Below are 50,415 nucleotides of genomic sequence, written 5' to 3'. Positions count from 1 at the left end.
GGTGTCCGGTGCGTGCTCTCGGCGTGCCGGCCGGATGCCCGCGTACTGGACGTACTTGGGCTTTCGGCCGGTGCGGCGAGAGTGCGTGCCGGGCACCGCGACGCCACGGACCTCCGTCAGACACCCCCTAGTAGCCTGGCCCCATGTCAGCGATCCGGCTTCTCGTCCTCGGTGCCGTCCGCCAGCACGGGCGGGCGCACGGGTACCAGGTGCGCAACGACCTCGAGTACTGGGGCGCGCACGAGTGGTCCAACACCAAGCCCGGATCGATCTACCACGCGCTCAAGCAGATGGCGAAGCAGGGGGTCCTGCACGCGCACGAGGTGGCGCCCAGCGCCGCCGGCGGGCCTCCGCGCACCGAGTACGAGGTCACGGAGGCGGGGCGCGCGGAGTACTTCAGGCTGCTGCGCGAGGCCTTGGCCGCGTACGGCCAGAAGACGGACGTGCTGTCCGCGGCGATCGGCTTCATGGTCGATCTGCCGCGGGCCGAGGTGCTGGAGCTGCTCCGCGAGCGGCTGGCGAAGCTGGCGGGCTGGCGGTCGTCGGTGACGGACTACTACACGCCCGAGGGCGGGCCGGGGCAGCTGGGCCACATCGGCGAGATCATGCACATGTGGGTCCACACCGCGGACGCCGAGGCGGAGTGGACGCGCGGCCTCATCGCCCGGATCGAGGGGGGCGCGTACTCCTTCGCGGGCGAGGGCGGCGAGCCGTTCGTCGGGGTGCTGGCGGACGGCGAGGAGAACCCGTTCGCCCAGTCCGGCTCCTGACGCCCGCCCTTTTTTCTCATCAAGTTTGACTACCGGGCAACCGGGCATTACCTTGCAGGCTGCTATTCAAGTTTGACTAGTAAGGAGCCCCTCGCGTTGGCGATCTCCCTCGAAGGTGTCCACAAGCGGTACGGCGACAAGCACGCCCTGGCCGGGCTCGATCTGGAGGTGGCCCCCGGCACGGTCCAGGCGGTACTCGGCCCCAACGGGGCCGGCAAGACCACGGCCGTCCGGATCATGAGCACCCTGCTGCGCCCCGACGAGGGCGTGGTGCGGGTGGCGGGCCACGACGTACGGACCGGCGCGGCGGCCGTCCGCTCCCGGATCGGGCTGCTCGGCCAGCACGCGGCCCTCGACGAGGAACTGGACGGACGGCAGAACCTCGAGATGTTCGGCCGCCTGTACCACCTGGGCGCGCGCCGCGCCGCACTGCGGGCGCAGGAGCTGATGGACCGCTTCGGCCTCGCGGACACCGGCCGCAAGCCCGTGAAGAAGTACAGCGGCGGCATGCGGCGCCGCCTCGACCTCGCCGCGTCCTTGATCACCGACCCGGAGGTGCTGTTCCTGGACGAGCCGACCACCGGACTGGACCCGCGCGGCCGCGCCGAGGTGTGGAGCGCGGTCCGCTCCCTGGTCGGCGGCGGCACGACCGTCCTGCTGACCACGCAGTACCTGGAGGAGGCCGACCAGCTCGCCGACCGCATCGCGCTGATCGACGGGGGCCGGGTGGCGCGCGAGGGCACGGCCGACGAGCTGAAGGCCCTGGTCGGGGCGGACCGGATCGTCGTCGTCCTGCGCGACGCGGCGCGGCTGGCGCAGGCGGCGGCGCTGCTCCCGGACCCGTCGGTGGACCGGGACTCCGCGACGCTCAGCTTCCCGGTGGAGGACCGGATGGCGGGCCTGGCCCTGGCCCTGCGGGCGCTGCAGGACGCCGGGATCGAGGCGGAGGACCTGGTGGTCCGGCGGCCCACGCTGGACGAGGTCTTCCTGCACCTGACGGAGAAGAAGGAGGTGGCGGCATGAGTGCGACGTGGGTGGTCACGGACTCCTGGACGATGACCCGGCGCGAGCTGGCGCACTGGGCGCGGCAGCCCGTACAGGTGGTGGTCGGACTGGTCTTCCCGGTGATGCTGCTGCTGATGTTCGGCTTCCTGGTGGGCGGCGGCCGCGGGATCGAGGGGGAGTACGTCGAGTTCCTGGTGCCCGGGATGTTCGCGCTGACCATGGCCTTCGGGCTGGAGTCGACCATGACGGCCGTCACCCGGGACCTGGAGAAGGGGGTGATCGACCGCTTCCGCGCCATGCCGATGTCCTCCTCGGCGGTCCTGGTCGGCCGCAGCATCGCCGACATGATCCAGTCGGCGGTGGGCCTCGTGGTCCTGGCGGGGGTCGGGCTGCTGCTCGGCTGGCGCTGGCACGGCTCGGCGGCGGCCGCGCTGGCGGCCTTCGCGTTGCTCCTCCTGCTGCGGTTCGCGATGCTGTGGATCGGGATCCACCTGGGCATGGTCGCGGGCCGGCCCGAGATGGTGCAGGCGGTGCAGATCCTGGTGTGGCCCGTGGGCTTCCTGTCCAACGCCTTCGCCACTCCGGAGTCGATGCCGGGCTGGCTGGGGGCGGTGGTCGAGTGGAACCCGATGTCGGCGACGGCGACGGCGGTCCGCGACCTGTTCGGCAACCCGGCGGCGGCCTCCGCGCCGGCCTCGCCGTCCTGGGCCTTCGAGCACGCCGGCCTGCTCGCCGTCGGGTGGCCGCTCCTGCTGCTGGCGGTCTTCTTCCCGCTGGCGGTGGCCCGCTTCCGGGGCCTGAGCAGATAGCCGCACGGGCGGGCTTGCACCTCACGCGGCGTGAGGACCCACAGTGAAGGGCGTACCCCACCAGACACCGAGGAGGGAAGCGGACATGGGCTACTCCGTGGGACAGGTCGCCGGATTCGCCGGAGTCACGGTGCGCACCCTGCACCACTACGACGAGATCGGCCTGCTCTCTCCGAGCGGCCGCAGCCACGCGGGTCACCGTCGCTACGACGACGCCGACCTGGACCGGCTGCAGCGGATCCTGTTCTACCGGGAGCTCGGCTTCCCCCTCGACGAGGTCGCGGTCCTGCTGGACGACCCGGACACGGATCCGCGGGAGCACCTGCGCCGGCAGCACGCCCTGCTGACCGACCGGATCGACCGGCTCCAGCAGATGGCCAAGGCCGTTGAGCACGCCATGGAGGCGAAGAAGATGGGCATCAACCTCACGCCCGAGGAAAAGTTCGAGGTCTTCGGCGATTTCGACCCGGACGAGCACGCCGCGGAGGCCGAGCGCCGCTGGGGCGACACGGACGCGTACAAGGAGTCGGCCCGCCGCACGGCCTCGTACACCAAGGAGGACTGGCAGCGGATCCAGGCCCAGGAGCGGGACATCACCCGCCGGTTCGCCGCCCTGCTGGACTCCGGCACGCCCGCGGAGTCCGAGGAGGCCATGGACCTCGCGGAGGAGCACCGCGGCTGGATCAACGGCAGCTACTACTTCTGCACGTACGAGATCCACACCTGTCTCGGTGAGATGTACGTCGCGGACGAGCGGTTCACGGCGCACTACGACGTGGTCCGGCCGGGCCTGGCGGTGTTCGTACGCGACGCGATCCTCGCCAACGCCGTGCGCAAGGCGTAGGAAACCGTCACGCACCCGACCCCGTCCGGTCCCTGGAACCGGGCGGGGTCCGTGTGCGTTGATAATTGAGACCGCCCGCCCCGCAGCACGCCCCCTCATCCAGGAGAGTCCGGAACCCGTGTACACGATCGCGCTCGGCCCTGAGTGGCTGTCCCCGGACTATCTGATCTCGCACTTCGGCCTGATCGGCATCCTGGTCATCGTCTTCGCGGAGTCGGGACTCTTCGCGTTCCTGCCCGGCGACTCGCTGCTGTTCACGGCAGGCCTGCTGGTCGCCGACGGGCAGTACATCAAGCAGCCGCTGTGGCTGGTCTGCACGCTGATCGTGGCCGCCGCGATCATCGGTGACCAGGTCGGCTACATGATCGGCAAGTTCTTCGGGCCGAAGCTGTTCAACCGCCCGAACTCCAAGCTCTTCAAGCGGGAGAACCTGGACAAGGCCCACGAGTTCATGGACCGGCACGGCCCCAAGGCCATCGTCCTGGCCCGCTTCGTGCCGATCATCCGCACCTTCGCGCCGATGGTCGCGGGCGCCGGCTCGATGAGGTACCGCACCTTCCTGACCTACAACATCATCGGTGGCATCGGCTGGGGCGCGGGCGTCACCGTCGCGGGCTACTGGCTCGGCCAGATCGAGTTCATCAAGACCAACATCGAGCCCATCCTGGTGGGCATCGTCCTGATCTCGGTGATCCCGGTGGTCTTCGAGGTGCTGAAGGCCCGCAAGGAGAACAGGGCGGCGGCCGCCGAGGCCCCGCTCGAGGCCGAGGTCCAGACCCCGGGCCAGCGCGGCCGCCACGCCAAGCGCTAGCCCGTCGCATCGCAGCCGCCCGTACGACCGGTACGGCCCGTAACGCCCCGGAGGCCCCCGCAAGGGTCCCGGGGCGTTCGTGTGCCCGTCAGAAGCCGCGGGTCCGCTTGGCCGCGCGGCGCTTGGCGGCGCTGGCGGCGCCCGGGATCCGCATGAACAGGCGGGAGGCCTCGGAGCCCAGGTTGACGCCGATCGCGATGGCGAGGGCGATGGCCGCGGCGTTCACGAGGGAGGCCAGGCCCTCGTTCAGCCGGTCCTCGGCGATCAGCAGCAGCCCGTAGTACGTCGCCGAACCGGGCAGCAGCGGCCCGATGGCCGCCGTCGTGTACGGCAGGGCGGAGGCGAAGCGGTAGCGGGAGAAGAGCTGCCCGAACAGGCCGACCAGCCCGGCGGCGATGGCGGTGGACGGCACGGGCGGGATGCCGCCCGCGTAGTGCAGGGCGCCGAAGGTCACCCAGGCGACCCCGCCGTTGAGGGTCACGATCCACACGCTGGACCGCTCCTGCTGGAGCAGGATCGCGAAGGTGAACACCAGCACCATCGAGGCCGCGATCTGGACCAGCGGCCGCTGCTGGATCTGGAGGACCTCCTCCGGCCGCGGGGATGCCTCGAACTGCAGGCCCACGTAGAGCACGGCCAGCACGCCCATGATGATGCCGATGAAGAGGTACATGACCTCCAGCAGCCGGGCGGAGGCGGTGATGTAGAAGCCCGTCAGCCCGTCCTGTACGCCCGCGACCAGGGCCCGCCCGGGCAGCAGCGCGAAGAGCCCGCCGGTGATCACGGCGGAGGCCTTGACGTCGATCCCCGTCATGTTGAGCGCCACCCCGATCGCGGCCGGCGGCATCGCGGCGACCACGAACTGGTAGAACTCCGGCAGCCCGCGCCCGGCGCACAGCCAGGCCAGCCGGTCGCCGAGGACCGCCCCGAGGGCCGCCGCGATGAAGACCAGCACCCCGCCGCCGACCAGCGTGGAGGCGGCCCCGGCGAGCAGTCCGGCGGCGCAGGTGAGCATCCAGCCCGGGTACGGGTGGCGGTTGCGGCGGATCTCGGCGAGGCGCCGGTAGGCCTCCTCCAGCGAGACGTCGATCTCGGGGGCGCTGATGTCGTCCACCAGCCGGAACACGGCGGCGAGCCGGTTGTAGTCGGTGCCGCGGCGGCGCACGGTCCGGTTCGCCGACACCGGGTCGTCCACGAGCGAGGGCTGGTGGGTGATCGACAGCATGGTGAAGGTGACGGTGGGCTCGCAGCGGTCCAGCCCGTAGGAGCGGGCCACCGCGAACATGGCCGCCTCGACGTCCTCGGCGCCCTCGCCGCCCGCGAGCAGCAGCTCGCCGATGCGCAGGGTCAGGTCGAGCACGCGGCCCACGGCGGGCCCGGTCTCGGTCGGCCGCTGCACCAGGTCCGGTACCGGCCGCACGTCGACCGGCATGCGCAGCATCGTGCGCATCCGGTCCTGCCAGGGGGACTCCTTCATCCGGGCGACGGGGAAGCCCTGGCCGGGGGTGTAGGCGGGCGGGGAGTGCGCGGCGCTGTAGGTGGCCGGGGTCGCGAAGGCCGAGCCCTCGGGCTCGGGCGGCACCGGCTCGGTACCCGCAGGGAGCGCGAACTCCGAGGTGGGCTGTTCGTCCTCCGGTATCCCGGGCTCCATGCCGGGCGGCGGCGTGAAGGCGCTGTGCGCCTCGTCGGACTGGGGCTTCCTGTCCTCGGCCCCGTCGGCCTCCGCCACACGTCCTCCACTCAGTGATCACCGGCGGTATCAGTATGCGGAACCGTTTCCTCCCCGGCCAAAGCAGGCGGTGGGCGCAGCCCTGCGGGGCCCTGCGGAGCCCCGGGTCCGGGCGCAGCCCGGTTCCGGAACGCGACAGCGGGCGGCACCCCGCCGGGGGGTACCGCCCGCTGCCATGCCAAGGGGGCCGGGGGAACCCCCGCCGACCCTCCCCCAGACTCCGTCCGGGGAGCCCCACACCGGCGGAGCCTAGTGGTGGCCGCCCTGGGCCTCGAGGCGCTTGTACGAGGCCTCGATCTCGGCCTCGGCCTCGGTGCGGCCGACCCAGTTCGCGCCCTCGACGGACTTGCCCGGCTCCAGGTCCTTGTAGACCTCGAAGAAGTGCTGGATCTCCAGGCGGTCGAACTCCGACACGTGGTGGATGTCGCGCAGGTGCTCGACACGCGGGTCCGAGGCCGGCACGCACAGCAGCTTGTCGTCGCCGCCCGCCTCGTCCGTCATGCGGAACATGCCGATGGCGCGGCACTTGATCAGGCAGCCCGGGAAGGTCGGCTCGTCAAGGATGACCAGCGCGTCCAGCGGGTCGCCGTCCTCGCCGAGGGTGTTCTCGACGAAGCCGTAGTCGGCCGGGTAGCTGGTCGAGGTGAAGAGGCGACGGTCCAGACGGATCCGGCCGGTCTCGTGGTCCACCTCGTACTTGTTCCGCGAACCCTTGGGGATCTCGATGGTGACGTCGAACTCCACGTCCTGCTCCTCCATGATCAGCTTCAGCAGTCTGGATCGCTTCGAGACTGCATTTGATTCAATACGCGCGCGTCCGGCCCAGCCCAGCCGGGTGGGGTGCCATGCTCGCGGCAAGACGCAGTGGTTAAGTGTCCCTCACGCATATGTGTGATCGCGAAAGGGGCTGGTCCGAGGTGCCATTGATCAAGACGTGGCAGCTCGTCGCGGGCTCGGCCGTCGCCGGTCTCGCCCTGTCGGCGGCAGTGGTGACCGCCGCCGGTCCGTGGGACTCCGGCCAGCGTAAGGCCGAGCGGGACAGGGTTGCCTCCCGGAGCCTCACGGGTGGTGCAGATCACGGTGGCGGGTCCGCTGCCGGAACCTTCCCGCAGGCCGCCCCCAGCGCCCCCGGGGTGCTCGGCGCGATCGGACCCGGCGCCCCGCGCCCGGCGGCGGCCGCCGCCTCCGAGGGCCTCGCCGCCGCGCTGGGGCCGCTGCTCGCCGACCCCGCGCTCGGCACCGCCCGTACCGCCTCCGTGGTCGACACCGCCACCGGGGAGGTGCTGTACGAGTCGGGCGCGCGGGACGCGATGACGCCCGCCTCCACCATCAAGATCGCCACCGCCGCGGCCGCGCTGGCCGCCCTCGGGCCCGAGCACCGGATCCGGACCGCCGTCGTGCCCGGCGCCGCGCCGGGACAGATCCTCCTCGTCGGCGGCGGCGACCCCTCCCTCACCGCCAGGAAGAAGAACCCGGCCGGATCGGGCGGCAGCCTCGTCGCCCTCGCCGCCGACACCGCCCAGGCCCTCAAGGCCGCCGGCACCGGCAGCGTGGCCCTGGGCTACGACGACAGCCTCTACACCGGCCCGGTCCGCCACCCGATCGGCGACAACAACCCCAATATCGCGCCCGTCACCGCCCTGATGGCGGACGAGGGGCGCTCCGACGATTCCATCTCGGGGCCCGTGGAGCGCACCGGCGACCCCTCCGGGGACGCCGCCCGCTCCTTCGCCGCCCTGCTGACCGAGCGCGGCATCAAGGTCACCGGCGAACCCGCCCGGGCCAAGGCGCCCGACGGCGCGCAGCCCCTGGCGGCCACCCTCTCCGCCCCGCTGGCGGGCCTGGTCGAGCGGATGCTCACCCACAGCGACAACGACATCGCCGAGGCCCTCGCCCGGCAGACCGCCCTCGCCTCCGGCCGGCCCGCCAGCTTCGAAGGCGGCGAGAAGGCCGTCACCGACCGGCTCGCCGCCCTCGGCGTCGACGTCGCCGGCTCCCGCTTCGCCGACGGCAGCGGCCTGAACCGCGCCGACAAGGTCAGCACCGGCCTCCTGGCGGGCCTGCTCGCCAAGGCCGCCGACCCGCAGCGGCCCGAACTGCGGCCCGTCCTCACCGGACTGCCCGTCGCCGGATTCACCGGGACCCTGCGCGCCCGCAACGCCGGCAGCTCCCCGGCCGCCGGCCTGATCCGCGCCAAGACGGGCACCCTGACGGGCGTGAACTCCCTGGCGGGCACCGTCGTCGACCGCTCCGGCCGGCTCCTCGCCTTCGCCTTCCTGACCGCGGGCAGTCAGGACGGCGCGGCCGCCGAGAAGGGCCTCGACAAGCTGGCCGCCGCGGTCGCCGCCACGTCCTAGCGGAGGAGCCCGCAGCGGCCCCGGTGGGGAAGCGCCGTGCGCGCGGCGCCCGGCCGCCCGCGCTCCGGCAGGACGACGCCGCTTCGGACTCTGCCCTCAGGGGGTCCGCCCGGGGGCTGGTCCACGTACGGTTGACGCATGACGAGCATCGGTGGTGCGGAGATGGTCGACTGGAACCTCGCGGTGGCGACCGCGACCCGGCTGGTGCGGCCCGGCCCGGAGGTCAGCCGGGACGAGGCCCGGGCCGTCGTCGCGGAGCTGCGCGGACACGCCAGGACCTCGGAACGGCACGTACGGGAGTTCACCCGGATGGCCCATGCGCTCCCCGGAGGGGCGCCGGTCAACGACACCCCCGTCCTGGTCGTCGACCGGGCCGGCTGGGTCAAGGCCAACGTGGCCGGCTTCCGTGAGCTGCTCCAGCCGCTCCTCGGCAAGTTGCAGGACCGGCGCGCGGGCACCCCCGGCGCGGCCGTCCTCGGCGCGGTCGGCGGCAAGGTCACCGGCGTCGAGCTGGGCATGCTGCTGAGCTTCCTGGCCTCCCGGGTCCTCGGCCAGTACGAGACCTTCGCGCCGGCCTCCCGCGAGCTGCCCGGCTCCGCCACGGGGGGCGGCCGGCTGCTGCTCGTCGCCCCGAACATCGTGCACGTCGAGCGCGAGCTGGAGGTGCACCCGCACGACTTCCGGCTGTGGGTCTGCCTGCACGAGGAGACGCACCGTACCCAGTTCACGGCCGTCCCGTGGCTCCGCGACCACCTCGAAGGCGAAATCCAGACGTTCCTCGGCGCCACCGAAGTGGATCCGGTGACCGTCCTGGAACGGCTGCGCGAGGCCGCCCAGTCCTTCGCGGGAGCCCGCCCCGACGCCGAGCGGGGCGAGGAGGGACGCTCCCTCGTGGAGATCGTGCAGACCCCCGAGCAGCGGGAGGTGCTGGGCCGGCTCACCGCCGTCATGTCCTTGCTGGAGGGCCACGCCGACTTCGTGATGGACGGGGTCGGCCCCCAGGTGGTGCCCTCGGTCGCCGAGATCCGCGAGAAGTTCCAGCAGCGCAGGGCCAGCGGCGCCGGCCGCCTCGATGCCGCCCTGCGCAAGCTCCTGGGCCTCGACGCCAAGCTGCGCCAGTACCGCGACGGCGAGCGCTTCGTGCGCGCCGTCGTCGGCCAGGTCGGCATGGACGGCTTCAACCGGGTGTGGACCTCTCCGAACACACTGCCGACCAAGGCCGAGATCGCCAAGCCCGCGGACTGGGTGGCCCGCGTCCACCGCAAGGGGAGCGAAGAGAGCGAATAGGCGTGACGGAGGGGGCGTAAACATGTCTCCTTGGGGGAAGCAGCATCACCCGTCCGAGGGACCGTGGGCCGTGGAAGGGCGTGCGATGCTCGGGGAACGGCTCGGCTCTGTCACCATCGACGCACTCTGAGTGACAACCCCCGCCCTGCGGGGGGGGCGCCCGGCAGCACCCCTGACGCACCACCACCTGACGCTCCACCCCCCGAAGCCTCCGAGGCATCCGAACTCCATCGAAGGGCACCGGACATGGGTCCCCATCCTGCGGTCGCGGCGATACGCCTGGCGGTCCGCCGCGCACTCCACGACGTCCTCACCGACCTCACCGACCTCCCCCGGACCCCGTCCGCGGGTACTCCCTCGGCCGGCCCCCGCCCCCCGGCCGGCACCCTGCCGCTCGTCCTCGTCGCCTGCTCCGGCGGCGCCGACTCGATGGCCCTCGCCTCCGCCCTGGCCTTCGAGGCGCCCAAGCTCGGCATCCGGGCCGGCGGCATCACCGTGGACCACGGGCTCCAGCCCGGCTCCGACCTCCGCGCCGCCGAGGTCGTCGTCCGCATGACCGCCCTCGGCCTCGACCCGGTGGAGTCCGTCGCCGTGCGCGTCGGCCGCGACGGCGGTCCCGAGGCCGCGGCCCGCGACGCCCGTTACGGCGCCCTGGACGAGGCCGCCGACCGGCTGGGCGCCTCCGCCGTGCTGCTCGGCCACACGCGTGACGATCAAGCCGAAACCGTCCTGCTGGGTCTCGCCCGCGGCTCCGGCATCCGCTCGCTCTCCGGCATGGCCGAGGTCAGCGGAGGTCCCGGCCGCAGCCACCGCTACCGCCGCCCCTTCCTCCAGGTCGACCGGCAGACCGCCCGCAAGGCCTGCATGGTCCAGTCCCTCCCCGTCTGGGACGACCCGCACAACGCCGACCCCGCCTACACCCGCTCCCGCCTGCGCCACGAGGGACTGCCCGCCCTGGAGAAGGCGCTGGGCAAGGGAGTCGTCGAGGCGCTGGCCCGCACCGCCCAGCTGTCGCGCGACGACGCCGACGCGCTGGACGCCTGGGCCGCCGAGGCGGAGACCGGCGTACGGGACGAGGACGGCCGCCTGGAGTGCGCCAAGCTGTACGCCCTGCCCCCGGCCGTCCGCCGCCGAGTGCTGCGCAGGGCCGTGGTCGCCGCCGGTTCTCCCGCGGGCTCCCTCTTCGCCCGGCACATCGAGGAAGTCGACCGCCTCATCACCGGATGGCGCGGTCAGGGCGCCATCAACCTGCCCGGCCGGGTCGAGGCCCAGCGGCAGGGTGGCAGACTTGTCATCCGGCAGGGCTGATTGGTGCTGAAACACGGCTGAGTCCTCCGGGGGCACCCCCGGAGCCCCGGCCGCCAACGAAAGTGATGCGGGTGGACGAGAAGGACATGGGCGGCGACCTCCAGTCGGTGCTCATCACCAAGGAAGAGATCGACGCGAAGCTGGCCGAGCTGGCCGCGAAGATCGACGCGGAGTACGCGGGCAAGGACCTGCTCATCGTCGGCGTCCTCAAGGGCGCGGTGATGGTGATGGCGGACCTGGCGCGTGCCTTGTCCACCCCGCTCACCATGGACTGGATGGCGGTGTCCTCGTACGGCGCCGGGACCCAGTCCTCCGGCGTGGTGCGGATCCTCAAGGACCTGGACACCGACATCAAGGACAAGCACGTCCTGATCGTCGAGGACATCATCGACTCCGGTCTGACGCTGTCCTGGCTGCTGTCGAACCTGGGCTCGCGCCAGCCGGCCTCCCTCGAGGTCGTCACGCTGCTGCGCAAGCCCGACGCCGCGAAGGTCGCGATCGACGTGAAGTGGGTCGGCTTCGACATCCCGAACGAGTTCGTCGTCGGATACGGCCTCGACTACGCGGAGAAGTACCGCAACCTGCCGTTCGTCGGCACGCTCGCCCCGCACGTCTACGGCGGCTGACCCCGCTCCCGCCCGCGCCCCGGAAGCTCCGGGGAACCTGGGGGCGATTCCCGCCGTTGGAGCAGGGGAAGGCGGGTCTGTCAGCCGTCCCATGGGGCCGCGGGTGACAATACAGAGGTACATTCCGAAGAACAGTCTTTACTCACAGCAGCATTTACCTACGGGCAGGAGGGACGGGGTGCTTTGCGCCCCGTATGGATGGACGTGAAGCGATACTTCCGTGGGCCGGTCATGTGGATCGTGCTGGCCGTCCTCGCCGTGGTCGTGTTGATGAATGTCGTCGGCTCCGGCGGCGGCTTCAAGTCGGTGGACACCAGCGAGGTCGTCAAGGCGATCAACAGTGGCCAGGTGGAGACAGCGAAGCTGACCACCGGCGACAGCCAGATGATCAAGATCGAGCTGAGCGAAGGCCAGAAGCTCGGCAAGCACGACGGCACCAAGTTCCAGGCCAACTACATCGGGGATCAGGGCGTCCAGCTCGCCCAGAACCTCCAGACCAAGTACGAAGCCGGTCAGATTCCGGACGGGTACTCCGTCACCCCGGACAAGACCAGCCCGTTCCTGAGCGTGCTGCTCTCGCTCCTGCCCTTCGTCCTCATCGTCGTTGTCTTCCTGTTCCTGATGAACCAGATGCAGGGCGGCGGCTCCCGGGTCATGAACTTCGGGAAGTCCAAGGCCAAGCTCATCACCAAGGACACCCCGAAGACGACGTTCGCCGATGTCGCGGGCTCCGACGAGGCCGTCGAGGAACTCCACGAGATCAAGGAGTTCCTCCAGGAGCCGGCGAAGTTCCAGGCCGTCGGCGCCAAGATCCCCAAGGGTGTGCTGCTGTACGGCCCGCCCGGCACCGGCAAGACCCTGCTCGCGCGCGCCGTCGCGGGCGAGGCCGGTGTGCCCTTCTACTCGATCTCCGGTTCCGACTTCGTCGAGATGTTCGTCGGTGTCGGTGCCTCGCGTGTCCGCGACCTGTTCGAGCAGGCCAAGGCCAACGCGCCGGCGATCGTCTTCGTCGACGAGATCGACGCCGTCGGCCGGCACCGCGGTGCGGGCCTCGGCGGCGGTCACGACGAGCGCGAGCAGACCCTGAACCAGCTGCTGGTCGAGATGGACGGCTTCGACGTGAAGGGCGGGGTCATCCTGATCGCCGCCACGAACCGTCCCGACATCCTCGACCCGGCGCTCCTGCGCCCCGGCCGCTTCGACCGGCAGATCGCGGTCGACCGGCCGGACATGCAGGGCCGTCTGGAGATCCTCAAGGTCCACCAGAAGGGCAAGCCGGTCGCGCCGGACGTCGACCTGGGTGCCGTCGCCCGCCGCACGCCCGGCTTCACGGGTGCCGATCTCTCCAACGTCCTGAACGAGGCCGCGCTCCTCACGGCCCGCTCGGACAAGAAGCTGATCGACAACCACTCGCTGGACGAGGCGATCGACCGCGTCGTGGCGGGTCCGCAGAAGCGGACCCGGATCATGTCCGACCGGGAAAAGAAGATCACCGCGTACCACGAGGGCGGACACGCCCTGGTCGCGGCGGCCTCGCCGAACTCGGACCCGGTCCACAAGATCACGATCCTGTCCCGCGGCCGGGCCCTGGGCTACACCATGGTCCTGCCCGACGAGGACAAGTACTCGACCACGCGCAACGAGATGCTCGACCAGCTGGCGTACATGCTGGGCGGGCGCGCGGCCGAGGAGCTGGTCTTCCACGACCCGACGACGGGCGCGGCGAACGACATCGAGAAGGCCACCGCCACGGCGCGGGCCATGGTCACGCAGTACGGCATGACCGAGCGTCTCGGTGCGATCAAGTTCGGCGGCGACAACACCGAGCCGTTCCTGGGGCGCGAGATGGCGCACCCGCGGGACTACTCGGAAGAGGTCGCGGCGCTGGTCGACGAAGAGGTCAAGAAGCTCATCGAGACCGCGCACAACGAGGCCTGGGAGATCCTCGTCGAGAACCGTGACGTCCTCGACAACCTGGTCCTCGCGCTGCTGGAGAAGGAGACGCTGAACAAGGAGCAGATCGCCGAGATCTTCTCGACGATCGTGAAGCGTCCGGCCCGCCCCGCGTGGACCGGTTCCTCCCGCCGCACCCCCTCCACCCGTCCGCCGGTGCTCTCTCCCAAGGAGCTCCAGCTGACGAACTCGGCGAACGGCACGTCGGCGGCCACCGCCGTCACGCCGGTCGCCACGGAGAAGGGCATCGAGGTGGCCCCGGAGGACCGCCCCGAAGCCTGATCCACCCGGAATGGAAGCCGCGCCCCCCAGGTTCTAGCCTGGGGGGCGCGGCACTTTTACAGGAACGAGGAAGCAATGACGGACCCAGTGACCCTGACCGGCGACGAGGGCACGATCGGCGAGTTCGACGAGAAGCGAGCCGAGGCGGCGGTCCGTGAGCTCCTGATCGCGGTCGGCGAGGACCCGGACCGCGAGGGCCTGCTGGAGACCCCGGCGCGCGTGGCGCGGGCGTACAAGGAGATATTCGCCGGCCTCTACCAGAAGCCCGAAGAGGTCCTGACGACGACGTTCGACCTCGGCCACGACGAGATGGTCCTGGTGAAGGACATCGAGGTCATGTCGTCCTGTGAACACCACCTGGTGCCGTTCCACGGTGTGGCCCACGTCGGGTACATACCGTCCCTTGACGGCAAGATCACCGGTCTGTCGAAGCTGGCCCGCCTGGTGGACGTGTACGCCCGCCGGCCCCAGGTGCAGGAGCGGCTGACCACCCAGATAGCGGACTCCCTGATGGAGATCCTGGACCCGCGCGGGTGCATCGTGGTCATCGAGTGCGAGCACATGTGCATGACCATGCGCGGAGTCCGCAAGCCCGGCGCGAAGACCATCACCTCGGCGGTCCGCGGCCAGCTCCGCGACCCCGCGACCCGCAACGAGGCCATGTCCCTGATCATGGCCCGCTAGTACGTACCTGCTGGTGGACCAGGAGGCGGCCCTGGCGGCTCCGCCGGGGCAGGACGGCCCGGTGGTGGCCTCCAAGCCGGTGCAGAGCGCGGCGGGCGCTCAGGCGCGTGCCGCGGACTCGGGGGACTCGTCGTCGTCCTCCGGGAGCTTCAGGACGTGTTCGAGGAAGAGGGCCGCGGCGATGACCGCCGCGCCCGCCAGGACCGAGAAGCCGGCGTACCAGGCCTGGTCGCGGCGGGCGGGCACGTCGAGGGCGTTGGTGAGCAGGAAGACGCCGACGCCGCCGTAGGCGCCCGCCACCAGGGCCGCGACCAGGGCGCTGGCCTGGCCGAAGACCACCGCGCGGGCCGCCATCAGCGGCTCCACTCCCTTGGCCTCCGGCCGCCGCTCGCGCTGGGCCTTGAGGCGGGAGCGCATCGACAGGGCCGTCGCGAGGAGGATCGCCGCGATGGCGCCCAGGACGATGGGGGCGGCCAGCGGAACGCCCGGCAGGGTGCCGTACGCGTTCCACAGCCGGGCGCCCGCCCAGGACAGGATCCCGGCGACGGCGAAGATGCCCGCCAGGACGGCCGGCCTCAGTTGCTTCACTTGCCAGATCCCCGCTTTCTGCGCCGTACGTCAGCAGTCCACAGGTTAACGACTACTCCGGCAGGCGGAGTTCCAGGTCGGGGCGCGGCGTGACGCCGGTGAGACCGATTCCGGCCAGCAGCGGGCCGATGCCTCCCTGGCCCGGGATCTGGGCCTCGGGGTCGATGTCGTGCCACGGGGCCAGCACGAAGGCGCGCTGGTGGGCGCGCGGGTGCGGAAGGGTGAGGACGGGGTCGTCGGAGACGACGTCCGCGTACGCGACGATGTCGACGTCGATCGTGCGCGGGCCCCAGCGCTCCTCGCGGACACGATCGAAGGCCTCTTCGATGGCCTGGCCGCGCTCCAGCAGCGAGGACGGGGGCAGGGTGGTCCGTACCTTGACCACCGCGTTGAAGTACGCGGGCTGCGAGCCGGGCGCGACGCCCCACGGCTCGGTCTCGTAGACGGGGGAGACGGCCTTGACCCGCAGGCCCGGGGTGTCGCCGAGGGCGTCGATGGCGCCCTGCAGGGTCTCCAGCCGGTTGCCCAGGTTCGCGCCGAGCGCGATCACGGCCCATTTCGGGTTGGACAGGGTGGTGTCCGCCGCGTCGACGGTCTGGACGACCGAGGCGGGGACCGGCTGGACGGTGGGGTCGCTCTGTGCGTTCAGTCCGTTGTTCATGCGCGGCTCCGGGTGATCGTGATGGTCACGTCGTCGAAGGGGACGGTGATGGGCGCGTCCGGCTTGTGGACGACGACCTCCACCTGCGCCACCGCTTCGTGCTTGAGGCACTGCTGGGCGATCCGCTCGGCAAGGGTCTCGATCAGGTCCACGGGCTCTCCCTGGACCACGTCGACGACCTCTTCGGCGACGACACCGTAGTGCACGGTCTTCGCCAGGTCGTCTCCGGCCGCCGCGGGTCGGGTATCGAGGTGCAGCACCAGGTCGACGATGAAGGTCTGGCCCTCCTCGCGCTCCCGGGGGAAGACGCCGTGGTGCCCGCGAGCCTTGAGGCCGCGCAGCGCGACACGATCCACGCGAATCACTCCTGCTTTCGTAGGTTCTTCCGGTCCCGGGACTCCCCGGGGCCATGGGCCTACGCCGAGTGCGGTCGGCGTCGTCCGACTTCGAATTTACCTGCGAAATACTCCGGACCCCGCCGGAGGGGTCAGGAGGCGTCGTCCTCTTCGTCCTCGTCGGACTCCGTGAGCACCGGGGAACCGTGGTGGGACCACAGGCGCCAGCCCTCGGATGTGCGTCGGAACACATTCGTGGCGACGACCAGCTGGCCCACGAGCGGGCCGAGCTCGCCGCCGTCCTCGGCGGGCCCGCCGCTGAGGATGTTCTCCGTGCACGTCACCAGGGCGGTGTCGCCGATGACGGCCACTTTGGTGTCGGTGAGGAAGAACTGGATGTAGTCGGTGTGGGACATGATCAGCGCGTACGAGCGCAGCACCTCGCCGCGGCCGGACAGGACCGGCCAGCCCGGGTGCACGCAGGAGATCTCGTCATCGAGCCAGAGTGCCGACAGCAGGTCGAAGTCCCCCCGCTCCATGGCCTCGTAGAAGGCCGTGTTGACCTCTTCGACCGCTTCGATGTCGGTTCTGCTCACAAGGCTCCTTCTCGGTCTGTGGTCACAGCGCTCCTTCCACGGCCCGGGCCACCCGAACCGCGTCCGCGGTGGCCCGTACCTCGTGGACCCGTACGGCCCAGGCGCCCTGGTGGGCCGCGATGGCCGAGACGGCGGCCGTGGCGGCGTCGCGCTCGCGGGCGGGCGGCGGGGCGGCGTCGGTGCCGCCGGCCAGGACCCGGCCGAGGAAACGCTTCCGCGAGGCGGCGACCAGCAGCGGGAAGCCGAGGGCGCGCAGCTCGGGAAGGTGGGCCACGAGGGCCAGGTCGTGCTCGGCGTTCTTCGCGAAGCCCAGTCCGGGGTCGACGAGGAGCCGCTCGGGGGCGATCCCGCCGGTCACGACCGCGTCGATGCGGGTCCGGAGCTCGGCGGTGACCTCGGCGAGGACGTCCCCGTAGACGGCGAGGCTGTTCATGCCGTCGCTGAAGCCGCGCCAGTGCATCACCACGAACGGCACCTCGGCGGCGGCGACCGCCGGGATCATGCCGGGGTCGGCGAGTCCGCCGCTGACGTCGTTGACCAGGAGCGCGCCGGCGGCGACGGCCCGGGCGGCGACGGAGGCGCGCATGGTGTCCACGGAGACGGTGACGCCCTCGGAGGCCAGGCCGCGCACGACGGGGACGACCCGGCGCAGCTCCTCCTCCTCGTCGACGCGGGTGGCGCCCGGCCGGGTGGACTCGCCGCCGACGTCGATGAGGTCGGCTCCCTGGGCGGCGAGGTCGAGGCCGCGCTTGACGGCCGCGGTCGTGTCGAACCAGCGGCCGCCGTCGGAGAAGGAGTCGGGGGTGACGTTGACGACGCCCATGACCGCGCAGCGGTCCCAGTCGGGCAGGCCTGTGACCTGGCCCCTGGGGGCCGGACCGCGGTTGCTGTTCATGGGTTCAGGGTAGAGCCCCTGCCCTGGCCGGGCGGTTGCGCGGGGTCCCCTGCGCGGAGCCGCGCCCGCTAGGGGGCTCCGCCCCCCCGGCCCCCGCGCCTCAAACGCCGGCGAGGCTGATCTTTTCAGCCCGTCGGCGTTTGAGGACGGGCCCGGGCAGAGCCCGGGGAACGGTGGAAGGGCGGGCAGGGGACGGCTCCGCGCAGCGGCCCCCCGCAGCCCGCCCCGTCCGGGCTCAGGCCGCCTGGACCTCGCGTTCGACCTTCGCGGGGACCGTGGCCGGGGTGTGCTGGTGCGCGCACGTGCGGAGCGGCTTGGGACGGCGGCGGCTGGCGAAGAGCCGGGGCAGCGCCAGCGTCACGAAGCCCTCGGCCTGCATCGCGGCGAAGCCGATGCGGGGCAGGTCGCGGGTCGTGCGGAAGACCACGAAGCGGGGCTCCCAGCGGGGGCGGAACTTGGCGTTGAACTTGTACAGCGACTCGATCTGGAACCAGCGGGACAGGAAGACCAGCAGGTTCCGCCACATCCGCAGCACCGGGCCGGCGCCGATCTTCTCGCCGCGGGCCAGGGCCGAGCGGAACATCGCGAAGTTCAGGGAGACCTTCTCGATGCCGAGCGAGGGGGCGGCCTCCAGGGAGGCCACGATCAGCAGCTCGTTCATGCCCGGGTCGGCGGAGCGGTCGCGGCGCATCAGCTCCAGCGACATGCCGTCCTTGCCCCAGGGGACGAAGTGCTGGATCGCCTTGAGGTCGCCGAAGGGGCTGGTGTCGCCCTCCTCGACGCGGTGGGCGGTCGCGATGAAGCAGTCGCCGTCGCCCGGGTCGCCGACCCGGCCCAGGGCCATGGAGAAGCCGCGCTCGGTGTCGGTGCCGCGCCAGGCCTCGGCGGCGCCGCGCACCTGTTCGAGCTCGGTTTCGGTGAGTTCGCTGACCCGGCGGACCTTGGTGGTGTAGCCGTTGCGCTCGATGCGCTTCACCATTTGGCGGACATTGCGCATGGCGCGGCCCGACAGGGAGAAGTCTTTGACATCGACAATCGCCTCGTCACCCAGCTCCAGCGCGTCCAGGCCGGTCTCGCGGGTCCAGACCTCGCCGCCGGTCTCGCTGCATCCCATGACGGCCGGGGTCCAGGAGTGGATCTTGGCTTCTTCCATGAACCGCTCGATGGCGCCGGGCCAGGCCTCGACGTCGCCGATGGGGTCGCCGGAAGCGAGCATCACGCCGGACACGACGCGGTAGGTGACGGCCGCCTTGCCGCTGGGGGAGAAGACGACGGCCTTGTCGCGGCGGAGCGCGAAGTGGCCCAGGGAGTCGCGGCCGCCGTGCTTGTCGAGGAGGCCGCGCAGCTTGGCCTCGTCGTCGGCGGTCAGCCGGGCGGCCGGGTGTTCGGGGCGGAAGGCCAGGTAGATGGTGGTGAGCGCGGTCAGCATGCCGAGGGCGCCGAGGGAGTAGCCGACGGTCCAGGACACCCGGCCGGCGTAGTCGACGGGGCCCTCGAAGCCGAAGAGCCCGTAGACCACGTGCGTGATCTGCTCGTACAGGCCGGGGTTGCCGACGACCTTGCCCGGGTGGACGTTGACGATGACCAGGCCGAGGCCGATGGAACCGGCGCTCATGAGGACGAAGTTCGCGAGCGCCTTCCAGCGGCTGCGCGGGTCCGGCAGGGCCTTGAATTCGCTCTGGTGGCGCAGCAGCAGGGCGAGGAGCACCGCCGCGATGATCACGCCGATGATCGAGTGCCGGTAGGTGAACTGCGCCGCGGCGCCCGCGGGCAGCAGGACCACGGCGGCCCGCCAGGCCCGCCGCTTGTGCCGCTTCAGCCCGTGGGCGAGCAGCAGGAGCAGCACGCCCGCGCTGATGGACAGGGCGGCGGCGAAGGGGCCCAGGGAACCGGGCAGCACCTCGGTCACGGCGTGGATCCGGCTGTGCCGGAACCGCGGGAAGACGCCCGCCGCGATGTCCAGAAGGCCGACGATCATGACGGCCGAACCTACGAGGCCGGGCACGGTCTCCGGTCGTGGCCCGCGGAGGATTCGGCGGACCCGCTTCGGAACCTGTCCGGACTTATCGCCATCTATCCTGCTAGACATCGCTTCCCGTTGCTCCGCGAGAGATCAAGTGGCCGAAGGCCGCGACAGCCTCCGGGTGTGGTGCGTCCATTAGGACGACAGTGACGGGGAGCGGGTTCACTCTTCCGTCGGAAATTTCCGGTCCTGCCATCAGAAAGTCGACTGACTGCTCATGGGTCTCACCAGTAATACGGTTCTGGCGCTGGCCGTCCTCGCCGGTGTGCTGCTCTTCGCCGCCACGGTCTGGTTCTGGCCGAGGCTCTCGGGCCGCACCTGGCGCGCGTTCGCCGGCCGGATCGGACTCCTGCTGGCGACCCAGCTGGCGCTGTTCTCGGCCGTGGGCCTCGCAGCCAACAAGTCGTTCCTCTTCTACGGATCCTGGGCCGACCTGTTGGGCCGGGAGACGTCCATGGGCAAGGTCGTCGACCACTCGATGAGCAGCAAGGACATCAAGGTCGTCGACAAGCAGAAGCTGGACGTGCCCGGCGGCGCCAAGCCCCAGGTCGGCGGACAGATCCTGAAGGTTGCCATCTCCGGGCAGAAGTCGAAGATATCGAGTCCCGGCTACGTGTGGCTCCCGCCGGAGTACTTCCAGCCGCAGCACAAGGACGAGAACTTTCCGGCGTCCATCGTCCTGACCGGGTACCCGGGCACCGCCGAGAACCTGATCAAAGGGCTCGACTACCCGATGAAGGCCTTCAGCCTGTCCAAGGCGGGCAAGATGAAGCCGATGATCCTGGTCATGCTGCGGCCGACCGTCGCGCCTCCGCGTGACACCGAGTGCGTGGACATACCCGGCGGACCGCAGACCGAGACCTTCTTCGGCGTGGACCTGCCTCAGGCCATCCAGGACACCTTCCGGGTGGGCAAGGAGCCCCAGAACATGGGCTTCATCGGCAATTCCACCGGCGGTTACTGCGCCCTGAAGATCGCCGCGCACTACCCGGAGACCTTCGGCGCCGCTGCGGGCCTGTCCGCGTACTACGACGCACCCGACGACCCGACGACCGGCGACCTGTTCCACGGGGACGACAAGCTGAAGCAGCGCGCCAACGTCCTGACGAGCATCCAGAACAAGAAGCCGACCGGTACGTCCTTCCTCGTCACCAGCAGCGAGATCGGCGAACCGAACCTCGCCGACACCAAGAAGTTCGTCAAGGCGGTCAAGGGCCCGGACCGGGTCTCCTCGATCATCCTCGACAGCGGCGGCCACAACTTCAACACGTGGCGCCGCGAGATCCCGCCGATGCTGGTGTGGATGAGCGGCCGCATCCAGGCCTGACGGCCGGACGGCACGCACAGCAGAGCAGCAGGAAGGGCCCGACCGCGGGATACGAGAGCGGTCGGGCCCTTCGCCGTTCTCATGTCCCTTGCAGCTGCGCCCGGCGCAGGGCCCGGTGGACGCCCGCCGGGGTCAGTACGCCGACCAGTTCGCCGGAGTCCGGGTCCGTGACCCCGATCCGGCCCGAGTCCTCCTGGAGCAGGGCCGAGAGCGCCTCGCGCAGCGTCGCCCCCAGTTCCACGGCCGCCGCCGGGGCCGGGGAACCACCGTCCACCGCCGTCAGGTCGGCCGTTCCCAGCGCGGTGACCGCGAGCCGCTTGAGCCCCCGGTCCGCCCCGACGAACGAGGCCACGTAGTCGGTGGCCGGCGCGGCGAGCACCGCCGCAGGGCCGGCGAACTGCTCGATGGTGCCCGCCCCGTACACCGCCATGCGGTCGCCGAGCCGGATCGCCTCCTCCAGGTCGTGGGTGACCAGCAGGATCGTCTTGCGCACCGTCTTCTGCAGCGTCAGGAACTCGTTCTGCAGCCGCTCGCGCACCACCGGGTCCACCGCGCCGAACGGCTCGTCCATCAGCAGCACCGGCGGATCGGCGGCGAGCGCGCGGGCCACGCCGACGCGCTGGCGCTGCCCGCCCGACAGCTGCTGCGGGTACCGGCCCCCGTACACGGCCGGGTCCAGGCCCACCAGTTCGAGCAGCTCCGCCGCCCGTGCGCGGGCCTTGGCCCTGGGGGTGCCGATCAGCTGGGGCACGGTCGCCGTGTTCTCCAGCACCGTTTTGTGGGGGAACAGCCCGACCTGCTGGATGACGTATCCGATCCGGCGGCGCAGTTCGACCGGATCGGCGGCGGAGATGTCCTCGCCGCCGAGCAGGATCCGGCCGGAGGTCGGCTCGATGAGGCGGTTGACCATCTTCATCGTGGTCGTCTTGCCGCAGCCGGACGGTCCCACGAGCGTGACCAGCTCACCCTCCGCCACGTCGAAGGACAGGTCGTCGACGGCCGTCGTCCCGTCGGGGTAGCGCTTGGTCACGTGCTCGAATCGGATCACACCGCCATCCTTCCCTACCCGCTCGCCCTGACCGGCGAAGGATTCATGAGGAGAGTGTTACGTCGCTGCGAAGGGTTCCGGCCGTTGTCGGTGCGGGGGGTTAGGGTCGGCCTGGTACGCGCGTCGATGACGGGGGGTGGGGGATGGCCGGGCAGAACTGCCTGGTGGCGAACGACTGGATCTGCTGGGAGTACGTTTCCTCGCGCTCCCAGGAGCTCACCGACGCCACCCTCGAACACGTCTGGATCACCGGCGTATCGGTCGTCATCGGCGTCGCCGTGTCGCTGCCGCTCGCCCTGCTGGCCCGCCGCGGCCGCGGCTGGGCGGCGCCCGTGCTCGCCTTCACCACCCTGCTCTACACGATCCCCTCGCTCGCCATGTTCTCCCTGCTGCTGCCCGTGTTCGGGCTCTCGGCGGCGCTGGTGGTGACCGGTCTCGTGCTGTACTCGCTGACCATCCTGGTCCGCAACGTGCTGGCCGGACTGGAAGCCGTCCCCGAAGAGGTGCGGGAGGCCGCGCGCGGCATGGGGTACGGCCCCGGGCGGCTGCTGTGGCAGGTCGAACTGCCCCTGGCGCTGCCCGCGCTGCTCGCCGGGGTACGGATCGCCACGGTCTCCACGGTGGCGCTGACCACGGTGGGCTCCATCGTCGGCAAGGGCGGTCTCGGCAATCTCATCGCCCCGGCCGTGAACAGCTCCTTCAAGGCCCAGGTGCTCACCGCCTCGGTGCTGTGCGTGCTCCTCGCGCTCGCAGCCGATCTGCTGCTGCTCGGTGTGCAGCGGCTGCTGACGCCGTGGACCCGAACCGCCCGCACCACCCGTACTCCGCGAGCCCCGCGCACCGCCCGGCTCGTGAAGGAGGCCTGAGGCGATGGGCGTCCTGGGAGGGGCCTGGGACTGGCTGGCGGACGGCGCCAACTGGTCGGGGGAGAGCGGCGTCTGGCACCGGCTGGGCGAGCACGTCTACGTCAGCGGGATCGCCCTGGCGATCGCCTGCGCGGTGGCCCTGCCCGTCGGCCTGTTCCTCGGCCACCTCGGCAAGGGCGGCGCCCTCGCGGTCAACATCTCCAACGCCGGCCGGGCCGTGCCCGTTTTCGCGGTGCTGGCCCTGTTCATGGTGTCCCCGCTGCGCAACGCGGGGCATCTGCCCACCATCGCCGCGCTCGTGCTGTTCGCCGTTCCGCCGCTGCTGACGAACGCGTACGTCGGCATGCGCGAGGTGGACCGCTCGGTCGTGGAGGCCGCCCGGGGCATGGGCATGTCCGGCGGCCAGCTCTTCTTCCGGGTGGAGCTGCCGCTCGCCCGGGGCCTGGTGATGACCGGCCTGCGCTCGGGCGCCGTCCAGGTGATCGCCACGGCCACGATCGCGGCGATGGTCGGCCAGGGCGGCCTCGGCCGGATCATCACCGCCGGATTCAACACGTACAACACCGCGCAGGTCGTCGCCGGCGCCCTGCTGGTGGCGGCGCTGGCCCTGCTGGTGGAAGGCGCCCTGGTGGCGGCCGACCGGCTGCTGCCGCGGCCGGCGGGCGCCGCGTCCCGCTGACCGATCCCTTTCCCCGCTTCGAACGGAGTGTCTCCATGAGCAAGTCCACCCGCGTCCTCGGCGCGTCCCTGGGCGGCCTCGCCCTGACGGTGTCGCTGGCCGCGTGCGGCGGCGACAGCCTGGAGAAGAGCAAGGACGGCGGCTCGGCCTCCTCCTCCGCGTCTTCCGCCGGGGGCGGCAAGGGCGCCCTGGTGATCGGTGCGGCCGGGTTCACCGAGTCCAACGTGCTGGCCGAGCTGTACGCGCAGGTCCTCAGGGACGCCGGCTACAGCACGTCGATCAAGACGGTCAACAACCGCGAGCTGTACGAACCGTCGCTGGAGAAGGGCGAGATCGACGTCGTCCCGGAGTACGCGGCCACCCTCGCGGAGTTCCTGAACGCCAAGGTGAACGGCCCCAAGGCGCCGGAGGAGAAGCCGGTCGCGTCGAGCGACGCCACGGCCACGGTGGCGGCCCTGGAGAAGCTCGCGGCCCCGCTCGGCCTCAAGGCGCTGCCCGCGGGCGCGGCGGTCGACCAGAACGCCTTCGCGGTGACCGGGGAATTCGCCCGGAAGAACAACCTGAAGTCGCTTTCCGATCTTGGAAAGTCGGGACTGAAGGTGAAGATCGCGGCGGGTGACGAATGCGCCGTCCGGCCCTTCTGCGCTCCCGGGTTGACGAAGACGTACGGAATCCAGGTTTCCGGTATTGATCCCAAGGGTGTCGGCACCCCGCAGGCCAAGCAGGCGGTGAAGGACGGTGCGGACCAGCTGGTGCTGACCACCACCACGGACGCCACGCTCGACAGCTACGGTCTGGTCCTGCTCGAGGACGACAAGAAGCTCCAGAACGCCGACAACGTGCTGCCCGTGGTCAACGCCAAGGACGCGGGCGCCCCCGAGATCGCCGCCGCGCTGGGCGCGTTGACGCAGGCGCTCACGACGGCCGACCTGGTGGACCTGAACCGCAAGGTGGACGCCGAGCGCACCAAGCCGGCGGACGTGGCGAAGGCCTACCTGGAGTCCAAGGGCCTTCTGAAGAAGTAGCGGTTACCGGGTTGACGGGGAATTGCGGGACAACTGCCCGGCAAGAGATTGCCGGGCGGGTACCCCACATGGCCCCCACGCCCTGTAAATTTCAGGCCATGCCCCGTGGACGCCACCGCAATCCCGAACCCCTGCACCGGCTGCTCACGCCGACGGCCGTCGCCGGTGTGTCCCTCGCCAGTGCCGGCGCGGCCTGGCTGCTCGCGGAACCAGTGGCGCTGAGGCTGCTCGTGGGCCTCACGGCCGCCGCCGGGGTCGCGGGCGCCGTGGTGATGCGCGCCTGGGACCGTTCGGCGGGCCGCCGCGTCGCGGAGCTGGCGCGCGAGCGGGTCAAGGACGAGTGGAAGACGGACGAGCGGATAGCCGAGCTCGAATCCGACCTCGAAGAGGCCCGGCTGCTGCGCGCCAAGCTGGACGCGAAGCTGCGCGCCAAGCGCGTCGAACTGGCCGGGCTGCGCGGCGAACACGCCTCGCTGCTGCGGCGGTACGCGACCGCCGAGACCGAGCGCGCCAGCGCCCTGGAGGGCCGCCGGCTGCTGGCCATCGAGGCCAACGCGGGCACGGCCGCGGCTCGCAAGGAGCTCACCACGGGCTCCGAGGAGCGCACCTCGGCGGGGGCGCCCACCGCGGTCGGCTACGCCCGGGCCCACGCGGCGATGGGCGCGCTGGCCCGCAGGACGAAGACCCGGGCGCTGCCGGCACCCGCGGCCGCGCCTTCCCCCGCGCCCGTCCCCGCGGCCTCGGTTCCGGCCCGCCGGCCGGCCGCGGCGGTGGCCCCGTACGCGGCCCAGCAGCGGACCGCCTCCCGCGCCGAGGGCGGCTTCGACTTCTTCGGCACCAAGAACGCGGCACAGGCCCGCGCGGCCATCGAGGCGGTCCAGAACGAGGACCTGGCGGACGTGGTCGGCGCGGAGGCCCTCGCGGTCCACGAGGCGGAGGCGGCGCGCACCCCGGCCGCCGGGGCCGACGCCGAGCCGGCCGCCGAAGCGGCGCCGGACGAGGCGCCCGCGGCGGGCCAGGTCATCGACCTGACGGCCCACGACGAGACCGAGCCGATCGACGTGGCCCGGCTGCGCACCGCGATCTCCTAGCGGGACAGCCGCCTGGCCAGGTCAGGTCAGGCCAGGTCAGGGAAACGCCAGGACGAGCACCACGGCCACGGCCTCCAGCAGGAGTTGGCCCCACAGCGCGAACCGGGCCGCCCGAACCGGCGCGGCCAGCGCCGCGACGAAGGCCACCGCCAGGGCGACGAGCAGGGTTGCGAAGACCGTGCCCGGGAACGGCGCGCAGTCGATGTCGTTCACGAAGCACCGGCCGCCCCTGTCGGTGGCCAGCACCAGGATCTTCGCGACGAACAGGACGGGCGGGAACAGCAGCGCGGCGACGACCGCGCGCGTCCGGATCCGGGCCGCGTCCTCGGACTGGGGCGCGGACGCGGTGGCGGGCTGTGGCTTCCAGGACATGCGGCCATCCTGTCCCGCGGCCGCCGTACGCAGATCCGCGCGGGTACTCGGCCCGCGCGGGCATCCGTACTCAGAACAGGGGCAACTGCCCCGGATGCGGTCCGAGGACGAAACCGTCCAGGGTCGGCGCCGAGGCGCCGAGCACCACGCGGGCCCGCGAGCCGGGGCAGGACACCAGGTCGCCGCGGCCCCGCCCGGCCGGCGGGTCGTGGCGGGCGATCCGGCCTGCGGTCACGGCGCAGTCGCGGCCGCAGGCGGGGCAGGCGCGGCGGGGGGAGTGGGACATGCCCCAAGTCTGCCCCGCCGCACCGACATCAGCCCTGCCGGGAGGCCAGCCATGCCTCGTGGGCCCGGCTCACCCGGTCCCACAGGGCCGTGCGGTCCGCCGGCGTCAGATCGTCCAGCTCCCGCCCGAAGACGGTGGAGACGGCCTCGTAGAACTCCTCAGGGGTGGCCAGTTCCCGGTCGCTCGGCCCCTTGACCGCGTCGACCCGGGTCAGGATCCGCCCGCGCATGATGTCGATGGACTCGGCGTCCCGGCGCAGCAGCGCCAGGGTGCGCACGAAGGAGGAGTCCTCGGCGGTGGACAGCTTCAGGTGCTCCGCCTCGAACGCGTCCATGCCGGCCGGGGCCGACCGGAAGTTCATGAGGGGGAAGGGGCTTCCCGGGTTGTGGTAGCTCCAGCCCTCCACCGGCCCGGCCAGCCGTTCCAGCCGGTAGGAGAAGCCGCCCTGCTCGTAGGAGCCCTCGCGCAGCGGCAGCGGTTCGTGGGGGCCGTCGCCGAGTCCCACGTCGACGAAGTAGGCCTCGCCGTCGACCCGCACGGTCAGCGCGAGGTGGTTGCCGTTGACGTCCTGCGCCCCGGTCTCCTCGAACACGCCGCCCACGTGCCGGGTGACGTCGTAGCCGAGGTGGGCCAGCAGCGCGGCGAAGGCCCCGTTGAGGTGGAAGCAGTAGCCGCCGTGTCCGGCGGCGAACCGGCGCGCCGACAGCTCGGGGTCGATGCCGGGCGGCCGGCCGAGCTGGATGTCGATGTTCTCGTAGGGGACGCGCTCCAGATGGGTCCGCTGGAGGGCGGCGAGCCCTTCGGCGGAGGGCGCGCCGGGGTCGGGCATGCCCAGTCGTCGCAAGTACGCGTCGAATATGCCAGAAGTCATGTGATCACCCTATGGGTCACATGCCTGGATCGCGCCAAATGGGCTGTGGTGTTGGCTACTTGTCGATGTCCCCGACCACGAAGAACAGCGAGCCCAGGATCGCCACCATGTCCGCCACCAGCGTCCCGGGCAGCAACACGGCCAGCGCCTGGATGTTGTTGTACGAGGCGCTGCGCAGCTTCAGCCGGTACGGGGTCTTCTCGCCCTTGGAGACGAGGTAGTAGCCGTTGATGCCGAGGGGGTTCTCGGTCCAGGCGTACGTGTGGCCCTCGGGGGCCTTCAGGACCTTGGGCAGACGCTGGTTGACCGGCCCCGGCGGGAGCTCCGCCATCCGGTCCAGGCAGGCCACGGCCAGGTCGAGGGCGTTGTGCGTCTGGTCCAGCAGGACCTCGAAGCGGGCCAGGCAGTCGCCCTCGGTGCGGGTGACCACCCGCAGGACGTCCTGGAGCTCGCCGTACGCGAGGTACGGCTCGTCGCGGCGCAGGTCGAAGTCGACGCCGGAGGCGCGGGCGATCGGGCCGGAGACCCCGTACGCGTGCACCGCCTCGGCGGACAGGACGCCGACCCCGCGCGTACGGCCGCGGAAGATCTCGTTCCCGTGGACCAGCTTGTCGTAGACGTCCATGCGGGTGCGGACGTCGGCGATGGCCTCCCGGGCCCGGCCGAGCCAGCCGGCCGGGAGGTCCTCCTTGAGGCCGCCGACACGGTTGAACATGTAGTGCATGCGGCCGCCGGAGATCTCCTCCATGACGGCCTGGAGCTCCTCGCGCTCGCGGAACGCGTGGAAGATCGGGGTGATCCCGCCCAGTTCGAGGGGGTACGAGCCGAGGAACATCAGGTGGTTCAGCACCCGGTTCAGCTCGGCCAGCAGCGTCCGCATCCACACGGCCCGCTCGGGGACCTCCATGCCGAGCATCCGCTCGACGGCCATGACCACGCCGAGCTCGTTCGAGAACGCCGACAGCCAGTCGTGGCGGTTGGCGAGCATCACGATCTGCCGGTAGTCGCGGGCCTCGAACAGCTTCTCGGCGCCGCGGTGCATATAGCCGACCACCGGCTCGGCACTGACGATCCGCTCGCCGTCCAGGACGAGTCGCAGGCGCAGCACGCCGTGCGTGGAAGGGTGCTGGGGGCCGATGTTGAGCACCATGTCGGTGCTCTCCGCCGCTCCGCCGATGCCGACCGTGGTCTCCGTCATGCGGGCATTGTCTCAGCCCTACGCTTGAGGAATGAATAAGGGGACAACGGGTGAGACGGCGGGGCCCGTGTGGGTGGGGCTGCCGGGCGGTCTGCTCAGGCTGCGCCGGACGATGCTGGTGGTCTGGACGCTGATTCCGGCAGCGGTGACCGGCGTCGTCACCGGCCTGGCCGTCGGCCCGGCCTGGGCCCTGCTGGGGGCGGTCTGGCTGCTCGTCCTGGCGTGGGGGTGGGTGATGCTCGGCCGGAACTGGCGGTCCTGGCGGTACGCCGAGCGCGCGGACGACCTGCTGATCAGCCGGGGTGTGCTGTGGCGGGAGCAGACCGTGGTCCCGTACGGGCGGATGCAGCTGGTCGAGGTGACCTCGGGCCCGCTGGAGCGGCGCTTCGGGCTGGCCTCCGTACAGCTGCACACGGCCGCCGCGGCCACGGACGCCAAGATCCCGGGCCTGGTGCCGGCCGAGGCGGAACGGCTGCGCGACCGGCTCACCGAGCTCGGCCAGGCAAGGTCGGCGGGCCTGTGACCGAGCCCGAGCCCGGGCCCGCCCCCGTCGCCGGCCCCGTGTCCGATCCCGCGTCCCGCCCCGCCTCCGATCCCGCGTCCGGCCCGGGGCAGCGGCTGCACCCCTTCACCCCGCTGCGCCGCGCGTGGGTGCCGATCGCCGCCACCCTCGGCATCGTCCTCCAGCAGGGCGACAAGGCGCAGGCGTGGATAGCGGACCAGCCGGCCGCGCTGCGGGTCCTGGCGCTGGCCGCCCTGGTCCTCGTCTTCGGCCTGTACGGCTTCCTGAGCTGGTGGGTCACGTACTACTCGGTGACCGACACCGAGCTGCGCATCCGCACCGGCCTGCTGTTCCGGCGCACCGCGCACATCCGGCTCGACCGGATCCAGGCCGTGGACGTCACCCGGCCGCTGCTGGCCCGTCTCGCGGGGGTCGCCAAGCTCCGCCTCGACGTCATCGGCACCGAGGACAAGGACGAGCTGGCCTTCCTCTCCGAGAAGCAGGCCGTGGCCCTGCGCGCCGAGCTGCTGGCCCGGGCGGCCGGGTTCGCCCCCGAGGAGGCGGTGCGCCTGGGCGAGGCCCCCGAACGGGAGCTGCTGCGCGTACGCCCCCGCGATCTGGCCGTATCGCTGCTGCTGAGCCTCGGTGTCTGGGCGGCGCTGGCCGGCGGGCTGACCGCGCCCATCACCGTGTGGTGGTTCAGCTCCAGCCCGTGGGCGGCCCTCGTCACCCTGCTCCCGCTGCTCGGCGCGGTCTGGGCGGGCAGCGCGGGCCGCTTCCTCGCCGAGTACGACTGGCGGGTCGCCGAATCCCCGGACGGGCTGCGCCTGGACCACGGACTGCTGGACCGGGCCCACGAGACCGTGCCGCCGGGCCGCGTGCAGAGCGTACGGATCGTGGAGCCGCTGCTGTGGCGGCGGCGCGACTGGGTCCGGGTGGAGCTGGCCGTGGCGGGTTCGAAGAACGAGGTCCTGGTCCCGGTGGCCTCCCGGGCCGCCGCGCACGCCGTGATCGCCCGGGTGCTGCCGGGAGTGGACCTGGCCGCCCTGTCCTTCACCGGCTCCCCGGCGGCCGGTTCGCGCTGGGTGGTCCCGGTGTGGTGGAAGGGCTACGCCCTGGCCGTCTCCCCGGACGTGTTCGCCGCCCGGCACGGCCGTCTGTGCCGCCGTACGGAGATCGTCCCGCACGCCAAGGTGCAGAGCGTCCGGCTCGGCCAGGGGCCCTGGCAGCGTGCCCGCGGTGTGGCCGACGTGCACGTGGACACCGGCGCCAACGGCACGGTGACGGCCCGGCTGCGGGCGGCGGCCGAGGCCGCCGAGCTGCTGCGCGCCCAGGCGGCGCGCTCGCGCACCTCCCGGGCGTCGGCCCGGCCGGACCGCTGGATGACGCAAGGCGGATGACCACCCCGCGGCGTGGGTGCCCGGTCCGGCGGATCCCCGGCCCTGATCCACCAGACGCCCCCTAGCCGACGGCGCCGCCGCCCGCCCGGACCAGGCCCGTCTCGTACGCCAGGACCACCACCTGGACCCGGTCGCGCAGGCTCAGCTTCGTCAGGATGCGGCCCACGTGGGTCTTCACCGTCGCCTCGGAGAGAACCAGCCGCGCCGCGATCTCGCCGTTCGACAGGCCCTGGGCGACCAGCAGCATGACCTCCCGCTCGCGTTCCGTCAGCCGCTCGATCTCCTTGTTCTGCGGCTCCTGCGTGGTCGTCGGCAGCATCGGGGCGAAACGGTCCAGCAGCCGCCGCGTCGTCGACGGGGCGACCACCGCGTCGCCGCTGTGCACCGAGCGGATCGCCGCCAGCAGCTCCGCCGGCGGCACGTCCTTCAGCATGAAGCCGCTCGCCCCCGCCTTCAGCCCGGAGAACGCGTACTCGTCCAGGTCGAAGGTGGTCAGGATGATCACCTTCGGGTGCTCCTCCGGCTCACAGATCCGCCGCGTCGCCTCCACCCCGTCGAGCCTGGGCATGCGCACGTCCATCAGCACCACGTCCACCTTCGTGGCCCGCAGCACCTCCAGCGCCTCCAGGCCGTCGCCCGCCTCGGCGACGACCTCCATGTCCGGCTGGGCGGCGAGCACCATGCGGAAGCCGGTGCGCAGCAGCACCTGGTCGTCGACCAGCATCACTCGGATGGACATCCGTCACCTCGTCCTCTTCAACTCTTCTTCAGGGGCAGCAGCGCGCTGATCCGGAAGCCCCCGCCGGGCCGGGGCCCGGCGTCCAGGGTTCCGCCGACCATACCGATCCGCTCGCGCATGCCGATCAGGCCGTGTCCGGCGCCGTCGGCGCCGCCGTCCTCGTACAGCTCGTGTGCCGCTCCCCGCCCGTCGTCCTCGACCAGCAGGCCGAGCCCGTCGTCGAAGTAGACCAGCCGGACGCTCGCCTTCGCGTCGGGGCCCCCGTGCTTGCGGGTGTTCGTCAGGGCCTCCTGCACGATCCGGTACGCGGTCAGCTCGACGCCGCTGGGCAGCCGCCGGGGGGCGCCCTCGACCTCGAAGTCCACCGCGAGCCCGGCCGCCCGCACCTGCTCGACCAGGACCTCGATCTGCTCGACGTCCGGCTGGGGCACGTAGTCCTCGGACTCCTGCGGCTCGCCGGTGCGCAGCACGCCCAGCAGCCGGCGCATCTCGGCGAGTGCCTGGCGCCCGGTGCCCGAGATGGTCTGGAGGGCTTCCTTCGCCTGCTCGGGGGCCACGTCCATGACGTACGCAGCCCCGTCCGCCTGCACCACCATCACCGACACGTTGTGCGCGACGACGTCGTGCAGCTCGCGGGCGATCCGGGCGCGCTCGGCGGCCACGGCCACCTTGGCCTGGGCCTCGCGCTCCTTCTCCAGCCGCTGGTTCCGCTCGATGAGCTGCGCGTAGTAGGCCCGCCGGGTGCGCAGCGAATCGCCCAGCACCCAGGCCAGGGCGAAGGGGACGATCATGAAGAGGGCGAAGAGGATGTTGTCGGTGTCGCTCGTCCCCTTGTCCACCCCGAACCGCAGGAAATAGAGCGGTGCGGCGGCCAGGGCCCAGCCCAGCGCGGTGCGGGAGACCCAGCGCGGGACCTCGCTCGCGGCGACGGTGAAGAGGATCACGAACATGGCGACGTCGTAGAACCCGGCGACGATGCCCAGGAGCAGCTGGTAGACCCCCGCCGCGAGGGTCAGCCAGAACATCGCCTGCGTCCACCTGCGCCGCAGCGCCACGGCCGTGCTCAGGGCGATCACCACGGGGACGGCTGCCAGCTTCATGGAGGAGCCGATGTCCGTCTCGGCCACGACGTTCAGCATCGAGACCCCGAAGAGGAGGACAGCCCAGAAGCTGTCGACGCCCGTCGGGTGTCTGCGGAGGAAGTCGTAGAGGCGCTGCACGTAACCCAGAGTAGGGAACGGAGATAGGTGCTGGAGTCAACCAGAGGTTCCAACCTGGCCCGGGGGGCGTACTCCCCAAGGTGGAGGGTGAGCATAACCTTCCTGGGATGAGTGCCCAGGGTGGATACGCGACTCCGGTCCGGTGGCGCAGTGCGATGGACACCGCGCTGTACGGGCCCGGCGGCTTCTACGTGCGGCCGGGCGGCCCCGGCCCCGCGGGGCACTTCCGCACCTCGGTGCACGCCTCGCGGCTGTTCGCGGGTGCCGTGGCCCGGCTGCTGCGGTGGGTCGACGCGCAGCTCGGCCACCCGACGGCGCTGGACCTGGTCGACGTGGGCGCCGGGCGGGCGGAGCTGCTGGCCGGGGTGCTCGCCGAGCTGCCGGCGGAGGTGGCCGCGCGCGTGCGCCCGTACGCCGTGGAGCGGGCCGGGCGGCCCCCGGGGCTCGACCCGCGGATCCGCTGGGTCACGGCGCCGCCCGAAGGGGCCACGGGGCTGCTGTTCGCCAACGAATGGCTGGACAACGTGCCCCTCGACATCGCCGAGGACGGGCGGTACGTCCTGGTCGCGCCGGACGGTACGGAGAGCCCCGGCGGCCCCGTGGACGGTGCGGACCTGGCCTGGCTGGAGCGGTGGTGGCCCGGCGGCGGCCGCGTGGAGATCGGCCGGGCGCGCGACGAGGCCTGGGCGGCGGCCGTGGCCGGCGTGGAGCGGGGCCTGGCGGTGGCGGTGGACTACGCCCATACCCGGGAGACGAGGCCCCCGTACGGCACGCTGACGGGCTTCCGCGGGGGCCGGGAGGTCCCGCCGGTCCCGGACGGCAGCTGCGACGTCACCGCCCACGTGGCACTGGACGCGTGCGCGGGGCCGGGCTCGGTGCTGCTGACCCAGCGCGAGGCGCTGGCCGCCCTCGGCGTCTCGGGCGCCCGGCCCCCGCTGGCCCTGGCCTCCACGGATCCGGCGGGCTACCTCCGGGCCCTCGGCTCGGCGGGGGAGGCCGCGGAGCTGACGGCCCGCGGCGGGCTGGGGGACTTCCTCTGGCTGTGCCAGCCGGTGGGCATCGCGGCGGCCTGGCCCGGCGCGGCGGACTGACGGGACGTGCCCCTGCGCCCGCTGCCGGGGCCGGGGCCCGGCCCGCGCCCCGGCCCGGCGCCCCGAACGCCGGAGGGGGCGGGATCCCTTGCGGGATTCCGCCCCCTCCTCAGTGCACGCTCTTACTCTGTGACGTCGTGGCCGTGGCCCTCGTGCAGGCCTCCGCCGCCGCCGCTGCCGCCCGGGGTCGGGACGGAGACGACCGGCTTCGAGAGCGGGGCCAGGTCGAAGGCGTAGTGGCCGACCGCGTCCGCGATGACGTCGACGTTGATGTCGAGCGCCTTCTGGTCGATGTTCGTGATGTCGTCACCCTTGGCGTGGTAGTTCACGTCGTAGGCGACACCCGCCTGACCGCCGAACTTCGCGGCCTCCTCCGCCGTCTTGATGCCCTCGGCGCCGGTGAAGGTACCGCCGGACGGGATGCCGACCTCGATGAACGGGCCGTAGTCCGAGCGGCCGGAGAAGTCCGTGCCCGCGTGCGGGAGGTTCTTGGAGTCGAGGAAGTCGGTGATCCCCTTCTCGATCTGGGCGGAGCCCTCCGGGCCGGGGCCCGCACCCACGCCGTCCGAGTTGTCGCCGTCGTAGACGAAGTACGCGGCATTCGGCGAGGCGATCATGTCGAAGTTCAGGTAGAGCTTGATCTGCTTCTTCTGCTCCTCCGTCAGCCCCGCGACGTACGCCTCGGAGCCGAGCAGGCCGAACTCCTCCGCCGACCACCAGCCGAACTTGACCTTGTTCTTGATCTTCGACTGGCTGCTCGCCAGGCGCTGCGCGACCTGGAGGATGCCGGCCGAGCCGGAGCCGTTGTCGTTGATGCCCGGGCCCGCCGCGACCGAGTCGAGGTGCGCGCCGAGGAAGACGGTGTTGTTCTCGTCCCCGCCGCGGGTCTCCGCGATCACGTTGTACGTCTTGCGGTTCTCGCGGAACTCGCGGATGTCGAGGGTGAGCTCGACCGGTCCGGCCGCGGCGTCCGCGGCGAGCTTCTCGCCGTCGGCCTGGGAGATGCCGCCCGTCGGCACCTTGCCCGCGGTCGCGTCGCCGAGGGTGCCGTTCAGGGCGCCCGCGGTGTTGTTGTAGATGACCGTGGCGACCGCGCCGGCCGCCGCCGCGTTGGCCTGCTTGGCGGCGAAGGTGCAGCCGCCGCGCTTGACCAGGGCGATCTTTCCGGTGAACGCGCCGGCGGCGAAGTCGCCGGGCTCGCAGCCGTTCGTACCGTCCGCGTCGACCGGTGCGACGGCCACCTGGGCGGTGACACCCCCGGCCGGCGTGCTGGTCGTGTACGTCATCAGGTGGATCGGGACGTCGCGCCCGTTCGAGCCGTTCACCGTCAGCTTCTCGGCGATGGTCTCCACGTACACGAAGTCGAACTCGTTCTTCGTGACCTTGTAGCCGGCGGCCTTCATCACGGCCTCGACGTACTTCGCGGACTTCTCGTGACCGGGCGAACCGGCCACGCGCGTGCCGTTGTTGTAGTCCGCGATGGACTGCAGGACCTTCAGGTGGTTGTAGGCGCCCTTGCCAGTGGCGTCCTTGACCAGCTTCCTGGCCAGCGCGTCACCGCGAGCGGCGTCGCTGTCCGGGCTGGTGGCTCCGGCCGGCCCGGCGAGCAGCAGCGGTGAGACAAGGGCCGCGGCCGCCAGGGCGGCGGTCGCAGCGGCTATACGGCGTGAGGGCATGCAAGGTCCTTCCACGGCAAAAGTGCGAGCAGGTCCGAACGGTGGACGCACGTTATGCAGCAAGGAGCCGGTCTGGCCAGACTTTCAGCTGATTCCGGTGTGTCAATTCCGTATATCGGCGACGCGGCCTAGCGCAGGATGCCCTCGATGAAGTCCGAGCCGATGCGTGCGACCGCGGGCAGATCCAACTGATGCTGGGCATACCGGCCTTGGCGTTGCGTATGGATCAGACCGGCCTTTTTCAGGACAGCCAGATGCCGTGACACCTCCGGCGCGGTGATCCCGTACACGGTCGCGAGCTCGCCCGTCGTGTACGAGGCCCGGGCCAGGCTCCGGCACAGCATCATCCGCACGGGATGCGCCAGCGCCTCCATCCGCCGCTGCAGCAGCTCCACCGATCCGGGCGCGGAGCCCAGTTCGGGGGTGCCGAGCGGGTAGTGGACCACCGGACGCCAGCCCGGGGCGTGCAGCACCAGCAGATGCGGCCAGCCGAAGTGGGTCGGTATGAAGACCAGGCCGGCGCCTATCCGGGGGTCCGTGGCTGTCGTCGACCCGTTCACCATCTTGTCGGCGGTGATGGTGGTGCGGCCCTCGTCGACGGCGAGCGCCGCCGAGACCTCCTTCAGCGCGGCCGGCAGCCCCTTGCGGCGCAGCAGCTCGGTCTTGTGCCGGGCGTCGGCGCTCTGCGCGGGCTCGACGCGCTTCCAGGTCTCGGCGAAGAAGGCCTCGTCGCAGTCCTCGATCAGCCGCCGCATCCACACCCGTACCGCGGCGGTGTCGTCCAGCAGCCGGAGCGAGAAGTCCAGCTGGCGCGGGCCGCGGGCGGCGGCCGTCTCCAGCGCCCTGGCCCGGCTCGCGGGGTCCGTGAGCGGGGAGGGCGCCCCGCCGTCGTTGTACGAGGCGAGCCAGCAGTGCTCCAGGGCGGCCGTCACGAACCGCTCGTCGTCCATCCGGTCGAGTACGTCGAGCTCCTCGGCCAGGGTCGCGCCGGGCAGCCCGGTCCCGCCGGGCATTGCGGCGAAGGGCATGAAGACGTCGGAGAAGGAGCTGCGCCACATGAACTCGGCCTCCAGCAGCCGGTCCGCGAGGCAAGGGTCGAGGGCGGCGGCGGTGGCGGCGGTCCAGGACGCGAGCCGGGGGTGGTGGGCGGGCTGCGAGAGCGCGTGCAGCGCCATGCAGAGCTCTGCGAGCGGCGAGGGCGTGAAGCTGATCCGCTCGGCGGGGAGCCCGGCGATGTCGATGGTGACGCTCATCAGGCCATTCTGAGGGCTCGGATCCGGAACTCCCGCGCGCCAAACGCGGGCTGGGTCCGATCAGGCGAACGCAATCTCGTACGCGACCTCCGCACGGCGGTCGGCGATCACGATGTCGGCGGTTTCCACCGGGCGGCCGTCCGCCGCGTAGTGGGTCCGCTCGATCTCGGTGATCAGGTCGCCGACGCTGATGCCGAGCAGGTTGGCCTGCGTCCGGGTGGCGCGCGCGGGACGCGGGATCTCGGTCGCCGACACGACCGTCACCCCGATCGACCGCATCCGCTCGACCACCCCCGCCCCCTTGAGCGGCCCGCTCTCCGGCAGCACCACCGGGGTGCGGTCCGTGACCGCCATCGGCTCCCAGGACTCGCACGTCTCCACCGGCCGTCCCTCGGACAGGAAGGCGTACGAGGTGAGCACGCACGGGTCGCCCGCGGAGATGGCGAGGCGCCCGGCGATGCGCTCGGGCGCCGGGGTGCGGGCCTTGGAGCGGGCCTGCCAGGTCCCGCCGCCGTTGTCGCGGCCGCCCGGACCGCTCAGCCGCCGCAGCCGGGAGCGCGGGATCCGCATCCGCTTGCGCGGGACGCGGATGTACGTGCCGGATCCGGCACGGCCCTCGAGGAAGCCCTCGATGATCAGCAGCTCCATGGCGCGCTGGGCGATGGACTGGCCCACGCCGTACTCCCCGGCGAAGCGCGCCCGCGACGGCAGCCGCGCGCCGACCTGCCATTCCCCGGCCAGGATCCGCTTCCGGAGTGCGTCGGCAATCTCCAAGTACGCCGTATCACGAGGCATTTGGCCACGCTAACACCGGCGCCCGGGCCTCGCCCCGGCTTCCCCGCCCGCGCGGGTGAAGCCGGGGACACCCGTACGTCCGTCCCCGGCGGAACGGCCCGGTCCGGCCGGGGACGGCCCCTCAGTCGAAGTTCGGGGCGTTGCGCTCGTACACCAGGCGCAGCCCGATCAGCGTCAGCCACGGCTCGTGGTCGTCGATCACCGAGGACTCGCCCAGCACCATCGGGGCCAGGCCGCCGGTGGCGATGACGCGGACGTCGTCGGGGTCGCCGTTCGGGCCGGCCAGCTCCTTGGCCATCCGGCCCACGACCCCGTCGACCTGGCCGGCGAAGCCGTACACCACGCCCGACTGCATCGCCTCGACCGTGGACTTGCCGATCACGTTGCGCGGGCGGGCCAGCTCGATCTTCCGCAGCTGGGCGCCCCGCACGCCGAGGGCCTCCATCGAGATCTCGATGCCCGGGGAGATCACCCCGCCCACGTACTCGCCCTTCGCGGACACCGCGTCGAAGGTGGTCGCCGTACCGAAGTCGACCACGATCGCCGGGCCCCCGTAGAGCTCGACCGCCGCGACCGCGTTGATGATGCGGTCCGCGCCGACCTCCTTCGGGTTGTCCATGAGGATCGGCACGCCCGTCTTGATGCCGGGTTCCACGAGGACCGCCGGCACGTCGCCGTAGTAGCGCCGGGTGACCTCCCGCAGCTCGTGCAGGACCGACGGCACCGTCGAGCAGATCGCGATGCCGTGGATCCCGTCGCCCAGCTCGCTGCCGAGCATCGGGTGCATGCCCATCAGACCCTGCATCAGCACGGCCATCTCGTCGGCCGTGCGGCGCGGGTCGGTCGAGATGCGCCAGTGCTCGACGATCTCGTCACCGTCGAACAGGCCCAGGACCGTGTGGGTGTTGCCTACGTCGATGGTGAGGAGCACGGGTTACACCGCCTCGCGCAGATCGAGGCCGATGTCCAGGATCGGCGAGGAGTGGGTCAGCGCGCCGACCGCCAGGTAGTCCACGCCGGTCTCCGCGTACGCCCGGGCGGTGTCCAGCGTCAGGCGGCCCGAGGACTCCAGCACCGCGCGGCCGGCCACCAGGGCCACGGCCTCGGCGGTCTGCGCGACCGTGAAGTTGTCCAGCAGGATCAGGTCGGCGCCCGCACCCAGGACCTCGCCGATCTGCTCCAGGGTGTCGACCTCGACCTCGATCGGAACGTCCGGGAAGGCCTCCCGTACGGCCTCGAAGGCCTGGGCGACGCCGCCCGCCGCCACCACGTGGTTGTCCTTCACCAGCGCCGCGTCCGACAGGGACATGCGGTGGTTGACGCCGCCGCCGCAGCGCACCGCGTACTTCTCCAGCGAACGCAGCCCCGGCGTGGTCTTGCGGGTGTCGCGGACCTTCGCCCGGGTGCCCTCCAGCACGTCCGCCCAGCGCCGGGTGGCGGTCGCGATGCCCGACAGGCGGCACAGGATGTTGAGCGCGCTGCGCTCCGCCGTCAGCAGGTCGCGGGTGCGCGAGCGTACGGACAGGAGGACCTGCCCGGCCTTGACGGTGTCGCCGTCCTCCGCGTGCCGCTCGACCTCGAAGGCCTCCGTGCAGACCACCGAGAACACGGCTTCGGCGATGCGCAGGCCCGCCACCACGCCGTCCTCGCGGGCGACGAAGTCGGCCACGGCCTCGGCCTCCTCGGGCACCGTGGCCACGGTGGTGACGTCCACGCCGCCGTCCAGGTCCTCGGAGAGCGCCATGTGGGCGATGTCCTCGACCTCGACGGGGTCCAGCCCGGCGTCCTCGAGCAGCTGGGCCAGCGCCGGGTCCAGGCCGGTCTCCTCGCCGTCGCCGCAGCCGCAGCCGTCGCCGCAGCCGCCGTCGTTCTGGTCGATCAGGGGAAGTTCGGGGGTGCTCACGGTCACTGCTCCAGGCTGAGGGGGTGGGTCACGGACGGGAAGTCCGCGGAGTCGGTGGGGGTGACGACCAGGGCGCGCTTCTCGGTCGCCGACAGCCGGACGACGAGATGGCGGCGCCAGGCGGCATCGTCCCGGTCCGGATGGTCCTCGCGCCAGTGGCAGCCGCGGGTCTCCACGCGCCGCTGTGCGGCGGCGACCAGCACCCGGGCCACGCACAGCAGGTTCGTGGCCTCCCAGGTGTCCACCCCCGGTTCGGCGGTCTTGCCGTGCGTTTCGAGGGTGTTCAGGGCGGTGGTGTACAGGGCTTCGAGCGCCTCGGCGGCCGCGGCCAGCGACTCGGCCGAGCGCAGCACGCCCGCGCCGTCCGTCATGATCCGCTGGATCTCGTACCGCGCCTCGGCGGGCTGCAGCGGACCGGTCGAGGGCACCGGTATGCCCGGCCCGTTGCCGCAGCGGGCCTGCGCGGCGATGTCGTCGGCGATCCGCTCGGCGAAGACCAGGCCCTCCAGCAGGGAGTTGGAGGCCAGCCGGTTCGCGCCGTGCACACCGGTGCAGGCGACCTCGCCGCACGCGTACAGGCCGGGGACGGTGGTGCGGCCGTGCAGGTCGGTCCGTACGCCGCCGGACGCGTAGTGCGCGGCGGGCGCGACGGGGATCGGCTCGGTCACCGGGTCGATGCCGTGCGCGCGGCAGGAGGCCAGGATGGTGGGGAAGCGCTGCTCCCACATCTCGGCGCCGAAGTGCCGGGCGTCCAGGTACATGTGCCGGGCGCCCTGCTCCTGCATGCGGCGCATGATGCCCTTGGCGACGATGTCCCGCGGGGCGAGTTCGCCGAGTTCGTGCTGCCCGGCCATGAAGCGCACGCCGTCCGCGTCGACGAGGTACGCGCCTTCGCCGCGGACCGCCTCCGAGACGAGGGGCTGCTGGCCCTCGGCGTCCGGGCCGAGGAACAGCACGGTCGGGTGGAACTGCACGAACTCCAGGTCCGAGACCTCGGCCCCGGCGCGCAGCGCGAGCGCCACCCCGTCACCCGTGGACACCGAGGGGTTGGTGGTCGCGGAGAAGACCTGGCCCATGCCGCCGGTCGCGAGGATCACGGCGGGCGCGTGGACGGCGCCGACGCCGTCGTGCTGGCCCTCGCCCATCACGTGCAGCGTGACTCCGGCGGTACGGCCCTGCGCGTCCTGGAGCAGGTCCAGGACGAGCGCGTTCTCGACGGTACGGATCCCCGCGGCCTGCACGGCTTCGACGAGCGCCCGGGAGATCTCCGCTCCGGTGGCGTCGCCGCCCGCGTGCGCGATCCGGCGCCGGTGGTGGCCGCCCTCCCGGGTCAGCTCTATCTCCCCGGTGTCCGCGGAGGTGTCGAAGACGGCGCCCGTGGCCATCAACCGCCGTACCGCGTCGGGACCTTCGGTGACGAGCAGCCGTACGGCCGCCTCGTCGCACAGGCCCGCGCCCGCGACCAGCGTGTCGTCCAGGTGCTGCTCGGGGGTGTCGCCCTCGCCGAGGGCCGCGGCGATGCCGCCCTGCGCCCAGCGGGTGGAGCCGTCGTCGAGCCGGGCCTTGGTGACCACGACGGTGCGGCGGCCCGCGGCGGCGCAGCGCAGCGCCGCGGTCAGCCCCGCGACGCCGGAGCCGACGACCACGACATCGGCGTCGACGGACCAGCCGGGGGCCGGCGCGTGCAGACGTATGCCGGTGCCCGCGGCCGCGGCTGCGCCGCCCGACGGGAGGCCTCTGCCTGGGGTGCTCACGAGTGTGCTCCGAATTCCAGTGGGATGTTGTCGATCAGCCGGGTCGTGCCCACCTTCGCGGCGACGGCCAGCACGGCCTGCCCGGTGAACGCGGGCCCGGCCTCGGTGAAGTCCTGCGGGTCCACCAGTGCCAGGTAGTCCAGGACGAGCGGCGGCTCGTGGCGGCCCGCCTCCTCCAGGACGTGCCGGGCGGCGGCCCGTACGGCGTCCGGCAGCCCGGTGCCCGCCGCCGAGACGGCGTGCGCGTCGGCGGAGGCGCGGATCTCGCCGAGCCGGGCCAGGGCCGTGGCCCGCTCGTCGCTGGCCGGGGAGGCCTCGGCGCGGGCCTGCAGCGCCGCCTGCGCGGCGAGCCGGTCCCGCCCGGCGAACAGGGCGCGGGACAGGGCCAGGGCGGTGCGCCGCTCGGCGGGGGAGAGGTAGCGGTTGCGGGACGACAGCGCGAGCCCGTCCTCCTCGCGGACGGTCGGTACGCCGACCACCTCCACGGGGAAGTTCAGGTCGGTCACCATCCGCCGGATCAGGGCCAGTTGCTGGGCGTCCTTCTGGCCGAAGAGGGCCAGGTCGGGCTGGGTGAGGTGGAGCAGCTTCGCGACGACGGTCAGCATGCCGTCGAAGTGGCCGGGCCGGGTGGCTCCTTCGAGGCGCTCACCCATGGGGCCGGCGCTGATCCGCACCTGCGGGTCGCCGCCCGGGTAGACCTCGTCGACGGCGGGCGCGAACACCGCGTCGGCGCCCGCAGCTTCGGCGAGCGCGAGGTCGGCGTCGAGGGTGCGGGGGTAGCGGTCCAGGTCCTCGTTCGCCCCGAACTGCAGCGGGTTGACGAAGACGGTGGCGACGACCTGGCCCTGCGGCCCCACCAGCTCACGGGCCGAGCGGATCAGGGTGGCGTGGCCCTCGTGCAGGGCGCCCATGGTCATCACCACGGCCCGGCGCCCGGTGCGGGGGAGCTTGCGGAGCTCTTCGGCGGTGTCCAGCAGCAGTCCGCTCATGAGGCAGTGCCCCCTTCCGGGTCCGTGTCGGTGTCGGCGAGCACACCGAGCAGGTCCTCGGCGAGCTCGGGCTTGAGCAGTCCGTGCGCGAGGGCCCGGTCCGCGGTGGTGCGGGCCATCGCCAGGTATCCGGCGACCGTGCCGGGCGCGTGCTTGCGCAGCTCCGAGACGTGCGCGGCGACCGTGCCGGCGTCGCCGCGGGCCACCGGGCCGGTCAGGGCCGCGTCGCCGGAGCGCAGGGCGTTGTCGAGGGCCGCGCCGAGGAGCGGGCCGAGCATCCGGTCGGGGTGTCCGACCCCGGCCTTGCGCAGCAGCTCCATCGACTGGGCGACCAGGGTGACCAGGTGGTTCGCGCCGAGGGCGAGGGCGGCGTGGTAGAGCGGACGGTTCTCCTCCGCGATCCACTCGGGCTCCCCGCCCATCTCGATGACCAGGGCCTCGGCGGCGAGCCGCAGCTCCTCGGGGGCGGTGACGCCGAAGGAGCAGCCGGCCAGCCGCTGCACGTCGACCTCGGTGCCGGTGAACGTCATCGCGGGGTGCAGGGCCAGCGGCAGCGCGCCCGCGCGGCGCGCCGGGTCGAGCACGGCGGTGCCGTACCGGCCGGAGGTGTGGACGAGGAGCTGTCCGGGCCGGACCGCACCGGTCTCGGCGAGGCCTTCGACCAGGGACGGCAGCGCGTCGTCCGGCACGGTGAGGAGGACCAGATCGGCCTTCTCGAATACCTGTGCGGGCGGGACGAGGGGTACGTCGGGCAGCATCCGCGCGGCGCGGCGCACCGAGGCGTCGGACACGCCGGACACGGCGACGGGCCGGTGCCCGGCCTGCTGGAGCGCGCAGGCCAGCGCGGGGCCGACCCGGCCGGCTCCGACGACACCGACGGCCAGCCGGGCAGGGCGTGGCTGCTGTGATGGATTCACGCGGGGAGGGCCTTCCGTTCCAGTCCGCGGGGGGTACCGGACGATACGCCGCCATGCTAGCTCCTGGGCCCTTTGGCCCGTCGGCGATGATCGTGTGCCATGAGCGAGGACCACAGCAGGCACGACGGCGGGGACGACGGCCCGGACAGTGGCGCGGACGGCGGAGACGCGGAGCGGGAGGAGCGGGAGGAGCGGCGGGCGGCGGCATGGCGCGGGGCCGGGCGGACGCTCTCCCGTTCCCTGAAGGAGGCCACCGTGGCGGAGCTGCTGGCGCCGCTCGCCGAAGCCCCGTACGACATGGACCAGCCGGCCGACGTCTACGGCAATGGCGTGGTCGCCGAGGTGGAGCGGCGGGTCGCGGAGCTGCTGGGCACGCAGGACGCGGCGTTCTTCCCGAGCGGGACCATGGCCCAGCAGGTCGCACTGCGCTGCTGGGCCGGGCGGACCGGGAACCCGGTCGTGGCGCTGCACCCGATGAGCCACCCCGAGCGGTGGGAGGGGGACGCGCTGTCGGTCGTCTCCGGGCTGCGGGTGGTGCACCCCACGACGGAGGCGCGGCAGCCGACGGCTCAGGAGGTCTCGGACCTCGCGGAGCCGTTCGGCACGCTGATGCTGGAGCTGCCCCTGCGGGACGCGGGCTTCGTCCTGCCCACGTGGGAGGAGCTGGAGGCGCTGGCCGAGGCGGCCCGGGAGCGGGAGGCCGTGGTCCACTTCGACGGGGCCCGGCTGTGGGAGTCCACGGTGCACTTCGGCCGCCCGCTGCCGGAGATCGCGGCGCTCGCCGACTCGGTGTACGTCTCGTTCTACAAGTCGCTCGGCGGTCTGAGCGGGGCCGCGCTGGCCGGGCCGCGGGAGTTCGTGGAGGAGACCAGGGTCTGGCGCCACCGGTACGGCGGCCAGATCTTCCGCCAGTTCCCGCAGGCCCTGGCCGCGCTGACCGGGCTGGAACGGGAGCTGCCGCGGCTGCCCTCGTACGTGGCGCAGGCGCGGATGGTCGCCGCCGCGCTGGGGCCGGCCTTCGCGGAGGCCGGGATCCCCTGGTCCCGGATCCACCCGGAGCGGCCGCACACCCACCAGTTCCAGGTCTGGCTCCCGTACGACGCGGACCACCTGACGGATGCGGGCGTCCGCCTCGCGGAGGAGACCGGCCGGGTCCTCTTCCGCCGCTGGTCCCCGACGCCCGTCCCGGGCCTCGCCATGACGGAGGTCGAGGTCACGGAACCGGGCCTGTCCTGGACCCCGTCCGAGGTGACCGAAGCCGCCACGGCCTTCGCGTCCCGGTTGTAGCCCGGAACCCCGCCCGGGAACCGGGGAATCGCCGAATTGCGTTAAAGACACCGGCAGGGGCCGGTCACGGCGATACCGTCCCCCCACCGGAACATCCCGCGAGGAGACACCATGACCGCTCGGCCCGTGTGGCAGAAGTCCTCGTTCTGCGGCGAGAAGGACGACGCCTGCGTCTACGTTTCCACTGCCCCCGGCAGGCTCGTGCGCGTCGCCGACCGCGCCGACCCGGCCCACCTCGTGCTCGCCACGACCCAGGCGGCCTGGGCCGACTTCCTGGCCGCCGTCAAAGCGTCCGGCTGAGGGATCCGCCGCGCCGCACCCGCCCGCCCTCAGGGGATTTTGTCCGATTAGCGCGTATCTTCGGCCCATGCCCACGCCCTACGGATCCCGCGGCGGCATGGCGTTCAGTGCCGCCGAGCTGCACGTGCTCAGGCGCTCGCTCGCCCACGCCCTTCAGTCCTCCGAGGCCCCCCTCAGGGCCTCGGAGGTCCAGGACTGCCTGCGCCTCGCGCAGTCGGTGGACGACGCGGTCCAGGAGGCGGCCCGGCTCAGAGCCTTCCTCCTGGAGGACCTGGCCCGCTACCGGGGCGCCCTGCCCGGCAGCCTGTCCGGGTACCTGGAGCTGCTCCAGGACGCCATGGCGGCCGGGTACGAGCCGGCCCCCGACGACCTGGCCGCCCTGCGCGCCCTGCGGGCCAACCCGCTCGCCGCCGCACTGCTGGACCGCGCCCAGGCCGTCGCCGAGCGCTCCGTACGGCGCCGGCTGTCGACCACCCCGGCGCCCCGGACCCGGCTGCTGGCCCTGGCCGGCGGCCGCGAGGAGCCGGCGCCCGCTCCCAAGCCCCAGCCCGGGGAAGCGCCGCACCCCGGCCGGCCCCCGCGCCCGATCCCGACCCCCGGCGAGGTCTTCCCGCCGCGCCGCAAGCCCACCCCGCCCCCGGCGGAGGGCCGGGCGGAGGGCCGGGCGGAGAGCCGGGCGGCCGGCTAGCCCTTGTGACCGACCCGGCAGGCCTTCCGGGCACCGGCACTGGCTACGCTGAGGGGCATGGACTACGTTTCCGCGCTCGTACCCCCCTTCGCGATGGCCGCGTTCTTCATCGCCCTCGTCGTGACGATCGTGAAGAGCCAGGGCGGCTCCAACAAGGCCAAGGAGGACGCGGCGGTCGACGCCGTGATCGCCAAGGCCGAGGCCGCCCGGCAGACGGCCAAGTAACCGGCTCCTTCCGGGGTCCCTCCGGGGACCCCGGATTTTGTCGCGCGTTGCCGAGCGAATAGTCGGGCAATTACCCACAAGCCGCACTATCGTGCTGTTGTGCCTCGCCCCTTGGGAGAACTCGAAGACGCCGTCATGACGCGGGTGTGGCAGTGGAACCGCCCGGTCACCGTTCGGGAAGTGCTGGAAGACCTCCAGCAGGAACGGTCCATCGCGTACACCACGGTCATGACCGTTATGGACAATCTTCATCAGAAGGGCTGGGTCCGCCGGGAAGCGGAAGGCCGCGCCTATCGATATACGGCGGTCTCCACCCGCGCCGCATACTCGGCCGCACTGATGAACGAAGCGTGGTCGACCAGTGACAACCCCGCGGCCGCCCTCGTCGCCTTCTTCGGCATGATGTCCGCGGAACAGCGCGAAGCCCTCCGGGACGCCGTCCGGATCGTCCAGCACGACGACGAAGCGGCGGAAGCGGCGGAAGCGGCGGAAGCGGCCGAAGCTGCCGAAACGTCCGAACCGGCGGACGCGGCAGAAGCCGCCCGGGCCGCCGGGCCCGCCGCCCCGCCCGCCCCGCCCGAAGGGGACTCCGGCGCGCGTACGGAGGGGCCGGGGCGATAGCGTCCGGGGCCATGGGAGAGTTTTCCGCCGCACATCCAGAAACAGTGACGATCCGCCGTGCCCGCACCGGTGATGTTCCCGCGCTGCGCCGCCTGCTCGACCAGTACGTGCAGCAGCGGATCCTGCTCGACAAAGCCCCCGTCGTCCTTTACGAGGACATCCAGGAGTTCTGGGTCGCGGAACGGGACTCCGACCACCAGGTGGTCGGCTGCGGCGCTCTCCACGTCATGTGGGAAGACCTCGCCGAAGTACGCACTCTCGCCGTCGACCGCGACCTCAAGGGCGCCGGCGTCGGTCATCTGGTGCTCGAGCAGTTGTTGCGGACGGCGCGCACGCTCGGGGTGAGCCGGGTTTTCTGTCTGACCTTCGAAGTGGACTTCTTCGCGAAGCACGGCTTCGTCGAGATCGGCGAGACCCCGGTCGAGACCGATGTCTACATGGAGCTCCTGCGTTCCTATGACGAGGGCGTCGCCGAGTTCCTCGGTCTCGAACGAGTGAAGCCGAACACCTTGGGCAACAGTCGGATGCTTCTGCACCTCTGATCGATGGCCCTGGCTTTTCCGGCGCTCCACGTACCTGTGGCCTATGTCCGAATCGCGCACGTTTCCCGCCCCGTTGCGGTCCTGAACCTCTCCCCGGGGGTTTGTGTTTTCCAGGCAAAAGCGGTTTCCTTTCCGCGTACTGCTTTTCGATGAAAGGAAATCCCGGTGGCACAGAAGGTTCAGGTCCTTCTTGTCGACGACCTCGACGGTGGCGAGGCGGACGAGACGGTGACGTTCGCTCTGGATGGCAAGACCTACGAGATCGACCTCACCACCGCCAACGCTGAAAAGCTCCGCGGTCTGCTCGACCCGTACACCAAGGGCGGCCGCCGCACCGGTGGCCGCGCGAGCGCGACCCGCGCCAAGGGCCGCGCCTCGGCCACGGCCGGCAACCCGGACACTGCCGAGATCCGCGCGTGGGCCAAGGAGAACGGTTACAACGTGAACGACCGCGGCCGCGTCCCGGCCGAGATCCGCGAGGCCTACGAGAAGGCCAAGGGCTGAGCACTCCGCTCCGCACGGCGCCGCAGGCGCGCACGGTGGCATTCCGTCGCCGCCGCCGCCACCAGGCGTACGAGATCGGGCCCGCGGGCGGGCCCGGCGCCCTGCCCGGGGAGACCCGGCAGGGCCGGCAGCAGTGCCTCACACCCCTGCTCGGGGGGCCGCAGCCACACGGCGGCCTCCCGAGGGCCCGGGGGCGGCCCCGGGGGAGCCGGGGCGGTGATCCGGCCCCCCGCACCCAGGGCGGCGAGATCCAGGGCGACCCCGCCCCACTCCAGCCAGTCGAGCAGCCCGTCGAGCTCTTCTGCGCTGCCCGCGGCCACCAGGAACCGCATCCTGCGCCCCATGAGCGCCACCGGGCCCGTGTCGACCGGCCTGCGCAAGAGCGCCGCCCCCGCATCGGACGGCAGCTCCAGGACGTCGAAACGGGACCCCGTGACGAGCTGCACGGGCGGGCCCCCCGCCACCGGCCAGCCGAGCACCCCCTCGTACCAGGAGGCGTACGCGGCGTACGCGGCCTCCTCGGCCGGGACGCGGGGCAGCGGGACGGTGGGGGCGCCGGCGGTGCTGGAGGCCATGTCCTGAGCAACTCCAGGGGCGCTCCGGGGTTACGGCCGATGTGACGGTCCGCAGGCGGATCAATGCGGAACGTAAACATCCGCAGAGGTGGAGTCCCGCATTCGGGACGGAACTGTGTTCGCCCTTAGCGGAGGGAACCGGTGCCACCGGCATGGAGTGTCAGTCCCGACGGGTAAGACATTCCTAGTGGATCGGGGCGACACGCTGATTTGACGGGCGCCCGTTCGCCATCGGCGTACACGCATGACGGGTATCTGCCTGGCCTGCGGGAACATCGTCTCGCACCATCGAGTTGGAGCAGTAGTCGGCTCTTCAAGCCGGTTTTCCCCGCCGAGGCGGGGGTGAGCCGTGGACGGATGTCGGCAGTTGGAATGAGCTGTCCCGCCCCACGGGACTAGCATGCGGAAGGACAGGGCGGGGACCGACCCCGAACTGCCCGACCGCTCTGAGGAGCGATAAACGATGTTCGAGAGGTTCACCGACCGCGCGCGGCGGGTTGTCGTCCTGGCTCAGGAAGAAGCCCGGATGCTCAACCACAACTACATCGGCACCGAGCACATCCTCCTGGGCTTGATCCACGAGGGTGAGGGTGTCGCCGCTAAGGCCCTGGAGAGCCTCGGGATTTCGCTCGAGGCTGTTCGCCAGCAGGTTGAGGAGATCATCGGACAGGGGCAGCAGGCCCCTTCCGGCCACATCCCCTTCACCCCGCGGGCGAAGAAGGTCCTGGAGCTTTCGCTCCGAGAGGCCCTCCAGCTCGGCCACAACTACATCGGCACCGAGCACATCCTGCTCGGCCTGATCCGCGAGGGCGAGGGCGTCGCCGCCCAGGTCCTCGTGAAGCTGGGCGCCGATCTCAACCGAGTCCGGCAGCAGGTCATCCAGCTGCTCTCCGGCTACACCGGCGGAGGCAAGGAGTCGGCCACGGCAGGCGGCCCGGCCGAGGGCACGCCCTCGACCTCGCTCGTCCTGGACCAGTTCGGCCGCAACCTCACCCAGGCGGCCCGCGAATCCAAGCTCGACCCGGTCATCGGGCGCGAGAAGGAGATCGAGCGGGTCATGCAGGTGCTGTCCCGCCGCACCAAGAACAACCCGGTCCTCATCGGCGAGCCCGGCGTCGGCAAGACCGCCGTCGTCGAGGGCCTGGCCCAGGCGATCGTCAAGGGCGAGGTCCCCGAGACCCTCAAGGACAAGCACCTCTACACGCTTGACCTGGGTGCCCTGGTCGCCGGTTCCCGCTACCGCGGTGACTTCGAGGAGCGCCTGAAGAAGGTGCTCAAGGAGATCCGCACCCGCGGCGACATCATCCTGTTCATCGACGAGCTCCACACCCTCGTGGGTGCGGGTGCCGCCGAGGGCGCGATCGACGCCGCCAGCATCCTCAAGCCCATGCTGGCCCGTGGTGAGCTCCAGACCATCGGTGCCACGACGCTGGACGAGTACCGCAAGCACCTCGAGAAGGACGCGGCCCTCGAGCGCCGCTTCCAGCCGATCCAGGTGGCGGAGCCTTCCCTCCCCCACACGATCGAGATCCTCAAGGGCCTGCGCGACCGTTACGAGGCCCACCACCGCGTCTCCATCACGGACGAGGCCCTCGTCCAGGCGGCGACGCTGGCGGACCGGTACATCTCGGACCGCTTCCTGCCGGACAAGGCGATCGACCTGATCGACGAGGCCGGCTCCCGGATGCGCATCCGCCGGATGACCGCGCCGCCGGACCTCCGCGAGTTCGACGAGAAGATCGCGGCCGTGCGCCGCGACAAGGAGTCGGCCATCGACTCCCAGGACTTCGAGAAGGCGGCGTCTCTCCGTGACAAGGAGAAGCAGCTGCTGGCGGCGAAGACCAAGCGCGAGAAGGAATGGAAGGCCGGCGACATGGACGTCGTCGCCGAGGTCGACGGCGAGCTCATCGCCGAAGTCCTCGCGACCGCGACCGGCATTCCCGTCTTCAAGCTCACCGAGGAGGAGTCCTCGCGACTGCTCCGCATGGAGGACGAGCTCCACCGTCGGGTCATCGGCCAGAAGGACGCCATCAAGGCGCTCTCCCAGGCGATCCGCCGTACCCGTGCGGGTCTGAAGGACCCGAAGCGCCCGGGTGGCTCGTTCATCTTCGCCGGTCCGTCCGGTGTCGGTAAGACCGAGCTCTCGAAGACGCTCGCCGAATTCCTCTTCGGCGACGAGGACGCGCTGATCTCCCTCGACATGTCGGAGTTCAGCGAGAAGCACACGGTTTCCCGTCTCTTCGGTTCGCCCCCCGGCTACGTGGGCTACGAAGAGGGCGGCCAGCTCACCGAGAAGGTCCGCCGGAAGCCGTTCTCCGTCGTCCTCTTCGACGAGGTCGAGAAGGCCCACCCGGATATCTTCAATTCCCTTCTCCAGATCCTGGAGGACGGTCGCCTGACCGACTCCCAGGGCCGGGTCGTGGACTTCAAGAACACGGTCATCATCATGACGACCAACCTGGGTACCCGGGACATCTCGAAGGGCTTCAACCTGGGCTTCGCGGCCCAGGGCGACACCAAGACCGGCTACGACCGGATGAAGGCGAAGGTCAACGAAGAGCTCAAGCAGCACTTCCGGCCCGAGTTCCTCAACCGCGTGGACGACACGGTCGTCTTCCACCAGCTCACCCAGGAAGACATCATCCAGATCGTCGACCTGATGATCGCCAAGGTGGACGAGCGCCTCAAGGACCGCGACATGGGCATCGAGCTCAGCGGTGACGCGAAGCAGCTCCTGGCCAAGCGCGGCTACGACCCGATCATGGGTGCGCGCCCGCTGCGCCGGACCATCCAGCGCGAGATCGAGGACATGCTGTCGGAGAAGATCCTCTTCGGCGAGCTGCGCCCCGGTCACATCGTGGTCGTGGGTGTCGAGGGTGAGGGCGAGGAAGCCAAGTTCACCTTCCGGGGCGAGGAGAAGTCGGCGCTGCCCGACCTTCCCCCGATCGAGGCCACGGGCTCCGGCCCGGACCTCTCGAAGGGCGCGTAGGCGCCAGGCGCTGACCGTAGCGGCATACAGGGGCGGGGGGGGGGGGGGGGGGGGGGGGGGGGGGGGGGCGGTTTTCTTTCTTCGTTCTTTTTGTTTTTTTTTTTTTCTTTTTTCCCTCT

Annotated in this window: 50 protein-coding genes and 1 pseudogene; 27 read left to right on the top strand and 24 right to left on the bottom strand. The window is 71.8% G+C overall.

Going from position 1 to position 50,415, the window contains the following annotated elements:
* The first annotated feature begins 143 nt into the window (after positions 1–143).
* From ACZ6I1_RS31150 to ACZ6I1_RS31130, 5 genes and pseudogenes are all read left to right on the top strand, one after another.
* Positions 144–770 (top strand): PadR family transcriptional regulator, encoded by a 627-nt coding sequence (locus ACZ6I1_RS31150; protein WP_469292244.1) that lies wholly within the window; start codon positions 144–146, stop codon positions 768–770.
* A 96-nt stretch (positions 771–866) separates the two neighbouring features.
* Entirely contained in the window at positions 867–1,793 is a 927-nt protein-coding gene (locus ACZ6I1_RS31145) for an ATP-binding cassette domain-containing protein (RefSeq protein ID WP_469292243.1), read from the top strand.
* Entirely contained in the window at positions 1,790–2,584 is a 795-nt protein-coding gene (locus ACZ6I1_RS31140; RefSeq protein ID WP_469292242.1) for an ABC transporter permease, read from the top strand. The genes ACZ6I1_RS31145 and ACZ6I1_RS31140 overlap by 4 nt, the downstream gene beginning before the upstream one ends.
* An 85-nt stretch (positions 2,585–2,669) precedes the next feature.
* The gene (locus tag ACZ6I1_RS31135; protein ID WP_469292241.1) at positions 2,670–3,428 is read left to right on the top strand and encodes a MerR family transcriptional regulator; all 759 of its coding nucleotides are present in this window, start codon (positions 2,670–2,672) and stop codon (positions 3,426–3,428) included.
* Positions 3,429–3,546: 118 nt separating this feature from the next.
* Positions 3,547–4,203: pseudogene (locus tag ACZ6I1_RS31130) on the top strand (VTT domain-containing protein); the annotation flags it as partial.
* Between the two features lie 124 nt (positions 4,204–4,327).
* On the opposite strand, the gene ACZ6I1_RS31125 reads toward ACZ6I1_RS31130, so the two are convergent.
* Positions 4,328–5,968 carry a threonine/serine exporter family protein gene (locus tag ACZ6I1_RS31125; protein ID WP_469292240.1) on the bottom strand — a complete coding sequence of 547 codons (1,641 nt, stop codon included), beginning with the start codon at positions 5,966–5,968 and terminating at the stop codon, positions 4,328–4,330.
* A 249-nt stretch (positions 5,969–6,217) separates the two neighbouring features.
* Positions 6,218–6,712: an inorganic diphosphatase gene (locus tag ACZ6I1_RS31120; RefSeq protein ID WP_008742522.1), complete on the bottom strand. Its 495-nt coding sequence runs from the start codon at positions 6,710–6,712 to the stop codon at positions 6,218–6,220.
* 173 nt (positions 6,713–6,885) lie between these two features.
* Here ACZ6I1_RS31120 and dacB point away from each other — a divergent pair, with 173 nt between their 5' ends.
* The 6 genes from dacB to folE all read left to right on the top strand — a co-directional run bounded on the left by dacB (position 6,886) and on the right by folE (position 14,465).
* On the top strand, positions 6,886–8,325 hold the full coding sequence (gene dacB / locus ACZ6I1_RS31115; RefSeq protein WP_469292239.1) for a D-alanyl-D-alanine carboxypeptidase/D-alanyl-D-alanine endopeptidase: 1,440 nt from the start codon (positions 6,886–6,888) through the stop codon (positions 8,323–8,325).
* 138 nt (positions 8,326–8,463) lie between these two features.
* On the top strand, positions 8,464–9,612 hold the full coding sequence (locus ACZ6I1_RS31110) for a zinc-dependent metalloprotease (protein WP_469292238.1): 1,149 nt from the start codon (positions 8,464–8,466) through the stop codon (positions 9,610–9,612).
* Between the two features lie 246 nt (positions 9,613–9,858).
* Positions 9,859–10,920: a tRNA lysidine(34) synthetase TilS gene (gene tilS / locus ACZ6I1_RS31105; RefSeq protein ID WP_469292237.1), complete on the top strand. Its 1,062-nt coding sequence runs from the start codon at positions 9,859–9,861 to the stop codon at positions 10,918–10,920.
* 65 nt (positions 10,921–10,985) lie between these two features.
* A complete protein-coding gene (gene hpt, locus ACZ6I1_RS31100; RefSeq protein ID WP_362394741.1) occupies positions 10,986–11,546 on the top strand; it encodes a hypoxanthine phosphoribosyltransferase in 561 nt (186 codons plus the stop codon).
* A 198-nt stretch (positions 11,547–11,744) separates the two neighbouring features.
* Positions 11,745–13,781 (top strand): ATP-dependent zinc metalloprotease FtsH, encoded by a 2,037-nt coding sequence (gene ftsH / locus ACZ6I1_RS31095; RefSeq protein WP_469292236.1) that lies wholly within the window; start codon positions 11,745–11,747, stop codon positions 13,779–13,781.
* Between the two features lie 75 nt (positions 13,782–13,856).
* Positions 13,857–14,465 carry a GTP cyclohydrolase I FolE gene (folE, locus tag ACZ6I1_RS31090; RefSeq protein ID WP_469292235.1) on the top strand — a complete coding sequence of 203 codons (609 nt, stop codon included), beginning with the start codon at positions 13,857–13,859 and terminating at the stop codon, positions 14,463–14,465.
* 99 nt (positions 14,466–14,564) lie between these two features.
* Here folE and ACZ6I1_RS31085 read toward each other — a convergent pair whose 3' ends face one another.
* The 6 genes from ACZ6I1_RS31085 to ACZ6I1_RS31060 form a co-directional block, all read right to left on the bottom strand.
* Positions 14,565–15,053 carry a DUF3180 domain-containing protein gene (locus ACZ6I1_RS31085; protein WP_469292234.1) on the bottom strand — a complete coding sequence of 163 codons (489 nt, stop codon included), beginning with the start codon at positions 15,051–15,053 and terminating at the stop codon, positions 14,565–14,567.
* Between the two features lie 52 nt (positions 15,054–15,105).
* Positions 15,106–15,714, bottom strand: a complete 609-nt coding sequence (gene folK / locus ACZ6I1_RS31080) for a 2-amino-4-hydroxy-6-hydroxymethyldihydropteridine diphosphokinase (protein WP_469292233.1) — start codon at positions 15,712–15,714, stop codon at positions 15,106–15,108.
* Complete coding sequence (folB, locus tag ACZ6I1_RS31075) at positions 15,711–16,070, bottom strand: dihydroneopterin aldolase (protein WP_030010912.1); 360 nt, start codon at positions 16,068–16,070, stop codon at positions 15,711–15,713. Before folB ends, folK begins: the two co-directional genes overlap by 4 nt.
* Before the next feature lie 131 nt (positions 16,071–16,201).
* Positions 16,202–16,645, bottom strand: coding sequence for a nuclear transport factor 2 family protein (locus ACZ6I1_RS31070; RefSeq protein ID WP_469292232.1), 444 nt, complete (start codon positions 16,643–16,645; stop codon positions 16,202–16,204).
* A 22-nt stretch (positions 16,646–16,667) separates the two neighbouring features.
* Positions 16,668–17,540 carry a dihydropteroate synthase gene (gene folP / locus ACZ6I1_RS31065; protein WP_469292231.1) on the bottom strand — a complete coding sequence of 291 codons (873 nt, stop codon included), beginning with the start codon at positions 17,538–17,540 and terminating at the stop codon, positions 16,668–16,670.
* 235 nt (positions 17,541–17,775) lie between these two features.
* A complete protein-coding gene (locus ACZ6I1_RS31060) occupies positions 17,776–19,629 on the bottom strand; it encodes a phosphatidylglycerol lysyltransferase domain-containing protein (protein ID WP_469292230.1) in 1,854 nt (617 codons plus the stop codon).
* Positions 19,630–19,780: 151 nt separating this feature from the next.
* On the opposite strand from ACZ6I1_RS31060, the gene ACZ6I1_RS31055 reads away from it, so the two are divergent.
* On the top strand, positions 19,781–20,890 hold the full coding sequence (locus ACZ6I1_RS31055) for an alpha/beta hydrolase (RefSeq protein WP_469292229.1): 1,110 nt from the start codon (positions 19,781–19,783) through the stop codon (positions 20,888–20,890).
* A 79-nt stretch (positions 20,891–20,969) separates the two neighbouring features.
* Here ACZ6I1_RS31055 and ACZ6I1_RS31050 read toward each other — a convergent pair whose 3' ends face one another.
* Positions 20,970–21,938: an ABC transporter ATP-binding protein gene (locus ACZ6I1_RS31050; protein ID WP_469292228.1), complete on the bottom strand. Its 969-nt coding sequence runs from the start codon at positions 21,936–21,938 to the stop codon at positions 20,970–20,972.
* Between the two features lie 143 nt (positions 21,939–22,081).
* Here ACZ6I1_RS31050 and ACZ6I1_RS31045 point away from each other — a divergent pair, with 143 nt between their 5' ends.
* The 4 genes from ACZ6I1_RS31045 to ACZ6I1_RS31030 all read left to right on the top strand — a co-directional run bounded on the left by ACZ6I1_RS31045 (position 22,082) and on the right by ACZ6I1_RS31030 (position 25,599).
* Positions 22,082–22,804, top strand: a complete 723-nt coding sequence (locus ACZ6I1_RS31045; RefSeq protein WP_469292227.1) for an ABC transporter permease — start codon at positions 22,082–22,084, stop codon at positions 22,802–22,804.
* Positions 22,805–22,808: 4 nt separating this feature from the next.
* On the top strand, positions 22,809–23,483 hold the full coding sequence (locus ACZ6I1_RS31040) for an ABC transporter permease (protein ID WP_469292226.1): 675 nt from the start codon (positions 22,809–22,811) through the stop codon (positions 23,481–23,483).
* A gap of 35 nt (positions 23,484–23,518) precedes the next feature.
* Complete coding sequence (locus tag ACZ6I1_RS31035; protein ID WP_469292225.1) at positions 23,519–24,508, top strand: ABC transporter substrate-binding protein; 990 nt, start codon at positions 23,519–23,521, stop codon at positions 24,506–24,508.
* A gap of 98 nt (positions 24,509–24,606) precedes the next feature.
* Positions 24,607–25,599, top strand: a complete 993-nt coding sequence (locus ACZ6I1_RS31030) for a hypothetical protein (RefSeq protein ID WP_469292224.1) — start codon at positions 24,607–24,609, stop codon at positions 25,597–25,599.
* Positions 25,600–25,635: 36 nt separating this feature from the next.
* Here the strand turns inward: ACZ6I1_RS31030 and ACZ6I1_RS31025 are convergent, their stop codons facing one another.
* From ACZ6I1_RS31025 to ACZ6I1_RS31010, 4 genes are all read right to left on the bottom strand, one after another.
* Positions 25,636–25,971 carry a hypothetical protein gene (locus tag ACZ6I1_RS31025; protein ID WP_469292223.1) on the bottom strand — a complete coding sequence of 112 codons (336 nt, stop codon included), beginning with the start codon at positions 25,969–25,971 and terminating at the stop codon, positions 25,636–25,638.
* Positions 25,972–26,041: 70 nt separating this feature from the next.
* The gene (locus ACZ6I1_RS31020; protein WP_382637860.1) at positions 26,042–26,257 is read right to left on the bottom strand and encodes a hypothetical protein; all 216 of its coding nucleotides are present in this window, start codon (positions 26,255–26,257) and stop codon (positions 26,042–26,044) included.
* A 28-nt stretch (positions 26,258–26,285) separates the two neighbouring features.
* Positions 26,286–27,128, bottom strand: coding sequence for an arylamine N-acetyltransferase family protein (locus ACZ6I1_RS31015; RefSeq protein ID WP_469292222.1), 843 nt, complete (start codon positions 27,126–27,128; stop codon positions 26,286–26,288).
* A 55-nt stretch (positions 27,129–27,183) separates the two neighbouring features.
* Complete coding sequence (locus ACZ6I1_RS31010) at positions 27,184–28,326, bottom strand: NADH-quinone oxidoreductase subunit D (protein ID WP_469292221.1); 1,143 nt, start codon at positions 28,324–28,326, stop codon at positions 27,184–27,186.
* Between the two features lie 31 nt (positions 28,327–28,357).
* Here ACZ6I1_RS31010 and ACZ6I1_RS31005 point away from each other — a divergent pair, with 31 nt between their 5' ends.
* Positions 28,358–28,849 (top strand): PH domain-containing protein, encoded by a 492-nt coding sequence (locus tag ACZ6I1_RS31005; protein ID WP_469292220.1) that lies wholly within the window; start codon positions 28,358–28,360, stop codon positions 28,847–28,849.
* Positions 28,846–30,228: a PH domain-containing protein gene (locus ACZ6I1_RS31000; RefSeq protein ID WP_469292219.1), complete on the top strand. Its 1,383-nt coding sequence runs from the start codon at positions 28,846–28,848 to the stop codon at positions 30,226–30,228. The genes ACZ6I1_RS31005 and ACZ6I1_RS31000 overlap by 4 nt, the downstream gene beginning before the upstream one ends.
* A 61-nt stretch (positions 30,229–30,289) precedes the next feature.
* Here the strand turns inward: ACZ6I1_RS31000 and ACZ6I1_RS30995 are convergent, their stop codons facing one another.
* Positions 30,290–30,967, bottom strand: coding sequence for a response regulator transcription factor (locus ACZ6I1_RS30995; RefSeq protein WP_469292218.1), 678 nt, complete (start codon positions 30,965–30,967; stop codon positions 30,290–30,292).
* Positions 30,968–30,984: 17 nt separating this feature from the next.
* Positions 30,985–32,187 carry a sensor histidine kinase gene (locus tag ACZ6I1_RS30990; protein WP_469292217.1) on the bottom strand — a complete coding sequence of 401 codons (1,203 nt, stop codon included), beginning with the start codon at positions 32,185–32,187 and terminating at the stop codon, positions 30,985–30,987.
* Positions 32,188–32,294: 107 nt separating this feature from the next.
* Between ACZ6I1_RS30990 and ACZ6I1_RS30985 the strand changes: the two genes are divergently transcribed.
* Positions 32,295–33,278, top strand: a complete 984-nt coding sequence (locus ACZ6I1_RS30985) for an SAM-dependent methyltransferase (RefSeq protein WP_469292216.1) — start codon at positions 32,295–32,297, stop codon at positions 33,276–33,278.
* Between the two features lie 122 nt (positions 33,279–33,400).
* On the opposite strand, the gene ACZ6I1_RS30980 is transcribed toward ACZ6I1_RS30985, so the two are convergent.
* The 8 genes from ACZ6I1_RS30980 to ACZ6I1_RS30945 form a co-directional block, all read right to left on the bottom strand.
* The gene (locus tag ACZ6I1_RS30980; protein ID WP_469292215.1) at positions 33,401–34,954 is read right to left on the bottom strand and encodes a M28 family metallopeptidase; all 1,554 of its coding nucleotides are present in this window, start codon (positions 34,952–34,954) and stop codon (positions 33,401–33,403) included.
* Positions 34,955–35,082: 128 nt separating this feature from the next.
* Positions 35,083–36,207: a DUF5937 family protein gene (locus ACZ6I1_RS30975; protein ID WP_469292214.1), complete on the bottom strand. Its 1,125-nt coding sequence runs from the start codon at positions 36,205–36,207 to the stop codon at positions 35,083–35,085.
* Positions 36,208–36,267: 60 nt separating this feature from the next.
* Positions 36,268–37,002 carry a GntR family transcriptional regulator gene (locus tag ACZ6I1_RS30970; RefSeq protein WP_469292213.1) on the bottom strand — a complete coding sequence of 245 codons (735 nt, stop codon included), beginning with the start codon at positions 37,000–37,002 and terminating at the stop codon, positions 36,268–36,270.
* Positions 37,003–37,123: 121 nt separating this feature from the next.
* The gene (locus ACZ6I1_RS30965) at positions 37,124–37,933 is read right to left on the bottom strand and encodes a type III pantothenate kinase (RefSeq protein ID WP_446594591.1); all 810 of its coding nucleotides are present in this window, start codon (positions 37,931–37,933) and stop codon (positions 37,124–37,126) included.
* Between the two features lie 3 nt (positions 37,934–37,936).
* A complete protein-coding gene (gene nadC, locus ACZ6I1_RS30960; protein ID WP_469292212.1) occupies positions 37,937–38,905 on the bottom strand; it encodes a carboxylating nicotinate-nucleotide diphosphorylase in 969 nt (322 codons plus the stop codon).
* 2 nt (positions 38,906–38,907) lie between these two features.
* Positions 38,908–40,659: an L-aspartate oxidase gene (locus ACZ6I1_RS30955; RefSeq protein ID WP_469292211.1), complete on the bottom strand. Its 1,752-nt coding sequence runs from the start codon at positions 40,657–40,659 to the stop codon at positions 38,908–38,910.
* Positions 40,656–41,648, bottom strand: a complete 993-nt coding sequence (panC, locus tag ACZ6I1_RS30950; RefSeq protein ID WP_469292210.1) for a pantoate--beta-alanine ligase — start codon at positions 41,646–41,648, stop codon at positions 40,656–40,658. Before panC ends, ACZ6I1_RS30955 begins: the two co-directional genes overlap by 4 nt.
* Complete coding sequence (locus ACZ6I1_RS30945) at positions 41,645–42,565, bottom strand: Rossmann-like and DUF2520 domain-containing protein (RefSeq protein WP_469292209.1); 921 nt, start codon at positions 42,563–42,565, stop codon at positions 41,645–41,647. Before ACZ6I1_RS30945 ends, panC begins: the two co-directional genes overlap by 4 nt.
* A 99-nt stretch (positions 42,566–42,664) precedes the next feature.
* On the opposite strand from ACZ6I1_RS30945, the gene ACZ6I1_RS30940 reads away from it, so the two are divergent.
* From ACZ6I1_RS30940 to ACZ6I1_RS30910, 7 genes are all read left to right on the top strand, one after another.
* Entirely contained in the window at positions 42,665–43,852 is a 1,188-nt protein-coding gene (locus tag ACZ6I1_RS30940; RefSeq protein WP_469292208.1) for a threonine aldolase family protein, read from the top strand.
* Between the two features lie 111 nt (positions 43,853–43,963).
* The gene (locus ACZ6I1_RS30935; RefSeq protein WP_469292207.1) at positions 43,964–44,152 is read left to right on the top strand and encodes a DUF397 domain-containing protein; all 189 of its coding nucleotides are present in this window, start codon (positions 43,964–43,966) and stop codon (positions 44,150–44,152) included.
* Between the two features lie 67 nt (positions 44,153–44,219).
* Positions 44,220–44,840: a hypothetical protein gene (locus ACZ6I1_RS30930; RefSeq protein WP_469292206.1), complete on the top strand. Its 621-nt coding sequence runs from the start codon at positions 44,220–44,222 to the stop codon at positions 44,838–44,840.
* A gap of 57 nt (positions 44,841–44,897) precedes the next feature.
* Positions 44,898–45,065, top strand: a complete 168-nt coding sequence (locus ACZ6I1_RS30925; RefSeq protein WP_469292205.1) for a hypothetical protein — start codon at positions 44,898–44,900, stop codon at positions 45,063–45,065.
* Between the two features lie 135 nt (positions 45,066–45,200).
* On the top strand, positions 45,201–45,686 hold the full coding sequence (locus ACZ6I1_RS30920) for a BlaI/MecI/CopY family transcriptional regulator (protein WP_469292245.1): 486 nt from the start codon (positions 45,201–45,203) through the stop codon (positions 45,684–45,686).
* Between the two features lie 11 nt (positions 45,687–45,697).
* The gene (locus ACZ6I1_RS30915) at positions 45,698–46,228 is read left to right on the top strand and encodes an amino-acid N-acetyltransferase (RefSeq protein ID WP_469292204.1); all 531 of its coding nucleotides are present in this window, start codon (positions 45,698–45,700) and stop codon (positions 46,226–46,228) included.
* A 165-nt stretch (positions 46,229–46,393) separates the two neighbouring features.
* A complete protein-coding gene (locus ACZ6I1_RS30910; RefSeq protein WP_469292203.1) occupies positions 46,394–46,732 on the top strand; it encodes a histone-like nucleoid-structuring protein Lsr2 in 339 nt (112 codons plus the stop codon).
* On the opposite strand, the gene ACZ6I1_RS30905 is transcribed toward ACZ6I1_RS30910, so the two are convergent.
* The gene (locus ACZ6I1_RS30905) at positions 46,711–47,307 is read right to left on the bottom strand and encodes an SCO3374 family protein (RefSeq protein ID WP_469292202.1); all 597 of its coding nucleotides are present in this window, start codon (positions 47,305–47,307) and stop codon (positions 46,711–46,713) included. The genes ACZ6I1_RS30910 and ACZ6I1_RS30905 overlap by 22 nt on opposite strands.
* Before the next feature lie 463 nt (positions 47,308–47,770).
* Here ACZ6I1_RS30905 and ACZ6I1_RS30900 point away from each other — a divergent pair, with 463 nt between their 5' ends.
* Complete coding sequence (locus ACZ6I1_RS30900; RefSeq protein WP_362592261.1) at positions 47,771–50,296, top strand: ATP-dependent Clp protease ATP-binding subunit; 2,526 nt, start codon at positions 47,771–47,773, stop codon at positions 50,294–50,296.
* Positions 50,297–50,415: the final 119 nt, after the last annotated feature.

It is taken from the genome of Streptomyces sp. NPDC046303 (assembly GCF_055588085.1).
The sequence above is the reverse complement of the archived record's forward strand: the minus strand, read 5'-3'. Positions and strand labels throughout refer to the sequence as shown.

Bases quoted from the DNA above. Each gene is read 5' to 3' on its own strand.
- ACZ6I1_RS31150 (WP_469292244.1), top strand. From the start codon at position 144: ATGTCAGCGATCCGGCTTCTCGTCCTCGGTGCCGTCCGCCAGCACGGG.
- ACZ6I1_RS31140 (WP_469292242.1), top strand. From the start codon at position 1,790: ATGAGTGCGACGTGGGTGGTCACGGACTCCTGGACGATGACCCGGCGC.
- ACZ6I1_RS31135 (WP_469292241.1), top strand. From the start codon at position 2,670: ATGGGCTACTCCGTGGGACAGGTCGCCGGATTCGCCGGAGTCACGGTG.
- ACZ6I1_RS31110 (WP_469292238.1), top strand. From the start codon at position 8,464: ATGACGAGCATCGGTGGTGCGGAGATGGTCGACTGGAACCTCGCGGTG.
- tilS (WP_469292237.1), top strand. From the start codon at position 9,859: ATGGGTCCCCATCCTGCGGTCGCGGCGATACGCCTGGCGGTCCGCCGC.
- hpt (WP_362394741.1), top strand. From the start codon at position 10,986: ATGCGGGTGGACGAGAAGGACATGGGCGGCGACCTCCAGTCGGTGCTC.
- ftsH (WP_469292236.1), top strand. From the start codon at position 11,745: ATGGACGTGAAGCGATACTTCCGTGGGCCGGTCATGTGGATCGTGCTG.
- folE (WP_469292235.1), top strand. From the start codon at position 13,857: ATGACGGACCCAGTGACCCTGACCGGCGACGAGGGCACGATCGGCGAG.
- folK (WP_469292233.1), bottom strand. From the start codon at position 15,714: ATGAACAACGGACTGAACGCACAGAGCGACCCCACCGTCCAGCCGGTC.
- folP (WP_469292231.1), bottom strand. From the start codon at position 17,540: ATGAACAGCAACCGCGGTCCGGCCCCCAGGGGCCAGGTCACAGGCCTG.
- ACZ6I1_RS31060 (WP_469292230.1), bottom strand. From the start codon at position 19,629: ATGTCTAGCAGGATAGATGGCGATAAGTCCGGACAGGTTCCGAAGCGG.
- ACZ6I1_RS31055 (WP_469292229.1), top strand. From the start codon at position 19,781: ATGGGTCTCACCAGTAATACGGTTCTGGCGCTGGCCGTCCTCGCCGGT.
- ACZ6I1_RS31045 (WP_469292227.1), top strand. From the start codon at position 22,082: ATGGCCGGGCAGAACTGCCTGGTGGCGAACGACTGGATCTGCTGGGAG.
- ACZ6I1_RS31040 (WP_469292226.1), top strand. From the start codon at position 22,809: ATGGGCGTCCTGGGAGGGGCCTGGGACTGGCTGGCGGACGGCGCCAAC.
- ACZ6I1_RS31035 (WP_469292225.1), top strand. From the start codon at position 23,519: ATGAGCAAGTCCACCCGCGTCCTCGGCGCGTCCCTGGGCGGCCTCGCC.
- ACZ6I1_RS31030 (WP_469292224.1), top strand. From the start codon at position 24,607: ATGCCCCGTGGACGCCACCGCAATCCCGAACCCCTGCACCGGCTGCTC.
- ACZ6I1_RS31025 (WP_469292223.1), bottom strand. From the start codon at position 25,971: ATGTCCTGGAAGCCACAGCCCGCCACCGCGTCCGCGCCCCAGTCCGAG.
- ACZ6I1_RS31020 (WP_382637860.1), bottom strand. From the start codon at position 26,257: ATGTCCCACTCCCCCCGCCGCGCCTGCCCCGCCTGCGGCCGCGACTGC.
- ACZ6I1_RS31015 (WP_469292222.1), bottom strand. From the start codon at position 27,128: ATGACTTCTGGCATATTCGACGCGTACTTGCGACGACTGGGCATGCCC.
- ACZ6I1_RS31010 (WP_469292221.1), bottom strand. From the start codon at position 28,326: ATGACGGAGACCACGGTCGGCATCGGCGGAGCGGCGGAGAGCACCGAC.
- ACZ6I1_RS31005 (WP_469292220.1), top strand. From the start codon at position 28,358: ATGAATAAGGGGACAACGGGTGAGACGGCGGGGCCCGTGTGGGTGGGG.
- ACZ6I1_RS30995 (WP_469292218.1), bottom strand. From the start codon at position 30,967: ATGTCCATCCGAGTGATGCTGGTCGACGACCAGGTGCTGCTGCGCACC.
- ACZ6I1_RS30985 (WP_469292216.1), top strand. From the start codon at position 32,295: ATGAGTGCCCAGGGTGGATACGCGACTCCGGTCCGGTGGCGCAGTGCG.
- ACZ6I1_RS30980 (WP_469292215.1), bottom strand. From the start codon at position 34,954: ATGCCCTCACGCCGTATAGCCGCTGCGACCGCCGCCCTGGCGGCCGCG.
- ACZ6I1_RS30975 (WP_469292214.1), bottom strand. From the start codon at position 36,207: ATGAGCGTCACCATCGACATCGCCGGGCTCCCCGCCGAGCGGATCAGC.
- ACZ6I1_RS30970 (WP_469292213.1), bottom strand. From the start codon at position 37,002: ATGCCTCGTGATACGGCGTACTTGGAGATTGCCGACGCACTCCGGAAG.
- panC (WP_469292210.1), bottom strand. From the start codon at position 41,648: ATGAGCGGACTGCTGCTGGACACCGCCGAAGAGCTCCGCAAGCTCCCC.
- ACZ6I1_RS30940 (WP_469292208.1), top strand. From the start codon at position 42,665: ATGAGCGAGGACCACAGCAGGCACGACGGCGGGGACGACGGCCCGGAC.
- ACZ6I1_RS30935 (WP_469292207.1), top strand. From the start codon at position 43,964: ATGACCGCTCGGCCCGTGTGGCAGAAGTCCTCGTTCTGCGGCGAGAAG.
- ACZ6I1_RS30930 (WP_469292206.1), top strand. From the start codon at position 44,220: ATGCCCACGCCCTACGGATCCCGCGGCGGCATGGCGTTCAGTGCCGCC.
- ACZ6I1_RS30925 (WP_469292205.1), top strand. From the start codon at position 44,898: ATGGACTACGTTTCCGCGCTCGTACCCCCCTTCGCGATGGCCGCGTTC.
- ACZ6I1_RS30920 (WP_469292245.1), top strand. From the start codon at position 45,201: ATGACGCGGGTGTGGCAGTGGAACCGCCCGGTCACCGTTCGGGAAGTG.
- ACZ6I1_RS30915 (WP_469292204.1), top strand. From the start codon at position 45,698: ATGGGAGAGTTTTCCGCCGCACATCCAGAAACAGTGACGATCCGCCGT.
- ACZ6I1_RS30905 (WP_469292202.1), bottom strand. From the start codon at position 47,307: ATGGCCTCCAGCACCGCCGGCGCCCCCACCGTCCCGCTGCCCCGCGTC.
- ACZ6I1_RS30900 (WP_362592261.1), top strand. From the start codon at position 47,771: ATGTTCGAGAGGTTCACCGACCGCGCGCGGCGGGTTGTCGTCCTGGCT.